The 57,671-nt window shown below is 70.0% G+C and carries 52 protein-coding genes (2 of these 52 running past the window's edge); 40 read left to right on the top strand and 12 right to left on the bottom strand.

Translation table 11 applies throughout. The annotated features are described in order from the left end of the window. The 3 genes in view from RWH45_RS00580 to def are tightly spaced (at most 46 nt apart) and all read left to right on the top strand, a layout consistent with a single transcriptional unit that may run on beyond the window. Window positions 1–786 carry the end of a pyruvate carboxylase gene (locus RWH45_RS00580; RefSeq protein ID WP_315992997.1) on the top strand. Its footprint begins 2,622 nt before the window's first position, so the window shows 786 of its 3,408 coding nt (coding positions 2,623–3,408); its start codon lies beyond the left edge, outside the window; its stop codon occupies window positions 784–786. Between the two features lie 46 nt (window positions 787–832). Continuing rightward, window positions 833–3,391, top strand: a complete 2,559-nt coding sequence (locus RWH45_RS00575) for a nucleotide-binding protein (RefSeq protein WP_315992996.1) — start codon at window positions 833–835, stop codon at window positions 3,389–3,391. Beyond that, on the top strand, window positions 3,388–3,879 hold the full coding sequence (def, locus tag RWH45_RS00570) for a peptide deformylase (RefSeq protein WP_315992995.1): 492 nt from the start codon (window positions 3,388–3,390) through the stop codon (window positions 3,877–3,879). The genes RWH45_RS00575 and def overlap by 4 nt, the downstream gene beginning before the upstream one ends. 146 nt (window positions 3,880–4,025) lie before the next feature. Here the strand turns inward: def and RWH45_RS00565 are convergent, their stop codons facing one another. Beyond that, entirely contained in the window at window positions 4,026–5,852 is a 1,827-nt protein-coding gene (locus tag RWH45_RS00565; RefSeq protein WP_315992994.1) for an AMP-dependent synthetase/ligase, read from the bottom strand. Between the two features lie 153 nt (window positions 5,853–6,005). Here RWH45_RS00565 and RWH45_RS00560 point away from each other — a divergent pair, with 153 nt between their 5' ends. The 3 genes from RWH45_RS00560 to RWH45_RS00550 are packed head-to-tail and all read left to right on the top strand — an operon-like array spanning window position 6,006 to window position 9,004. After that, a complete protein-coding gene (locus RWH45_RS00560) occupies window positions 6,006–6,941 on the top strand; it encodes an ROK family glucokinase (protein WP_315992993.1) in 936 nt (311 codons plus the stop codon). 2 nt (window positions 6,942–6,943) lie between these two features. Then, on the top strand, window positions 6,944–7,657 hold the full coding sequence (locus RWH45_RS00555) for a lysophospholipid acyltransferase family protein (RefSeq protein ID WP_076674869.1): 714 nt from the start codon (window positions 6,944–6,946) through the stop codon (window positions 7,655–7,657). Window positions 7,658–7,666: 9 nt separating this feature from the next. Continuing rightward, window positions 7,667–9,004 carry a class II 3-deoxy-7-phosphoheptulonate synthase gene (locus RWH45_RS00550; RefSeq protein ID WP_298875462.1) on the top strand — a complete coding sequence of 446 codons (1,338 nt, stop codon included), beginning with the start codon at window positions 7,667–7,669 and terminating at the stop codon, window positions 9,002–9,004. Between the two features lie 295 nt (window positions 9,005–9,299). On the opposite strand, the gene pknB is transcribed toward RWH45_RS00550, so the two are convergent. Continuing rightward, on the bottom strand, window positions 9,300–11,252 hold the full coding sequence (gene pknB, locus RWH45_RS00545; protein WP_315992992.1) for a Stk1 family PASTA domain-containing Ser/Thr kinase: 1,953 nt from the start codon (window positions 11,250–11,252) through the stop codon (window positions 9,300–9,302). A gap of 54 nt (window positions 11,253–11,306) precedes the next feature. Then, entirely contained in the window at window positions 11,307–12,329 is a 1,023-nt protein-coding gene (locus RWH45_RS00540) for a lytic transglycosylase (RefSeq protein ID WP_315992991.1), read from the bottom strand. A gap of 147 nt (window positions 12,330–12,476) precedes the next feature. On the opposite strand from RWH45_RS00540, the gene RWH45_RS00535 reads away from it, so the two are divergent. Then, entirely contained in the window at window positions 12,477–12,821 is a 345-nt protein-coding gene (locus RWH45_RS00535) for an Rv2175c family DNA-binding protein (RefSeq protein WP_315992990.1), read from the top strand. Window positions 12,822–12,989: 168 nt separating this feature from the next. Here RWH45_RS00535 and RWH45_RS00530 read toward each other — a convergent pair whose 3' ends face one another. After that, window positions 12,990–14,069, bottom strand: coding sequence for a polyprenyl synthetase family protein (locus RWH45_RS00530; protein ID WP_315992989.1), 1,080 nt, complete (start codon window positions 14,067–14,069; stop codon window positions 12,990–12,992). 64 nt (window positions 14,070–14,133) lie between these two features. Between RWH45_RS00530 and RWH45_RS00525 the strand changes: the two genes are divergently transcribed. From RWH45_RS00525 to RWH45_RS00410, 24 genes are all read left to right on the top strand, one after another. Next, complete coding sequence (locus RWH45_RS00525; RefSeq protein WP_315992988.1) at window positions 14,134–14,514, top strand: SCO2097 family morphological protein; 381 nt, start codon at window positions 14,134–14,136, stop codon at window positions 14,512–14,514. A 345-nt stretch (window positions 14,515–14,859) separates the two neighbouring features. Further along, window positions 14,860–15,291 (top strand): division/cell wall cluster transcriptional repressor MraZ, encoded by a 432-nt coding sequence (mraZ, locus tag RWH45_RS00520; protein WP_056227713.1) that lies wholly within the window; start codon window positions 14,860–14,862, stop codon window positions 15,289–15,291. 99 nt (window positions 15,292–15,390) lie between these two features. Continuing rightward, window positions 15,391–16,344 (top strand): 16S rRNA (cytosine(1402)-N(4))-methyltransferase RsmH, encoded by a 954-nt coding sequence (gene rsmH, locus RWH45_RS00515; protein WP_315992987.1) that lies wholly within the window; start codon window positions 15,391–15,393, stop codon window positions 16,342–16,344. Continuing rightward, window positions 16,341–16,958: a cell division protein FtsL gene (ftsL, locus tag RWH45_RS00510; RefSeq protein ID WP_315992986.1), complete on the top strand. Its 618-nt coding sequence runs from the start codon at window positions 16,341–16,343 to the stop codon at window positions 16,956–16,958. The genes rsmH and ftsL overlap by 4 nt, the downstream gene beginning before the upstream one ends. 5 nt (window positions 16,959–16,963) lie before the next feature. Continuing rightward, window positions 16,964–18,766: a peptidoglycan D,D-transpeptidase FtsI family protein gene (locus tag RWH45_RS00505; RefSeq protein WP_315992985.1), complete on the top strand. Its 1,803-nt coding sequence runs from the start codon at window positions 16,964–16,966 to the stop codon at window positions 18,764–18,766. Window positions 18,767–18,830: 64 nt separating this feature from the next. Beyond that, window positions 18,831–20,243 (top strand): UDP-N-acetylmuramoyl-tripeptide--D-alanyl-D-alanine ligase, encoded by a 1,413-nt coding sequence (locus RWH45_RS00500; RefSeq protein ID WP_315992984.1) that lies wholly within the window; start codon window positions 18,831–18,833, stop codon window positions 20,241–20,243. Beyond that, the gene (gene mraY, locus RWH45_RS00495; RefSeq protein ID WP_315992983.1) at window positions 20,240–21,346 is read left to right on the top strand and encodes a phospho-N-acetylmuramoyl-pentapeptide-transferase; all 1,107 of its coding nucleotides are present in this window, start codon (window positions 20,240–20,242) and stop codon (window positions 21,344–21,346) included. The genes RWH45_RS00500 and mraY overlap by 4 nt, the downstream gene beginning before the upstream one ends. Then, window positions 21,328–22,863, top strand: a complete 1,536-nt coding sequence (murD, locus tag RWH45_RS00490; RefSeq protein ID WP_437127312.1) for a UDP-N-acetylmuramoyl-L-alanine--D-glutamate ligase — start codon at window positions 21,328–21,330, stop codon at window positions 22,861–22,863. Before mraY ends, murD begins: the two co-directional genes overlap by 19 nt. 11 nt (window positions 22,864–22,874) lie before the next feature. Further along, window positions 22,875–24,131: a putative lipid II flippase FtsW gene (gene ftsW / locus RWH45_RS00485; RefSeq protein ID WP_315992982.1), complete on the top strand. Its 1,257-nt coding sequence runs from the start codon at window positions 22,875–22,877 to the stop codon at window positions 24,129–24,131. Between the two features lie 96 nt (window positions 24,132–24,227). Then, the gene (locus RWH45_RS00480; RefSeq protein ID WP_315992981.1) at window positions 24,228–25,301 is read left to right on the top strand and encodes a UDP-N-acetylglucosamine--N-acetylmuramyl-(pentapeptide) pyrophosphoryl-undecaprenol N-acetylglucosamine transferase; all 1,074 of its coding nucleotides are present in this window, start codon (window positions 24,228–24,230) and stop codon (window positions 25,299–25,301) included. 168 nt (window positions 25,302–25,469) lie between these two features. Next, complete coding sequence (murC, locus tag RWH45_RS00475) at window positions 25,470–26,882, top strand: UDP-N-acetylmuramate--L-alanine ligase (RefSeq protein WP_315992980.1); 1,413 nt, start codon at window positions 25,470–25,472, stop codon at window positions 26,880–26,882. A 191-nt stretch (window positions 26,883–27,073) separates the two neighbouring features. Beyond that, window positions 27,074–27,919, top strand: a complete 846-nt coding sequence (locus RWH45_RS00470) for an FtsQ-type POTRA domain-containing protein (RefSeq protein ID WP_315992979.1) — start codon at window positions 27,074–27,076, stop codon at window positions 27,917–27,919. 151 nt (window positions 27,920–28,070) lie between these two features. Further along, the gene (gene ftsZ / locus RWH45_RS00465; RefSeq protein ID WP_076674902.1) at window positions 28,071–29,258 is read left to right on the top strand and encodes a cell division protein FtsZ; all 1,188 of its coding nucleotides are present in this window, start codon (window positions 28,071–28,073) and stop codon (window positions 29,256–29,258) included. Between the two features lie 67 nt (window positions 29,259–29,325). Then, window positions 29,326–30,009 (top strand): YggS family pyridoxal phosphate-dependent enzyme, encoded by a 684-nt coding sequence (locus RWH45_RS00460; RefSeq protein WP_315992978.1) that lies wholly within the window; start codon window positions 29,326–29,328, stop codon window positions 30,007–30,009. 31 nt (window positions 30,010–30,040) lie between these two features. Continuing rightward, window positions 30,041–30,514 (top strand): cell division protein SepF, encoded by a 474-nt coding sequence (locus RWH45_RS00455; RefSeq protein WP_315992977.1) that lies wholly within the window; start codon window positions 30,041–30,043, stop codon window positions 30,512–30,514. 6 nt (window positions 30,515–30,520) lie between these two features. After that, window positions 30,521–30,823, top strand: coding sequence for a YggT family protein (locus tag RWH45_RS00450; RefSeq protein ID WP_298875518.1), 303 nt, complete (start codon window positions 30,521–30,523; stop codon window positions 30,821–30,823). Window positions 30,824–30,956: 133 nt separating this feature from the next. Further along, window positions 30,957–31,577 carry a DivIVA domain-containing protein gene (locus tag RWH45_RS00445; protein WP_315992976.1) on the top strand — a complete coding sequence of 207 codons (621 nt, stop codon included), beginning with the start codon at window positions 30,957–30,959 and terminating at the stop codon, window positions 31,575–31,577. A gap of 13 nt (window positions 31,578–31,590) precedes the next feature. After that, window positions 31,591–32,175 (top strand): signal peptidase II, encoded by a 585-nt coding sequence (gene lspA, locus RWH45_RS00440; protein ID WP_315992975.1) that lies wholly within the window; start codon window positions 31,591–31,593, stop codon window positions 32,173–32,175. A 1-nt stretch (window position 32,176) separates the two neighbouring features. Beyond that, on the top strand, window positions 32,177–33,100 hold the full coding sequence (locus RWH45_RS00435) for an RluA family pseudouridine synthase (RefSeq protein WP_315992974.1): 924 nt from the start codon (window positions 32,177–32,179) through the stop codon (window positions 33,098–33,100). 283 nt (window positions 33,101–33,383) lie between these two features. Beyond that, on the top strand, window positions 33,384–36,848 hold the full coding sequence (gene dnaE / locus RWH45_RS00430) for a DNA polymerase III subunit alpha (protein ID WP_391401457.1): 3,465 nt from the start codon (window positions 33,384–33,386) through the stop codon (window positions 36,846–36,848). A 108-nt stretch (window positions 36,849–36,956) separates the two neighbouring features. Continuing rightward, window positions 36,957–38,198, top strand: a complete 1,242-nt coding sequence (locus RWH45_RS00425; RefSeq protein ID WP_315992972.1) for a hypothetical protein — start codon at window positions 36,957–36,959, stop codon at window positions 38,196–38,198. A gap of 166 nt (window positions 38,199–38,364) precedes the next feature. Next, window positions 38,365–39,666 carry a histidinol dehydrogenase gene (hisD, locus tag RWH45_RS00420; protein WP_315992971.1) on the top strand — a complete coding sequence of 434 codons (1,302 nt, stop codon included), beginning with the start codon at window positions 38,365–38,367 and terminating at the stop codon, window positions 39,664–39,666. Between the two features lie 10 nt (window positions 39,667–39,676). Further along, the gene (gene nrdR / locus RWH45_RS00415; RefSeq protein WP_076674915.1) at window positions 39,677–40,162 is read left to right on the top strand and encodes a transcriptional regulator NrdR; all 486 of its coding nucleotides are present in this window, start codon (window positions 39,677–39,679) and stop codon (window positions 40,160–40,162) included. Window positions 40,163–40,172: 10 nt separating this feature from the next. Then, window positions 40,173–41,198: a quinone-dependent dihydroorotate dehydrogenase gene (locus RWH45_RS00410; RefSeq protein ID WP_315992970.1), complete on the top strand. Its 1,026-nt coding sequence runs from the start codon at window positions 40,173–40,175 to the stop codon at window positions 41,196–41,198. 401 nt (window positions 41,199–41,599) lie between these two features. Here RWH45_RS00410 and RWH45_RS00405 read toward each other — a convergent pair whose 3' ends face one another. Further along, window positions 41,600–42,172: a DUF3043 domain-containing protein gene (locus tag RWH45_RS00405; protein WP_315992969.1), complete on the bottom strand. Its 573-nt coding sequence runs from the start codon at window positions 42,170–42,172 to the stop codon at window positions 41,600–41,602. A 46-nt stretch (window positions 42,173–42,218) separates the two neighbouring features. Here RWH45_RS00405 and RWH45_RS00400 point away from each other — a divergent pair, with 46 nt between their 5' ends. From RWH45_RS00400 to RWH45_RS00375, 6 genes are all read left to right on the top strand, one after another. Beyond that, window positions 42,219–43,613 carry a dipeptidase gene (locus RWH45_RS00400; RefSeq protein ID WP_315992968.1) on the top strand — a complete coding sequence of 465 codons (1,395 nt, stop codon included), beginning with the start codon at window positions 42,219–42,221 and terminating at the stop codon, window positions 43,611–43,613. 72 nt (window positions 43,614–43,685) lie between these two features. Continuing rightward, entirely contained in the window at window positions 43,686–44,051 is a 366-nt protein-coding gene (gene erpA, locus RWH45_RS00395; RefSeq protein WP_056227791.1) for an iron-sulfur cluster insertion protein ErpA, read from the top strand. 166 nt (window positions 44,052–44,217) lie between these two features. After that, the gene (gene ctaC, locus RWH45_RS00390; RefSeq protein WP_315992967.1) at window positions 44,218–45,096 is read left to right on the top strand and encodes an aa3-type cytochrome oxidase subunit II; all 879 of its coding nucleotides are present in this window, start codon (window positions 44,218–44,220) and stop codon (window positions 45,094–45,096) included. A gap of 2 nt (window positions 45,097–45,098) precedes the next feature. Further along, entirely contained in the window at window positions 45,099–46,862 is a 1,764-nt protein-coding gene (ctaD, locus tag RWH45_RS00385) for an aa3-type cytochrome oxidase subunit I (RefSeq protein ID WP_315992966.1), read from the top strand. A 3-nt stretch (window positions 46,863–46,865) separates the two neighbouring features. Continuing rightward, the gene (locus RWH45_RS00380; RefSeq protein ID WP_315992965.1) at window positions 46,866–47,282 is read left to right on the top strand and encodes a cytochrome c oxidase subunit 4; all 417 of its coding nucleotides are present in this window, start codon (window positions 46,866–46,868) and stop codon (window positions 47,280–47,282) included. A gap of 4 nt (window positions 47,283–47,286) precedes the next feature. Further along, window positions 47,287–48,078: a PP2C family protein-serine/threonine phosphatase gene (locus RWH45_RS00375; RefSeq protein ID WP_315992964.1), complete on the top strand. Its 792-nt coding sequence runs from the start codon at window positions 47,287–47,289 to the stop codon at window positions 48,076–48,078. Between the two features lie 51 nt (window positions 48,079–48,129). Here the strand turns inward: RWH45_RS00375 and RWH45_RS00370 are convergent, their stop codons facing one another. The 6 genes from RWH45_RS00370 to ctaE all read right to left on the bottom strand — a co-directional run bounded on the left by RWH45_RS00370 (window position 48,130) and on the right by ctaE (window position 54,398). After that, window positions 48,130–49,098: an alpha/beta fold hydrolase gene (locus RWH45_RS00370; RefSeq protein WP_315992963.1), complete on the bottom strand. Its 969-nt coding sequence runs from the start codon at window positions 49,096–49,098 to the stop codon at window positions 48,130–48,132. Between the two features lie 195 nt (window positions 49,099–49,293). Beyond that, a complete protein-coding gene (locus tag RWH45_RS00365) occupies window positions 49,294–49,701 on the bottom strand; it encodes a rhodanese-like domain-containing protein (RefSeq protein ID WP_315992962.1) in 408 nt (135 codons plus the stop codon). Between the two features lie 254 nt (window positions 49,702–49,955). Beyond that, on the bottom strand, window positions 49,956–51,800 hold the full coding sequence (qcrB, locus tag RWH45_RS00360; RefSeq protein ID WP_315992961.1) for a cytochrome bc1 complex cytochrome b subunit: 1,845 nt from the start codon (window positions 51,798–51,800) through the stop codon (window positions 49,956–49,958). After that, window positions 51,797–52,855 carry a cytochrome bc1 complex Rieske iron-sulfur subunit gene (gene qcrA, locus RWH45_RS00355; protein WP_315992960.1) on the bottom strand — a complete coding sequence of 353 codons (1,059 nt, stop codon included), beginning with the start codon at window positions 52,853–52,855 and terminating at the stop codon, window positions 51,797–51,799. The genes qcrB and qcrA overlap by 4 nt, the downstream gene beginning before the upstream one ends. Window positions 52,856–52,899: 44 nt before the next feature. Further along, window positions 52,900–53,712, bottom strand: a complete 813-nt coding sequence (gene qcrC, locus RWH45_RS00350; protein ID WP_298875568.1) for a cytochrome bc1 complex diheme cytochrome c subunit — start codon at window positions 53,710–53,712, stop codon at window positions 52,900–52,902. A gap of 14 nt (window positions 53,713–53,726) precedes the next feature. Next, window positions 53,727–54,398 (bottom strand): aa3-type cytochrome oxidase subunit III, encoded by a 672-nt coding sequence (ctaE, locus tag RWH45_RS00345; protein WP_315992959.1) that lies wholly within the window; start codon window positions 54,396–54,398, stop codon window positions 53,727–53,729. A 133-nt stretch (window positions 54,399–54,531) separates the two neighbouring features. On the opposite strand from ctaE, the gene trpD reads away from it, so the two are divergent. Then, window positions 54,532–55,593 (top strand): anthranilate phosphoribosyltransferase, encoded by a 1,062-nt coding sequence (trpD, locus tag RWH45_RS00340; RefSeq protein WP_315992958.1) that lies wholly within the window; start codon window positions 54,532–54,534, stop codon window positions 55,591–55,593. A gap of 3 nt (window positions 55,594–55,596) precedes the next feature. Beyond that, window positions 55,597–56,589: a PHP domain-containing protein gene (locus RWH45_RS00335; protein ID WP_315992957.1), complete on the top strand. Its 993-nt coding sequence runs from the start codon at window positions 55,597–55,599 to the stop codon at window positions 56,587–56,589. A 1-nt stretch (window position 56,590) separates the two neighbouring features. On the opposite strand, the gene RWH45_RS00330 is transcribed toward RWH45_RS00335, so the two are convergent. Further along, window positions 56,591–57,502: a 5'-3' exonuclease gene (locus tag RWH45_RS00330; protein WP_315992956.1), complete on the bottom strand. Its 912-nt coding sequence runs from the start codon at window positions 57,500–57,502 to the stop codon at window positions 56,591–56,593. A 94-nt stretch (window positions 57,503–57,596) separates the two neighbouring features. Between RWH45_RS00330 and RWH45_RS00325 the strand changes: the two genes are divergently transcribed. Next, a protein-coding gene (locus tag RWH45_RS00325) for a YchJ family protein (RefSeq protein WP_315992955.1) crosses the window boundary here: on the top strand, window positions 57,597–57,671 show its start. It continues 324 nt past the right edge of the window; only the first 75 of its 399 coding nucleotides appear in the window; it begins with the start codon at window positions 57,597–57,599; its stop codon lies beyond the right edge, outside the window.

Raw genomic sequence — 57,671 nt, 5'->3', positions numbered from 1 at the left:
TCGAAAGTCGTGGGCGACCTGGCCCTGCACCTCGCCGCGGTCAAGGCCGACCCGGCCGACTTCGAGCGCAACCCGGAGAAGTACGACGTGCCCGACTCGGTCGTGTCGTTCATGGCCGGTGAGCTCGGCGACCTTCCGGGTGGGTGGCCCGAGCCGTTCCGGTCGAAGGTGCTGGCCGGGCGGGATGCCAAGACGGGGGTCACCCCGCTCACCGACGGCGACACCGCGGCGCTGGCGGGGGAGTCCGCCGAGCGGCGTGCGCGCCTGAACCACCTGCTGTTCCCCGCGCCGACGCGCACCTTCCGGGAGGTGCGCGAGCGCTTCGGCGACCTGAGCGTGCTCGACACCGCCGATTATCTGTACGGCTTGCGCCCGGGCGGGGAGCACACCGTCGAGATCGAGCGCGGGGTGCAGCTCTTCGTGGGGCTCGAGGCGGTGGGCGACGCCGACGACAAGGGCATGCGCACCGTCATGACGACGCTGAACGGCCAACTGCGTCCGGTCTTCGTACGCGACCGATCGATCGACGTCGAGGCGCGGCAGGCGGAGAAGGCGGATACGTCGAAGCCCGGCCAGGTGGCCGCGCCCTTCTCGGGTGTGGTGACGATGAAGGCCGCCCCCGGCGATCGGGTGCAGCAGGGTCAGGCGGTCGCGTCGATCGAGGCGATGAAGATGGAGGCGGCGATCACGGCACCGGTCGAGGGAGTGGTCGACCGTGTCGCGATCAGTACCACGCAGCAGGTGGAGGCGGGGGATCTTTTGCTGGTGATCCGCCCCGCGCAGTAGCCTGGGAGGGGGCGCTTTCGCGCCCTCTTCCCGTTTGGAGACTGCAGTGACCCCCGACCGCACCGACGCGAACCCCGACGAGAACGCCGAGCACGGCGTGCTCGACGAGAGCGGGAACCTCGACACGGCCAGCATCACGATCCTCGGTGGATACACCGCGCAGGTCAGTGTCGACCTGCCGGCGACCAGTGACGACGACGATCTCGACGACGACGTGATCGAGGACGAGATCCCCTTCGATGACGCCGACCTCGCCGCGCTGGACGATTCCTCCGCACCTCGCCGGCTCGCTTCCGAGACCCACGACGACGAGGTCGCCGCCGAGGTGGACGAGCTCGCGACGGACGAGATCATCCTCGAACCGCACCCCGACGACGCGCACCACGACGGCGCGCATGGAGACGAACCGCACCAGGACGCCGGATCGGCCGATGACGACGTGCACGACGCCGAGGTCGTGGGCGACGACCCCGAAGGCCCGTACGAGGCTCCGGCTGCCGACGGGTCGGGCGACGATGCGCGCGACGACGATCAGGATGCCGCGCCCGCGGAGCACGAGGGAGCCGGCCCCGTCGACGAGGGCGCACCCGAGCGCGACGCGGTGGAGCACGAGGCGGACGGCGAGGCGTCCCATGACGACGCCTCCGACGACGAGGGCGACGTCGAACGGGCCGAGTACGGCGACGACCGTCAGGACGATCTCGGTGGCGCCCCCGCGCACGACGACGTCGAGGACGTCGACGCGGAGGCATCGGTGACGGACGATGCCGGTGTCGAAGCAGGGGACGTCGACGCGACCACGCCGCGGGCTTCCGCCGATGAGCGGTCGCTCGACGAGCACCCCGACACCGCGCACGAGTCGCTCGAGACAGTTCCGGGGCCCGACGCTCCAGCGCCTGATGATGCGATCTCCGAGGTCGGCGCGACCCCCGACGAGGCGCCGGAGAACGCGGCCGCATCCGACGACCTGCACGACGTCGAGGTCGTCGACGACGTCGAGCTGTACGAGGCGGATGCCGCGGAGCCCTTCGATGAGGAGCCCTTCGACGAGCAGCCCCTCGACGAGGAACCCTTCGACGAGGAGCCGATCGAGGAGGGGTCGATCGGTGCCTCCGCCGAGCCGCTGACCCACGCTCCGTGGGTGCCGGAGACCGGTGTCTCCGCCTCGGCCGACGAGACCGACGACGAGGTCGTGGAGGCCGCGATCGACGACGACCACGACGACGAGGACGCATCGGACGCGGGCTCCGCCTCCGAGAGCGACGACCACGCGCGGGCGACCGATGACGCGGTGCTGCTCACCGCACGCGTCGCCGAGGAGCCGGCATCCGCTCCGACCGACGGCGCCCGGCCGCAGACCGGTGCGACCACCGTGCCGGCTCCGACGGTCCCAGCGGCGGCGGCCGCGGCGGCGGCTTCGCCGGCGACCCGTGCCGTCCCCACCGGCAGCGTCCCGACCACGCGCGCCGAGCGCGCCGCGACGGGGGTCATCGGCACCGTGCCGCTCACCCGCCGTCAGGCGCATCAGGCCGATGACGCCGCCCGCACCGCCGAGGAGGCCGCGCGGGTGGATCGCGCCCACGCCATGGAGCGCGTGCGCACCCCGGCGCCCGAGGTCGCGCTGACGTCCAAGCGCATCGGTCAGATCGACGACTCCCGCGAGAGCGCCGACCTGCTCACGGCCGACCGCCTGCTCGACCCGAAGCAGATCAGCCGTCCGGAGCCCGAGGGCCTGTGGCAGCAGCTGGTGTACTCGGCGTCGCGCCACCGCATCAACCTCGGCGACGGGCGCCGCGCCCGGCAGCGCAAGGAGCTGGACCGCCGCATCTCGGCCCCTCTCGCGGGCGGGGCGCGCTTCGTGCCCGTGCTCTCGCGCAAGGGCGGGGTCGGCAAGACCACCGTCACCTCGCTGCTCGGCATGGCCCTCGCCGACGCGCGCGACGATCGCATCATCGCCGTCGACGCGAACCCCGACCGCGGGACGCTCGCCGACCGTGTCGGCCGCCCCAACGGCCGCACCGTGCGCGACCTCGTGCGCGCGCACGACGAGATGGCCGGCTACAACGACGTCTCGTCGATCGTCGCCCGGGATGCCACCCGCCTCGACGTGCTGGCATCCGATGCGGATCCGCGTCAGTCGGAGGCCTTCAGCGACGACGACTACCGTCAGGTCGCCGACGTCGCCGCGCATTACTACTCGATCGTGCTCACCGACACGGGGACCGGCATCGTCCACTCCGTCATGGGGGCCACGCTCGAGCTCGCCGACACCCTCGTGATCGTGGCGGGACTCTCCGTCGACGAGGCGCGGCTGGCGTCCGAGACGCTGACGTGGCTCGAGACCAACGGCTACGCGGCGCGTGTGCGCGACGCCGTCGTGGTGTTGAACAACTCGCGTCCGGGCGCGCCGCTGGTGCGCGAGAGCGAGTTGGAGTCCCACTTCCGCTCGCGCGTGCGCACCGTCATCCGCATGCCCTACGACGCACGCATCGCCGCGGGCAGTGCGATCACGTTCCGCGACCTGCAGCCCGGCACGCGCCAGGCCGCGCGGGAGCTCGCCGCCGCCGTCGTCGAGGGCCTCCGCGCTCCGGTGGCCTCCGCATGAGCGTCCGTCCGATCCGCCTGTTCGGCGACCCGGTCCTGCGCGCCACGAGCGCTCCCATCGACGAGATCGACGACGGCGTGCGCGCCCTCGTCCAAGACCTGCTCGACACGGTCGAGCTGCCCGGGCGCGCGGGAGTCGCGGCTCCGCAGATCGGGGTCGGTCTGCGCGCGTTCAGCTACAACATCGACGGCGACATCGGGTACGTCATCAATCCCGTCCTCGTGGAGACACGCGGCGAGCCCCAGCCGGTGGGGGAGGGATGCCTCTCGGTGCCCGGTCTGTGGCACGACGCCATCCGCTACCCGTGGGCGAAGGTCGTCGGCATCGACCTCGACGGCCGGGAGGTCGTGCTCGAGGGTGAAGGGCTGCTCGCACAGGCGCTGCAGCACGAGACCGACCACCTCGACGGGATGCTCTATCTCTCGCGGCTGCCCGCCGAGACCCGCCGCGAGGCGATGCGTCAGGTGCGCGAGAGCGACTGGTTCTGACCCGCTGGCCCTGACACGAGAACAGGGGACGGCGCGAGGACAGGCCCCTTCGTCGCGGATTCCCCTGTTCCCGTGGCATGCCCTGTTCTCGGCGCAGCAGAACGGCCCGACCCCCGAGGGGGCCGGGCCGTTCGGCATTCCGGGTCTCAGGGGAGAGAGACGTTGGTCGTGTTCACCGGCACGGCGTAGATGTCCTCGATCGCGTCGGCGAAGTCGGCGACGATGACGTTGCGCTTGATGCTCATCTTGGGCGTCAGGTGGCCGCTCGCCTCGGTCCACTCCGTGGGCAGGATCGTGAACTTGCGGATCGACTCCGCGCGCGACACGCGGGTGTTCGCGCGGTCGATTGCGCCCTGCACCTCGGCGCGCACCTTCTCGTTCGTGCTCGCGTCCTGCAGCGACATGTCGGCGGGCAGGCCGTTGTTGGCGAGCCACGTCGGCAGCATCTCGGGATCCAGGGTGACGAGGGCGGCGATGAACGGCTTGTGGTCGCCGACGACCACGACCTGGCCCACGATCGGGTTCGCGCGGATGGGATCCTCGAGGGCGGCCGGAGCGACGTTCTTGCCGCCGGCCGTGACGATGATCTCCTTCTTGCGGCCCGTGATCGCGAGGAAGCCGTCGGCGTCGAAGGCGCCGATGTCGCCGGTCTTGAACCACTCGCCGTCGAAGGCCTCGGCCGTGGCATCCGGGTTCTGCCAGTACTCGCGGAAGACGTTGATGCCGCGCACCTGGATCTCGCCGTCATCGGCCAGGCGCACCCCGACACCGGGGAGCACCGGACCGACCGTGCCGATCTTCGACTTCGTCGCGAGGTTGACCGTGGCCGGGGCCGTCGTCTCGGTGAGTCCGTAGCCCTCGAGGATCACAACGCCGAGGCTGCGGAAGAAGTGCCCCAGTCGCGGTCCGAGCGGGGCCGATCCCGACACCGCGTAGACCACGCGTCCGCCCATGGCATCCCGGAGCTTGGAGTAGACCAGCTTGTCGAAGAGAGCGAACTTCAGCTTGAGGGGGAGGGAGATCTTCTTCCCCTCCTGCAGCCGCTGCGAGTGCTCGATCGCGACGTCGGCCGCGGCGCGGAAGATCTTGCCCTTGCCACCGGCCTCGGCCTTCTGCTCGGCGGAGTTGTAGACCTTCTCGAAGACCCGGGGCACGGCGAGCAGGAAGGTCGGCTGGAAGGTGCCGAGGGCGGGGAGCAGTTGCTTGGTGTCGGGCTGGTGCCCGGTCTTCACCCCCGCGTGCACGTTCAGCAGCGAGATGAAACGCGCGAAGACGTGGGCCGTGGTGATGAACAGCAGCGTCGAGGCGCCCGGCGTCTCGACGACCTCGTGCAGGGCCTTGGCGGAGTTGCGGGCGAGCTCGACGAAGTTGCTGTGCACGAGGACGCAGCCCTTGGGGCGTCCCGTCGACCCCGACGTGTAGATGAGGGTCGCGATGTCGGAGGCCTTCGCGAGGTGGCGGCGGCGCTCGACCTCTTCGTCGGTGATGTGCGTGCCGCCCGCGACGAGTGCGTCGAGGGCGCCCGTGTGCATCGCCCACACCTCGCGGACGAGCGGAAGGTCGCTGCGCACCTCGTCGAGGCGGTCGGAGTGCTCCGCGGACTCCACGACGACCGCGATGGCGCCGGAGTCCGACAGGATCCACGAGATCTGCGAGGGGGAGCTCGTCTCGTACACCGGCACCATGACGGCCCCGGCGTAGAAGAGCGCGAAGTCGACGAGCGTCCAGTCGTAGGTGGTGCGGGCGATGAAGCCGACCTTCTCTCCCGGTTGGACGCCGGCGGCGATGAAGCCCTTCGCCAGGGCGATGACCTGGCGCTCGAACTCGACCGCCGAGACGTCGCGCCATCCTCCGGCCTCGGGCACGGCGAACAGGGGCCGGTCGGGCGTCGCGCGGACGCGGTCGGCGAGCAGATCCGACGCGTTGGCGTCGGGATCGGCGGGGACGACAGGGGGGAGGTCGAACTGGATCACGGTAACTCCTTCGGCACCGGAAAGAACGTCGAGCGGTCCATCAGTCTATCCGCACGGCCTGCGCCGCCCCCGGAGCGAGGCGTCGTTCGCGCGCCGCCCGCCTTGGCTAGACTGCTCCGGGCCGCCCTCTCGGTGGGCCCGGAAGGGAGCGCGGTGCGCAACGTCGGCATCGATATCGGGGGAACGAAGATCGCCGGAGGCGTCGTCGACGACGACGGCACCATCATCGAGAAGCTCCGCGTCGACACCCCCATCGACCCCTCGGCCCTCGTGGATGCCGTGGTCGACATGGCCGATCATCTGCGCCGCGCGCACGAGGTGCACGCCATCGGCGTCGCCGCCGCCGGGTTCATCAGCCGCGACCGCAGCACCGTCATCTACGCCCCCAACATCGACTGGCGCGACGAACCCCTGCGCGCCCGCCTGGAGCAGCGCCTCGACGCCCCCGTGACGATCGAGAACGACGCGAACGCCGCCGGCTGGGGCGAGTACCGCTTCGGCGCGGGCCGGGGCGTGCGCGACATGGTCATGCTGACGATGGGCACGGGCGTCGGCGGTGCCGTCGTCACCGACGGCGAGCTGTTCCGCGGTGGTCACGGCATCGGCGCCGAGCTCGGTCACCTGCGCTTCGTCCGGGGCGGCCACCCGTGCGGCTGCGGACAGAACGGATGCCTCGAGCAGTACGCCTCGGGACGCGCGCTGCAGCGCGAGGCGAACACGATCGCCGACGAGGGCGGTATCGGTGCCGCGTTGGCGGCCGTCCGCGCGGAGAGGGGCGCCATTCCCGGACCCGCCGTCTCTCGCCTCGTGCTGGCGGGCGACCCCGGGGCGGTCGAGGCGCTCCGCCGCGTCGCGACCGCTCTCGGCGAGGCGTGCGGCGGTTTCCAGGCCGTGCTCGATCCCGAGGTCTTCGTGATCGGCGGGGGAGTGGCGCAGCTGGGCGCCGACCTGCTCGAACCGGTGAAGCTCGCGTACGAGACGTCGTTGCCGGGGTACGGTGAACGTCCGGTCGCCGAGTTCGCGATCGCGCGCCTGGGCAACGACGCCGGTCTCATCGGGGTCGCCGACCTCGCCGGGAAGGAGCGCTGACGATGTTCTACTGGCTCATGAAGTACGTGGTCATCGGACCGGTCATCAAGGCCGTGTTCCGCCCATGGATGGTGGGCCGGCGCAACATCCCGGCGGAGGGTGCGGCGATCCTCGCCAGCAACCACCTGTCGTTCTCGGATTCGATCTTCCTTCCGCTCATGATCGACCGCCGCATGGCGTTCCTCGCCAAGAGCGACTACTTCACCGGCAAGGGCCTCAAGGGCTGGGCCACCCGGATGTTCTTCCAGGCGACCGGCCAGCTGCCCATCGACCGGTCGGGAGGGAAGGCGTCGGAGGCGTCGCTGAACACGGGCCTCGGCGTCCTCGGGCGCGGTGAGCTGCTCGGGATCTACCCGGAGGGCACCCGCAGCCCCGACGGCACGCTGTACCGCGGACGCACGGGCATCGCGCGCATGGCGCTCGAGGCGCGCGTGCCGGTGGTCCCCGTGGTCATGGTCGACACCGGCGCGGTGATGCCGATCGGTCAGCGACTGCCGCGCGTGGGACGTGTGGGGATCGTCATCGGCGAACCGCTCGACTTCTCCCGTTTCGAGGGCATGGAGGGCGACCGGTACGTCCTGCGCTCGGTCACCGACGAGATCATGGTGGCCCTGCAGCGCCTCGGCGAGCAGCGCTACGAAGACGTCTACGCCTCCACCGTGAAGGACCGGCTGGCCAGTGCACAGGCGGCGAAGGCGCCGTCGTCGCGCCACTAGACTTCAGGGGTGAATCAGCAGCTCCACGACCTCGACCACTGGCGATCCCTGCCCATCAAGCAGCAGCCCCAGTGGTATGACGAGGGCGCGGTGGCGGCGGCATCCGCAGAGCTGGCGACCCTCCCGCCGCTGGTCTTCGCCGGCGAGGTCGACATCCTGCGCGATCGTCTCGCCCGTGCCGCCGCAGGCCAGGCGTTCCTGCTCCAGGGCGGTGACTGCGCCGAGACGTTCGCCGGCGCGACCGCCGAGCAGATCCGCAACCGCATCAAGACCGTGCTCCAGATGGCCGTCGTGCTCACCTACGGTGCGTCGATGCCCGTCGTCAAGATGGGCCGCATGGCCGGGCAGTTCGCCAAGCCCCGCTCGAGCGACACCGAGACGCGCGGCGACGTGACGCTGCCGGCCTACCGCGGCGACATCGTCAACGGCTACGACTTCACCGAGGAGTCCCGCAAGGCCGATCCCGCGCGCCTGCTCAAGGGCTACCACACGGCCGCGTCGACCCTGAACCTCATTCGGGCCTTCACGCAGGGCGGGTTCGCCGACCTCCGCGAGGTGCACAGCTGGAACAAGGGCTTCGCCTCCACTCCCGCCAACCAGGCGTACGAGAGCATGGCGACCGAGATCGACCGGGCGATCAAGTTCATGGAGGCGGCCGGCGCCGACTTCGACGAGCTGACGCGCGTGGAGTTCTACACCGGCCACGAGGGCCTGCTCATGGACTACGAGCGCCCCATGACCCGGATCGACTCGCGCACCGGCCTGCCCTACAACACCTCGTCGCACTTCCAGTGGATCGGCGAGCGCACGCGCGAGCTCGACGGCGCGCACGTCGACTACTTCTCGAAGATCCGCAACCCCATCGGCGTCAAGCTCGGCCCCACCACCACGGCCGAGACGGCGCTCGCGCTGATCGACAAGCTCGACCCCGAGCGCGAGCCGGGGCGCCTGACATTCATCACGCGCATGGGTGCGGGCAAGATCCGCGATGCCCTGCCCCCGCTCCTGGAGGCCGTCCGCGACTCCGGCGCCACCCCGCTGTGGGTCACCGATCCCATGCACGGCAACGGCATCACCACGCCCACCGGCTACAAGACGCGTCGCTTCGACGACGTCGTCGACGAGGTGCGCGGGTTCTTCGAGGCGCACCGCTCGGTGGGCACGCACCCCGGCGGCATCCACGTCGAACTCACCGGTGACGACGTCACCGAATGCCTGGGCGGCTCCGAGCAGATCGACGAGGCGACCCTCGCGACGCGCTACGAGAGCCTGTGCGACCCGCGTCTGAACCACCGTCAGAGTCTGGAGCTGGCCTTCCTCGTGGCGGAGGAGCTCGAGAAGCGCTGACCCGCGTGCCGCCTGCGAGATGCCCCCGACCCGTGCGGTCGGGGGCATCGTCGTTCCCGGGTTCCGGGTGCCGGATGCCGGGTTCCGGGTGCCGGGTGCCGCATGCCGGGTTCCGGGTGCCGGATGCCGGATGCCGGATGCCGGATGCCGGATGCCGGATGCGGGGTGAGGCGGAGGGCGGGTGGGATGGTGAAGCCCACGGCGGGTGGGCGTCGGATCTGCCCGCACGGTCGCGCGAGGTGTGCGATCGTGGCCCACGCGCCTCCGCCCCCTCGGCGGGGCCCGGGTGGGCGGCCTAGAGCGTCGGCGTCAGAGTGATCGTCGAGCCCTGCGGTGCGGTCGTCCCGGCCTTGGGGTTGGTCGCCCGCACCTTGTAGATGTCCCAGTACTTGAAGCCGAGGGGCAGGGTGCCGTCGTCGATGCCGGCGTTGACCTCGAACCCGAGCGCATCGAGTGCGGCGACCGCGTCGCGGATGGACATACCGACGATGTTGCCGGGGATCTCGACGGGCCTGGGGCCGATCGACATGCGCAACGGCACGGTGTCGCCGGGGCGCCAGTTGCCGCCACCGTCGCGGTCGCCGATGCCGATCACGACCCCGGAGGCCACGCTGTTGCTGTACTCCTCCGAGACGGAGGTCGACAGTCCCACGCCGTCGAGGGAGCGCTCGGCGGCGGACTGCGTCTCGCCCGTGACGTCGGGGATCGGACCGAGCGAGACGACGAGCGTGGCGGCGTCCCCTTCGTAGACCGTGCAGCCGTCGGTGCACGCGAAGGCGTCGCCGCCGGAACGGGGGACGATCGACGCGCTCAGTACGGTGCCGTCCGCCGAGTCGGTGAATTCGCGCGCGGGGTCGTCGCCGACCCCGACGAAGGCGGCCTCGAAGACGGCGCGCACCTCGTCGGCGGTGCGACCGCCGAGCGCGGGGATCTGATGGGTGGCGGGTCCGATGGAGACCAGCACGGTCACGACGGTGTTCTTGTCGAGCCGCTCGCCGGGGGCGGGGTCGGACCCGACGGTGGTTCCGGCCGGGATCTCGCGATCGTTCACGTCCTGCCGCTGCGCCTGCAATTGCTCCTGGACGAGGAGCGCCTGCGCCTCGTCGTAGCTGCGTCCCGAGACGTCGGGAACGCCGACCAGCGAGCCGGGGCCGGACCCGAAGTACCAGCCCGTGAGCCCGGCCCCGCCGGCCAGGAAAAGGACGAGGAGGAGGATCCAGACGCCGCGCGCGGTGCGGCGACGCGTGCGCGCGCGGAGGCGGGCGGCGTTGTCGGGCTCGTCGACCGTGGCCGACGGGACGGCTGCCGTCTGCGGAAGCACCTTGGTGAGTTCCCGCGACTCGGCGGGGGAGGCGGCGCCCGCCGTGCCGACCGAGACGGCCCGGGCGACTTGAGGGGCCAGGCCGAGGTCCTTCTCGATGGCGCGCAGGCGCTCGAGCATCGTCCCCGCATCGAGCGGACGGTCGTCGGGCTCGCGTTCGGTCGCCCACAGGACGAGTTCGTCGAGCTGCTCCGGCACCGCGGGGTTCTTCGCGCTCGGGCGCGGCACCGAGTCGGTGGCGTGCTGGTACGCGATCTGCATCGGCTGCTCGCCCTTGTACGGCTGCTCTCCGGCGAGCATCTCGTACAGCATGATGCCGAGCGAGTAGATGTCGCTGCGGGCATCGGCGGTGCCCCGCGTGACGAGTTCCGGAGCGAGGTACGCGATGGTCCCCATGAGCTGGGCGCCGCTGGCGGTGTTGGCCGTGGTCGCACGCGCGAGGCCGAAGTCGCCGATCTTGATGCGTCCGTCTTCGGCGAGGAGCACGTTCTCGGGCTTGACGTCGCGGTGGACGATGCCGGCGCGGTGAGCGGCCGCGAGCCCCGACAGGATGGCATCCATGATGGTCAGCGTCTGATCCACGGTGAGGCGACGGTGCTCGCGCAGGAGCTCGCGCAGCGTGATGCCGGGCAGGTACTCCATGACGAGGTAGGCCATCTCGCCGTCCTGGCCCTGGTCGAAGACGTTGACGACGTGCGGATCCGCCAGACGCGCAGCCGAGCGGGCCTCCTGGATGAACCGGCTCTGGAACACGGTGTCGTCGCTGAGGTGGCCGTGCATGACCTTCAGGGCGACCCGCCGCTCCAGACGCAGATCGGTCGCGACGTACACGGTTGCCATGCCGCCACGCGCGATACGCGCGCGCACCCGGTACCGGCCGTCGACGAGACGGCCGATCAGCGGGTCTGCCTGCTGACTCGTGCTCACACGACGAGTCTACGGACGGCCCCCTGTGAGCCCCGGGAGCGGCTCACCCCGACCTCATCCGAGAACGGCGAGCCAGACGGTCGCCGGCTGTTCCCATCGCGCGTAGCGATCGGGGTAGGCCGAGATCTGCACCGCCTGCGCGGCATCGGCGTACGCCAGGGACTCCCATCCCGGGATGTCGAGCAGGCCCCGCGTCGCCGTGCCGTTGGGGTCGCTCGCGCCGCCGTAGAACACCCGTGTCGAGCGCTCCCGGTCGAGGATCTGCTCGGCGGTGCCCCACCCGGTGCTGGGGCGCTGCTGGAAGAGACCGAGGGAGTCGCGGTCGCCCCAATCGAGGTTGCGCAGCCAGGACTCCTGCATCGCGGTGCCGAGGGCGATCAGGATGCCGCGGTCGGAGACCCCGAGTTCCCGTCCGACGCGGATGATGAGGCGCGCGTTCTCGCTCTGCTCGGCGTCCAGCTCCGCAGCGGCCACGGGTGCGACGGAGGCCGGGGCCGGGGTGGGGGCCGGAGCCGCGGTCGGAGCGGCCGCGGCGGAGGGGACCTGCAGCACGTCGCCCGGGTAGATGATCGACGCGCGGGTGAGGCCGTTCGCCGAGAGGACGGCGTCGACCGACACGCCGCCCGCGCGGGCGATGGCCGACACGGTGTCGCCGGGGCGCACCTCGTGCGTCGTCACGGCCGGTGCCGCGGGCGGGGCCGGCGCGGCCGGGGCAGGTACGGCGGTGAGGGCGAGCACCTGGCCGGGGCGGATCATCGCGTCGGCGCCGAGGCCGTTCACCGAACTCACCGCGGCGGGGTCGAGACCGTGCGCCCGGGCGATCGCCCACACGGTGTCGCCGGGCTGGACCGTGTACGTCGACGCGCTGACCGCGGCGGCGAGCGGAACGATCGGTCCGACGACGCGCGGCGCGGGAGGGGCGACGGTGAGCGCCGGAGAGGGAGGAGCGGCGTGCGCCGCGTTCTCTCCCGTCAGGGTGAGGGCGATGGTCCCGGCGACGGCGGCGGGCCACACCGCGGCGGTGGGCCAGGCGTTCGTGCGTCGAGCGGGCAGGGAGGACAGCGTGAGTCGTCGCATGGTGGGGGATCCGTTCTTCCGACTGCCCGCCACGGTGACACGGGCTGTGACGGATGTCAACGCGCGTGGTGCGTGTGACAGATGTGAAACCGGCAGCGTGACGCCCCACCGAGCGGGTTCCACCGCGCGGGATGAGATTATGGCAAGGTGACCGACACCTCCCGTTACCCGACCGACTGGCTGACGATCCCCGATCTGGTGGAACTCCTCGACGAGTCCCTGGGGCGCGTGCGCCGGCTCTTCGACGAGGACTACCTCGTGGGCTCGCGCCGCGACGGCGTGTTCAAGGTCCCCGCGGTGTTCATCGCCGAGGGGCGTCCGCTGCCGGCTCTGCGCGGCACGATCATCGTCCTGCACGACGCGGGCTTCGACCCCGACGAGACCATCGACTGGCTCCTCACCCCCGAGGAGACCATCGGAATGGCGCCCATCGAGGCGCTCCTGGCCGGTCGCAAGAGCGAGGTGCGGCGGGTCGCCGCGACCCTCGCCTGATCGCCTCCGGGCGCGCGCTGAGCCGGCCGGCGGGTTCGCACCGCCCCGTCGAGTCGTGCGTCCTCGCGCCGCCGCGTCGAGCCGTGCGTCCTCGCGCCGCCCCGTCGAGCCGTGCGTCCTCGCACCGCCCCGCCGAGCCGTGCGTCCTCGCGCGGTCCGTGTACCGGCTCAGGCCGTGCGGTGGGTGGCGGCCGTCGCGAGCGCGCGCAGTTCCACGACCGCCTCGGTGCCCAGCGGCGCGTCGGCGAGGGCGTCATCCGCTCGTCTGGCGTAGTCGGCGATGAGCTCCTCGGTGCGCGCGAGTGCGCCGGTGTCGACGATGGTGCGCTGCAGGATGCGAACCTGCTCGGCATCCAGGGCGGGATCCCCGAGCAGTGCATCGACGTCTCGACGGTCCTCGGCCGAGAGGCCTTCGCGGGCGTAGGCGACCAGGACCGTGCGCTTGCCCTCGCGCAGGTCGTCGCCGACCGGCTTGCCGGTCTCGGCGGTGTCACCGAACACTCCGAGCACGTCGTCGCGCAGCTGGAAGGCCATCCCCACGTCGTGGCCGAAACGGCCCAGTGCGCTCAGCTGCGCCTCGTCGGCACCCGCGAGGGCCGCGCCGATCTGCAGGGGTTGCTGGATGCTGTACCGCGCCGACTTGTACGAGGCGACCCGCAGCGCGCGGTCGGCGTGGGTGTCGTCGGGGTAGACGGTGTAGGCGGATTCTTCGGCCACGTCGAGGAACTGGCCGATCGTGACGTCGCGACGCATGTGCGCGTAGGCGCGTCGGGTCGCGGCGGCGGTCGGGGCGGCGGCGAGGCCCTCTTCGAGCAGGTCGTCGCTCCACGCGACGAGCAGGTCGCCCAGCAGGATCGCGCCGGACCGACCGAAGGCGTCGGAGTCGCCCGTCCACCCGGCTTCGCGGTGGCTGTTCTGCAGGGCGCGGTGCGCGGCCGGCTGCCCGCGGCGCGTGTCGGAGTTGTCCACCAGGTCGTCGTGCACGAGGGCGGCGGCGTGGAAGATCTCGAGCGCCGTCGCCACCGCGAGCGCGGCGGCGTCGAAGCGTCGCTCGCCGCCCGCGACGGAGTGCCATCCGGTCAGGCAGAACCGTGCCCGCAGCCGCTTGCCGCCCCGCAGCGCCGACGCCCCGGAACGGGTGAGCGTCTCGGCCTCCGGACCCAGGGCGGAGGCGTACGATAGCTGTTCGGAGAGGAACTTGTCGAGTCGCTGGGAAACAGCTTCGATCGGTTCCAGGGAGGTCGTCACGGGCCTAGCCTAGTGATCCACGCCGCACGTAGAATCGTTCGCACCACACCATAGAGGGGGATGCATGCCACTCTCCGAACAGGAGCAGCGCCTGCTTGATGAGATGGAGCGCCATCTCATGAGTAACGACACAGATGTCGTCTCCGCTCCCAGTCGCGCCCTCAGCTACCGCAACATCGTCCTCGGCTCGATCCTCGTCCTCGCCGGCCTCGGCGCCCTCGTGGTGGGTGTGTCGATCGGCTTCAACACGGGCTTCCTCGGCATCGCGGTCGGCGTCCTCGGCTTCCTCCTGATGGTGGGCGGTGTCGTCTTCGCCGTCACTCCGACGCGAGGCTCCGCCCCCCTCTCGAAGTCGGCGCCTAGGGCCCGCGCCCCTCGTGCCGCGGGATCGTCGTTCATGGATCGCATGAACGACCGGTGGGACCGCCGTCGCGAAGGCCCCTAAACTTCTGCACCGTTTGTAATAGCACCGGCTCCTCGGAGCCGGTGCTTTTTCGTGCGCCCGGCACCACCCGGCCCTGTTCCGCAGCGCCGCCGAACGGAGGCCTCCTGACGCCGCGCGTCCGTCGCGATGGAGGCGGCGGAATCCCTCCCTTCTCCTCCACCGTGGGCCGCGCGCGCGGGGTCTTCCGCGGAAAGACGCGGCATCGGCCCGGGTCGCGAAGCGCGGTGCACACAGTACACAAGGGAGCCCTCGCCCAGAAGACCCCTCTTTTCGATAGCAAAGTGGAGGACGGTGGAGTAAAGTGGGGGAAACTTCGCAGGCCGGACGAAGGGGGTGGACGCCCGAATGCTGCTCGGCACGCACACTCCCAAGCTCGACGACAAGGGGCGCGTCATCCTGCCCGCGAAGTTCCGTGACGATCTCGGGGCCGGAGTGGTGATCACCCGGGGGCAGGACCGCTGCCTCTACGTGTTCAGCACCGAGGAGTTCGAGCGCGTGCACGAGCGGATCCGCGAGGCGCCGCTCAGCAACAAGCAGGCCCGCGACTTCCTGCGCATGTTCCTCTCGGGGGCCAGCGCCGAGAAGCCAGACAGCCAGAACCGCATCACCGTCCCGCCGGCGCTGCGCACCTACGCCGGGCTCGGGCGCGAGCTCGTCGTCACAGGTGTCGGAGCGCACGCGGAGATCTGGGACGCGGAGGCGTGGAACTCCTACGCCGAGAGCAACGAAGAGACGTACGCCGAGATGGAGCAGGAGGTGATCCCGGGACTGTTCTGACCCTCCGGCTGTGATGCCCAGCCGCACGCCCTGTCACACTTCCCCGGTGCCAGGTCGATGCGGGTGGGGATCAGAGCCGAAGGATCGGCCCCGATCATCATGGACATCCGCGACATCCACACCCCCGTCCTCCTCGAGCGCTGCGCCGAGCTGCTCGGTCCCGCCCTGCAGAAGCCCGGCTCCGTCTTCGTCGACGGAACGCTCGGCATGGGCGGGCACTCCGAGGCGTTCCTCGACCGCTTCCCGAACGCACGCCTGATCGGCCTCGACCGCGACACCGACGCCCTGCGCATCGCGGGGGAGCGGCTCGCGCGCTTCGGCGACCGCGTCACCCTCGTGCACACGGTGTACGACGGGATCGCCGAGGCCGTGGCCTCCGCCGGCGTCGAGAAGGTCGACGGCATCCTGTTCGACCTCGGGGTGTCGTCGCTGCAGCTCGACGTGGCCGATCGCGGCTTCGCCTACGCGCAGGACGCACCGCTCGACATGCGCATGGACCAGACCCAGGGCGTCACCGCGGCCGAGGTGCTCGCCAGCTACGGCGAGGGCGATCTGCGCCGCATCTTCGAGCGCTACGGCGAGGAGAAGCTCGCCGGACGCTACGCGCGGGCGATCATCGCGGCGCGCGCCGTCGCCCCGCTCGAGCGCTCCGGCCAGCTCGTCGACGTGCTGCAGGCGGCGACCCCCGCGGCCGTTCTGCGCGAGCGCCACCCCGCGAAGCGCGTCTTCCAGGCGCTGCGCATCGAGGTCAACGCCGAACTCGCCGTGCTCGAGCGCACGATCCCGGCCGCCCTGAGCGTGCTGGGGGTCGGCGGGCGCATCGTCGTGCTGTCGTACCAGTCGCTCGAGGACCGGCTCGTCAAGCGCGTCTTCGCCGACGCCTCGACCTCGACCGCCCCGCGTGGCCTGCCCGTGGAGCTGCCCGAGCATGCCCCGAAGTTCCGGCTGCTCGTCCGCGGCGCCGAGCTCGCCGGCGACGCCGAGCGCGTAGCCAACCCCCGTGCCACCCCCGTGCGCCTGCGCGCGGCCGAGAGGATCCAGGAGGACGCATGAGCGCATCCCCGGCCATCGACCCCCGGGCCGCCTATCCGGACTTTCCGACGCCCGTCCGTGAGAGGCGACTCGCCGTCGTCCCCGCGACGGCCCGTCGGCGCGCGCCCCGCCGCCTGTTCGGCGTCATCGCGGTGACCGGCGCCCTGGTCATCGTGCTCGTGCAGATGGGACTCGGCATCCTCACCACGCAGAGTTCGTTCGAGATCGCCGCCCTCACGCAGCAGCAGCGCGACCTGACGTACCAGAAGCAGATCCTGAACGACGAGAGCGCCGGACTCAGCTCGCCCCAGTACCTCGCGGCCAACGCGGCGGCGCTCGGCATGGTCATCGACGAATCGCCCACCTACCTGCGGCTGAGCGACGGTGCCGTCATCGGCTCGGGCAAGCCGGCCGACTCGACCTCCTCGGTGGATGCCATGGGACGCGGCTCCGTGCGCAACGCCCTGATCGCCGGGGTGCCGCTGGTCACCGACCCCTCGGCGGCGACGACCGAGACCGGCTCCGCGGCGACGCCCGCGACCGCCTCCTCCTCCTCGGGCGCGGCGACCAGGACGACCGAATCGACGACACCCCCGTCGATCAGCGACGGTCTGCCGACTCCCGCGACACGATGAAGGCCATGACGACCACCACCTCCCGGTCCCCGCGGCGTCGGACCGTCGTCGCCCTCTCGATCGTGCTGATCGTGCTCGTCGCCTTCGTCGTGCGCCTCGTCGACATCCAGGTCGTCAACGCTCGGACGCACGTGAGCGACTCCCTCGCGATGGGACTGGAGAACTCGCGCGTCGAGTACGCCTCCCGCGGGTCGATCGTCGACGAGAACGGCGTCGTGCTCGCCTCCGCGGTCAACCGCTACGACGTGCAGGTCGATCCGATGCTCGCCGCGAAGGGCATCACCACCGTCGACGCGGGAAGCGACGACGACTCGGGGACCACCACCGGCTGGCCCGAGCTCGCCGCGCAGATCGCGGCCGTCACCGGACAGGATGCCGCAGAGGTCGAGAAGATCGTCACGGATGCCGTGGCCGAGAACCCCGACTCCCGCTACGCGATGATCGCGAAGAACGTCTCGACCGAGCAGTACCGCGCCCTCGCGGATCTCAAGCTGCCGTTCCTGAGCTTCCCCCCGCAGTCGGGGCGCGTCTACCCGGACGGTGCCGTGGGCGGGAATCTCCTGGGCTTCGTCGGCAGTGACGGACAACCGCTCGCCGGTCTGGAGAACGCCGACAACGCCTGCCTCGCCTCCACCGACGGCAAGGTCGTCTTCCAGCAGAGCCGCGACGGCGTCGTGCTGCCCGGTACCGAGGTCGTCACCCAGCCCGCCGTGGACGGCGGCACCCTGAAGCTCACGATCGACCGCGACCTGCAGTGGTACCTCGGCCAGCTCATCGCGGAGCAGGTGCAGAACACCGGATCGCTGCGGGGGACGATCACCGTCGTCGAAGCGAAGACGGGCAAGATCCGCGCCCTCGCCGAGTACCCCTCGGTCGATCCCAACGACCCGACCGCGACCCCCGCGGACGACCGGGGGAGCCGTGCGTTCTCGAGCCCGTTCGAGCCGGGGTCGACGTTCAAGGCGCTCACCACGGCGATCGGCCTGGACAGCGGCTCGTACACCCCGGAGACCACCGTCACCGCCTCCTCGCGCGAGGTGCTGGGCGGCGACGCCCGCGTGTCCGACGCCTTCTCGCACGGCGCGAACACCTACACGCCGACGGGGGTGCTGATCGACTCCTCGAACGTCGGCATCTCGAAGTTCGCCGAGATGATCCCGAAGCAGACGCGCTACGACTACCTGCAGAAGTTCGGTATGGGCTCGCTCAGCGCGATCGACTTCCCCGGCGAGTCGGCCGGCATCCTGCACCCGGTCGGGGACTGGGACACGCAGACCTTCTACAACACCGCCTTCGGTCAGGGTCTGTCGGTGACCGTTCCGCAGCTCGTCGGGGCGTACCAGACCATCGCGAACGGCGGCGTGAAGATCCCGCTCTCGCTGGTGGAGGGCTGCACCGCGGCCGACGGCTCCGTCACCGACACCCCCTCCACCGAGGGGACGCAGGTCATCTCCACCGCGACGGCGAAGGAGGTTGGGCTCATGCTGGAGAACGTCGCCACCCAGGGAGAGCTTGCGAGCAAGATCGCCATCCCGGGGTATCGCCTCGCGATCAAGACCGGAACCGGCGAGAAGGTCGACGAGAACACCGGCGCCTACAAGCCCGATGCGTACTTCACCACGATGATCGGGTTCGCCCCCGCCGACGACCCGCAGTACGTCGTCGCGGTCAACCTCGACGAACCGCGGACGGTAAAATCGTCCGCGGCCACCGCCCCCGCGTTCCAGAAGGCGATGACGCAGGTTCTCAAGACCTACCGCGTCATCCCGTCGGGAACCACGACCCCCGAACTGCCCAAGTTCGGCTGAGACACCGCCGACGCCGGTCTCGTCTCGGTAACGAATGCGACACGGAAAGGGCGTCCGCACAGCAATGATCTCCACCAGCCTCTCCCACCTCGCCGGCGTGCTCGGCGGGCGCCTCGTGCTCCGCCGCGACGACACCCCCGACACGACCGTCTCCGGTCCGGTCGACACCGATTCGCGCCTCATCGAGCGCGGCGGGATCTTCGTCGCCAAGCCCGGGGAGACGACCGACGGGCACCTCTTCGTCGGCACGGCGATCGAGAGGGGCGCCGTTCTGGCGATCGTGGAACGCGAGCTCGCCGAGGAGGTGAGCCAGGTCGTCGTCGACGACGTCATCGAGGCCCTCGCCGCCCTCGCGCGCGACAACGTCGCCCGGGTCCGCGCCGCCGGCGCTCTGAAGATCGTGGGCATCACCGGATCGAACGGCAAGACGACGACCAAGAACATGCTCGCGCGCATCCTCGAGGACGAGGGCCCCACCGTCGCCCCGCGCGCGTCGTTCAACAACGAGGTCGGCGCTCCGCTGACGATGCTGCGCGTCGAGGACGACACCCGTTTCCTCGTCAGCGAGTTCGGCGCGAGCGCCCCCGGTGCGATCGCGCGGCTCGCGGGCCTAGTGACCCCCGACATCGGCGTCGTCCTCATGGTCGGCATGGCCCACGCGGGCGGGTTCGGCGGCATCGAGTCGACGTTCCACGCCAAGAGCGAGCTCGTGACGGCCACCCGGGAGGGCGGGCTCGCCGTGCTCAACGCCGACGACCCGCGCGTCGCGGCGATGGAGCCGATCGCGCGCCAGCGCGGGCAGGACGTCCGGTGGTTCGGCCGCGGCGAGCGGGCCGTCGTGCGCGCCCTCGACGTCGAGGTCACGGCATCGGGGACCCGGGCCGATCTCGTGGTCGACGGACAGGCGCACACCCTCACCCTGCGGGTGCTCGGCGAGCACCACGTCATGAACGCCCTCGCCGCGATCGCCGCCGCCACCGCCCTGGGCGTCTCGGCGGCCGACGCGATCGCGCGCGTGGAGACGCTCGAGATCGCGGAGCGCTGGCGCATGCAGCCGATGGGCTCCGACCGGGTGCGCATCATCAACGACGCCTACAACGCCAGCCCCGACTCGATGTCCGCGGCGCTGCGCACCCTCGCGCAGATCACCGGCCCCGACGAACGCACCGTCGCCGTCCTCGGCGCGATGAGCGAGCTGGGGGAGTACGCCGACGAGGAGCACGACCGGGTCGGTCTGCTCGCCGTGCGCCTGCGCATCCAGCGGATCGTCGTCATCGGTCCCGAGGCGCGCCGTATGTACCTCGAGGCGATCGCGCAGGGGTCGTGGGACGGCGAGGCCGTCTTCTTCGCCGACGCCGACGCCGCGTACGACTACCTCTCGACCGAGCTGCGCGACGGCGACCGCGTCCTGGTGAAGTCGTCCAACTCGGCGGGGCTGCGCCACCTCGGCGATCGACTCGGGGAGCTGTTCGCGTGAGATCACTTCTGACGTCGGCGGCGATCTCGCTCGCCTTCACCCTCTTCCTCACCCCGGTGTTCCTGCGGTGGTTCCGCAAGTGGGGCTGGGGCCAGGTCATCCGCACGCCCGAGAACGTGCACAACCCCTCGCACGGGGCCAAACGCGGCACGCCCACCATGGGTGGCACGATCTTCATCTCCGGCACGATCGTGGGCTACTTCATCGGCTCCTACGCCGGCAACAACCCGCCCACCGTCTCCGGGCTTCTCGTGCTGTGGCTCATGCTCGGCTTCGGCGTCGTGGGCTTCATCGACGACTACATGAAGGTGCGCCACCAGAACAGCCTCGGCCTGTCGGGGTGGCGCAAGATTCTCGGCCAGGTGCTGGTCGTGGTGCCCTTCGCGATCGTCGCGTTGAACTTCCCGAACACGTTCGGTCAGACGGCCGCGTCGGAGTACATCTCCGTCTTCCGCGACATCCAGGTGCTCTCGCTGTTCGCGCTGGGCCCGGTCCTCGGCTGGCTGCTGTACCTGGCGTGGATCTCGCTCATCGGCACCGCGGCATCCAACTCGGTCAACGTCGCCGATGGACTCGACGGCCTCGCCGCGGGCTCGGGCATCTTCGTCGTCGGCGCGTACAGCCTCATGGCCTTCTGGCAGAACAAGCAGATGTGCGCCGATGTGCTCGATCCGACCGTGCAGGCCGGATGCTACGCCGTGCGCGACCCGTTCGACCTCGCCATCGTGTCGGCCTCCTTCGTGGGGGCGCTCGTCGGATTCCTGTGGTGGAACGCCCCGAAGGCCAAGGTCTTCATGGGCGACTGCGGGTCGATGGCCATCGGCGGCGTCATCGCGGCGCTGGCGATCTTCACCCGCACCGAGCTGCTGCTCGTGCTCATCGCGGGCGTCTACGTGATCGCGTCGGGCTCGGTGATCCTCCAGCGGGCCTACTTCAAGATCACCAAGGGCAAGAGGCTCTTCCTCATGAGCCCCTTGCACCATCACCTCGAGATGCGGGGGTGGCCCGAGGTCACCATCGTCGTGCGCATGTGGATCATCGCGGGCCTGCTCGCCGTCTCGGGCATCGGATTCTTCTACGTCGAATGGCTCGCACGCGTATGACCGACCTCTCCTCCCTCACCAGCTGGCACGCCGACTGGAAGGGCCTGCGCGTTGCCGTGCTGGGCCTGTCGGTGACGGGGTTCTCCGTCGCCGACACCCTCTCCGAGTTGGGCGCCGAGGTGCTCGTGGTGACCGAACGGGCGGATGCCGAGTACGGTCGTCTCCTGCCGGTCCTGGGCGTGCGCCTGCACGAGGGGCCGCTCGACGCGGTCCCGGCCGAGCTGAGCGCCTTCGCGCCCGAGGTGGTCATCGCCTCCCCGGGCTTCCCGCCGCACCACCCCCTGATCCGCTGGACGCAGGAACAGGGCATCGCCCTGTGGGGCGACGTGGAGCTGGCGTGGCGCGTGCGCGACAAGGTCGTCCGAGCCGACGGGCGGCCGGCCGACTGGGTGCTCATCACCGGCACGAACGGAAAGACCACCACCACGCGGCTGACCGCCGAGATGCTGGTCACGGCGGGTCTGCGCGCAGCTCCCGTGGGCAACATCGGCACCCCGGTGCTCGATGCCGTGCGCGATCCGGGCGGCTTCGACGCGCTCGTGGTCGAGCTCTCCAGCCACCAGCTCTGGTACCTCAACCTCCAGGCCGGCCCCGATGCGCTCTCGCCCCACGCGGCGGTGTGCCTCAATCTCGCCGACGACCATCTCGAATGGCACGGCGGCGCCGACGCGTACCGCGACGCCAAGGCCGGCGTCTACGCGCGCACCCGCGTGGCCTGCGTGTACAACAAGGCCGACCTCGCCACCCGCGGCATGGTCGAAGACGCCGAAGTGGTCGAGGGCGCCCGTGCGATCGGCTTCGACCTCGGTGTGCCGGGACCGAGCGATCTCGGGGTCGTCGACGGCATCCTGGTGGACCGGGCCTTCCTCGAAGAGCGCGCGACCTCGGCCCTCGAGCTCACGACCGTCACCGACCTGGCGGCTCGGGGACTCGCGGCACCGCACATGGTCGCCAACATCCTCGCGGCATCCGCCCTGGCCCGATCCCTCGGCGTCACCCCGGCGCACATCTTCGACACCCTCGAACGCTTCCGCCTCGACCCGCATCGCATCCAGGTCGTCGGCGCGCACGCCGGCGTGACGTGGGTCGACGACTCCAAGGCGACCAACCCGCACGCGGCGGCGTCGTCGCTGGCCGCCTATCCCGGCGCCGTGTGGGTCGTCGGCGGGCTCCTGAAGGGCGTCGACCTGTCCGATCTCGTGCGCGCGCGCGGAGCCTCCGTGCGCGCCGTGATCGTGATCGGCACCGAGCGCGGCGACATCGTCGCGGCGTTCGCGCGACACGCCCCCGCGGTGCCGCTGTTCGAGGTCGACCACGCCGAGACTGAAGACGTCATGGCGCAGGTCGTCGAACTGGCCGCGGGTGTGGCCCGGGATGGAGACACGGTTCTCCTGGCTCCCGCGGCGGCATCCTTCGACCAATTCGCGTCCTACTCCGACCGCGGCGACCGGTTCGCCGACGCGGTGCGGGCGTGGATCGCCGGCCAGGACGACGGAGCATCTCGACCGACCGACTGAGGGGACCACGCGTGACCACGACGGCACCCCCTCCACGGCAGACGCCGGACGAGCAGCCCGAGCGCAGCGGTCTCATCGCGCGCGTCTCCCTCGGACGGGCGTTCCGCCCGGTCGCGAGCGAGTTCCTGTTGATCGCCTCCGCGGCCCTGCTGCTGACGGGGTTCGGTCTGGTGATGGTCCTGTCGGCCACCTCCGCCCTCGACGGCGGGCAGAGCCCCTTCGACCACGTCATCAAGCAGGGCGTGTTCGCGGTCGTCGGCATCCCGCTGATGTTCGTGCTGAGCCGGGCGCGCATGAGCTTCTGGAAGAAGATCGCGTGGCCCGCGCTGATCCTGGCGACCATGTTCCAGCTGCTCGTCTACGTCCCGGGCCTCGGCATCGCCTCGTACGGCAACCGCAACTGGGTGCAGATCGCCGGTTTCCAGTTCCAGCCCGCCGAGTTCCTCAAGCTCACCCTCGCGCTGTGGATGGGCGCGGTGCTGTATCGCAAGCGGCGACTGCTGACCTCGTGGAAGCACGTCTTCATCCCCGTCGTCCCCGTCTCGGTGCTCGTGATCGGAACCGTGCTGGGCGGCAAGGACCTCGGTACGGTGATGATCCTCGTGCTCGTGGTGCTGGGGGCGCTGTTCTTCGCCGGTATCAAGCTGCGCATGTTCATCGTCCCGGCGGTGCTGGCCATCGCGGTGGTGCTGCTGTCGGCCGTCGGCAGCGAGAACCGCATGGCCCGCATCATGAGCCTGTTCAACCCCGACGACGCCTCCTGCTACTACACCTCGTGCTACCAGTCGCTGCACGGGATCTGGGGGCTCGCCAGCGGGGGACTGCTGGGACTGGGCCTGGGCAACTCGAAGGAGAAGTACGACTGGCTCCCGGCGGCCGCCAACGACTACATCTTCGCCATCATCGGCGAGGAGCTGGGCCTGGTCGGCTGCATCGTGGTGCTCGTGCTGTTCGCGGTCTTCGCCGTCGGCGCCTTCCGCATCATCCGACGGACCGACGACAGCTTCGTGCGCATCGTCGCCGGCGCGATCACCCTGTGGATCGTCGGTCAGGCGCTGGTGAACATCGGCGTGGTCCTGCGCATCTTCCCGGTGCTGGGCGTCCCGCTGCCGTTCATGTCGCAGGGTGGCACGTCTCTGCTGTCGGTGCTCATCGCGTGCGGTGTGCTGCTGTCGTGCGCGCGCACGCTCCCCGACCACCGCGAGGTCGTGGAGTCCCGCTCGAACCGCCGCGCCGCCCCGGCGCGACGTTCCGGCCGCCGCGGCTGAGGGGCACACGACGACACGTCGAGGATCCGGCCCCGTCGGTACCCGGCCCGAGTGGTCGCGGCGAAGCGGTGCCCCCGACCTGGCTAGGGTCGTACGGTGACGACTTACCTCCTCGCCGGCGGCGGTACCGCCGGGCACGTGAACCCCCTCCTCGCGGTCGCCGACGGTCTGCGCGCGCGCGACGCCGCCTCGGACGTGCTCGTGCTCGGAACCCGCGAGGGCCTCGAGTCGCGCCTGGTCCCGTTGCGCGGGTACGAGCTGCTCACCATCGCGAAGGTCCCCTTCCCGCGGCGGCCCGACCGCGCTGCCGCGGTCTTCCCCGCCCGCTTCCTCCGCGCGGTCGCCGACGTGCGCCGCATGATCCGCCAGCGCGGTGTCGACGCGGTCGTCGGCTTCGGCGGCTACGCGGCCGCGCCCGCGTACATCGCCGCGCGCCGCGAGCGGGTGCCCTTCGTCGTGCACGAAGCCAACGCCAAGCCGGGACTCGCCAACGTCCTGGGCGCCCGCACCGCCGCAGGAGTGGGCGTCGCCTTCGCCGGCACGCCGCTCCGCGGGGCGCGCGAGGTCGGGATGCCGCTGCGTCGCGAGGTCGTCGAGCTCGACGCTCCCGCCCTCCGCGCGGAGGCGGCCGCCCACTTCGGCCTCGACGCCGACCGCCCGACCCTGCTGGTCTTCGGCGGCTCCCTCGGCGCGCTGCGGCTGAACACCGCGTTCGAGGGCGCGTGGCGCGATATTCTCGACGCCGGGTGGCAGCTGCTCCACGTCACCGGACAGACCTCCGACCTTGCCGACCCGGGTGCCGAGGGCTACGCCGTGGTCCGGTACGTCGACCGCATGGACCTCGCGTTCGCCCTCGCCGATCTCGTCGTGTCGCGCTCGGGTGCGGCGACCGTGAGCGAGATCAACGCGCTCGGCATCCCCGCCGTCTACGTGCCCTACGCGGTCGGCAACGGCGAGCAGAGCCTCAACGCCGCCGCGTCCGTGCGCGCCGGGGCGGCGCTGCTCATCCCCGACGCGGAATTCACCCCCGACCGGGTGCGCGCCGAGGTCGTGCCGCTGCTCGCCGACGACGCGCGGCGCACCGCCATGCGCGACGCGGCCGCGCGCACCGGTATCCGCACGGGAACCGAGAACGTCATCGCCATGATCGACGAGGCCCTGGCCCGCTGAGCCCGGCGTCTTGCGCCGGGCGCGACGGGAACGAGGGATGCCGCTCGTCCGAGGCATTCCTCCCAGCGGTGGCGGGGGAACCCCGGCGCCCCAGCCGTGCGGAAGCGGGGTCCGCGCCAGCGCGGCGAGGCCGTTGCGCAGGGAGGGCGACGTAAACTCGCAAGCGCCATGATCAGACCCGACCTGAGCCTCCCCATCCCCGAGACCATCACCTCCGCGCACTTCATCGGCGTGGGGGGATCGGGCATGTCCGGCCTCGCCCGCATGTTCCTCGACCGCGGCATCCGGGTCTCCGGCTCGGACCGGGCCGACAGCGCGGCCCTCCGCGACCTCGCCGCCCGCGGCGCCACCGTCCACGTCGGTCACGACGCCGCGCACCTCGGCGACGCCGACACGGTCGTGCACACCGGGGCGATCTGGCCGGAGAACCCCGAGTTCGTCACCGCGAAGCAGCGCGGCCTGCACGTCATCCACCGGTCCCAGGCGCTGCACTGGCTGATCGGCGGGCGCCGTCTCGTCTCGGTCGCCGGGGCCCACGGCAAGACCACCTCGACCGGCATGATCGTGACCGCCCTGCGCGCCCTCGAGCTCGACCCGACGTTCGTCAACGGCGGCGTGATCGCCGATCTCGGCGCCTCGAGCGGCACCGGCTCCGACGACCTCGTCGTGATCGAGGCCGACGAGTCCGACGGCACGTTCGAGCTCTACGACACCTCCGTCGCCCTCATCACCAACGTCGATCCCGACCACCTCGACCACTACGGTTCGCGCGACGCGTTCGACGCCGCATTCGCCCGTTTCGCGGATGCCGCGAGCGAGGCCGTGGTGATCTCGGCCGACGACCCCGGAGCCCGCGCCGTCCGCGAGCGCATCACGCACGCGAACGTCGTCACCTTCGGCGAGGACGAGAGCGCCGACGTGCGGCTCAGCGGCATCCGGACGGACGGTCCCGTCGCCTTCACGCTGACCGCCGGCGACGAGAGCGTCGAGGTGCGCCTGCGCGTCCCCGGCGCCCACAACGCCGTGAACGCCGCGGGCGCCGTGGCCGTGCTGCGCGTGCTGGGTCATCCCCTCGCCGACGCGGCGCGCGCGGTCGAGGCCTTCGGTGGCACGGTCCGCCGCTTCGAGCTCCACGGCGTCGAGCGCGGCGTCAGCGTCTACGACGATTACGCCCACCACCCGACCGAGGTGGCGGCCGCGCTGTCGGCCGCGCGCACGGTCGTGGGGGAGGGACGCCTGATCGCGATCCAGCAGCCCCACACGTACTCGCGCACGCAGGAGATGTTCCGCGAGTTCGCCGAGGTGCTGGAGTCGCACGCCGACCACACGGTCATGCTCGACGTGTACGGCGCGCGCGAGGACCCCGTACCCGGGGTGACCGGGGAGCTCGTCAGCGGCGCGTTCGCCGACCCCGCGCACGTGCACTACGTTCCCGACTGGCAGGCCGCCGCCGACTACACCGCCGAGATCGCCCGGCCCGGCGACTACGTCATCACCCTCGGCTGCGGCAACGTCTACCAGATCATCCCGCAGGTGCTCGACGCCCTGTCGCGCACGACCACGACGGCACCGGCGGTCTGATCGTGCGTCGGCCCTCGCCCCTGCCTCCGCCCCCGGAGTCCGAGCGTGCCGCGGTCACGGCCCGGAACCACGGCGGGGCCCCGCGGGAACCGATCGAGGGGGCTCGCGACGACCGCCGTGCGCCGTCGACCGTCGTCGGGGAAGGCGCGCCGGAGTCCCGGCATCCCGATCCCGCGTCCGAGACCGCCCCGGTGCTGCCGCTCGTGCGCCCCGCCGACATCCCGGAGGCGGGCCGCAAGCCCGCTCGCGAGGAAGCGGCGACGGACGCCGAGGGCACGAGCCTGCGCGACGTGTGGCGGGCCTCGCGCGCCCGGCGCCGCGCCCTGGCGGCCGAGGTCAAACGCTTCACCGTCCGGCAGCGTCGTCGTCGCCGCGTCTGGATCGGCGTGGGCGCGGCCTTCCTCGTGATGGTGCTCGGCACCGCCGGGGCGGCCTACAGCCCGCTGTTCGCCGTCGAGCGCATCGACGTCGTCGGTACCTCGCAGCTCGACGCCGCCACGGTCGCCGAGGCTCTGAGCAACCAGGTCGGAACGCCGCTGGCGATGGTCGACGACAGTGCGGTGAAGGCCGCCCTCGTGCGCTTCCCGCTCGTGGAGTCGTACACGCTCGAGGCGCGACCGCCGCACGATCTCGTCGTCAACGTCGTCGAGCGCACGCCGATCGGCGCCCTGCAGACCCCGGCCGGCTTCACCGTGGTGGATGCCGCGGGCGTGGCACTGTCGACCACCCCCGACGCGCCGGGGGGTCAGCCCCTGCTCGAGATCAGCGGCGGCACCGGGTCGGCGGCGTTCCATGCGGCCGGCCGCGTCATGCGCGCGCTGCCGGACGCCGTGCGCGCACAGGTCACCGGCGTCTCGGCATCCACCCCCGATGACGTCACGCTCACGCTCGGCGCGACGGGGTCGCGTGTGGTGTGGGGGAGCGCCGACCGGTCTGCCGAGAAGGCGATCGTGCTCGACCGTCTGATGACGCAGAGCCCGCCCGATCGTGCCAAGGAGTACGACGTCACCTCGCCCGAGGCCGGCGTCGTCCGCTGATATTCGACGCGATAACGGAACACGCCGCGTGTCGGCCCGACGGTGCCCCCGGCGCGACCTACCTTCGAGCTAAGGAATTGCATACCGGGCAATTCTTTAACCCTCAACATGAGGTTTAGAGTTTCGGGTTCGGGGACAAACGGAGGCCGGCATGAGCCACAACCAGAACTACCTCGCCGTGATCAAGGTCGTCGGTGTGGGCGGGGGCGGCGTCAACGCCGTCAACCGCATGATCGAGCTCGGCCTGCGCGGGGTGGAGTTCATCGCGATCAACACCGACGCGCAGGCGCTGCTCATGAGCGACGCCGACGTCAAGCTCGACGTGGGCCGCGAGCTCACGCGCGGCCTGGGTGCCGGTGCGGATCCCGAGGTGGGTCGTCGCGCCGCCGAGGACCACGCGGAAGAGATCGAAGAGGCCCTGCGCGGTGCCGACATGGTCTTCGTCACGGCAGGCGAGGGCGGTGGTACGGGTACGGGCGGCGCCCCCGTCGTCGCCAAGATCGCCAAGTCGATCGGCGCCCTGACCATCGGTGTCGTCACCAAGCCCTTCTCGTTCGAGGGTCGTCGTCGTCAGAGCCAGGCCGAGGCCGGCGTCGGGCGTCTGAAGGAAGAGGTCGACACCCTCATCGTCGTCCCCAACGACCGCCTCCTCGAGATCAGCGACCGCGGCATCTCGATGATCGAGGCCTTCGCCACGGCCGACCAGGTGCTCCTCGCCGGTGTGCAGGGCATCACCGACCTCATCACGACCCCGGGTCTCATCAACCTCGACTTCGCCGACGTCAAGTCGGTGATGCAGGGGGCCGGCTCCGCGCTCATGGGCATCGGCTCGTCGAGGGGGGCCGATCGCGCGATCAAGGCCGCCGAGCTCGCGGTGGAATCGCCGCTGCTGGAGGCCTCGATCGAAGGCGCCCACGGCGTGCTGCTGTCGATCCAGGGCGGATCGAACCTCGGCATCTTCGAGATCAACGACGCCGCGCAACTGGTGAAGGAGGCCGCGCACCCCGAGGCCAACATCATCTTCGGTACGGTCATCGACGACACCCTCGGCGACGAGGTGCGCGTCACGGTGATCGCGGCCGGCTTCGACGGGGGAGAGCCCTCCCTGCGCATCGACGCCGTCGGCGCGCAGCGACCGGCCTCGGCGCCCGTCGTCCCGGTGATCCCCGCCGACGACGTCGCCCGCGACCTCGACGCCGCCGAAGAGCAGAAGGCCGCCACGGAGCGCGCTCCCGAGCGTCGCCCCGAGCCCGCGCCGGTGACCGCGCGCGTGCCCGAGACCTCCTACGACAACGGCTACGCCGACGACGACCTCGACGTGCCCGACTTCCTGAAGTAAGAGACAGTCCCCGAAAGCGAGCGGGTCCGGTCCCCACCGGGCCCGCTCGCGTCGTCGAAGGAGCACCATGGACACCGCCCTCGCCGACCGGCTCGCCGCCGTCGATGCGCGCATCCACGACGCAGCCCGCGCCGCGAACCGCGATCCCGCCGGCATCACCCGCATCGTGGTGACGAAGTTCCACCCGGCATCCCTCGTCGTCGACCTGTACGACCTGGGGGTGCGCGACGTGGGCGAGAACCGGCAGCAGGAGCTCACCGCGAAGCGCGCGGAGCTGTCCGGCATCCCCGATCTGACCTGGCACTTCATCGGGCAGGCGCAGACGAACAAGGCCCGCGCCGTCCGGGCGGCGGCGGATGCCGTGCACTCGGTCGATCGCGACCGCATCGCCGACGCGCTCGATGCGGCCGGCGGCGACGCGCCGCTCGACGTGCTGTTGCAGGTGAACCTCACCGACGACACCGGCCGGGGAGGGGTCGCCCCCGCCGGGGTGGAGGCGCTGGCGACGCACGTGGCCGGTCTGCCGAGCCTGCGTCTGCGCGGGGTCATGGCGGTCGCTCCGCTCGACGAGGAGCCCGCGCGCGCTTTCGAGCGGCTCCGTCGGTCGGCCGACGCGGTCCGCACCGTCGTCTCGGATGCCGCGTGGATCTCGGCAGGGATGACGGGCGATTTCCCGGAAGCGATCGCGATGGGCGCGACACACCTGCGGATCGGCTCGGCAATCACGGGCCCGAGGCCCGTGCGCGACTAGCCTCGGACCAGACGATCGAACGGAGGATGCGATGTCGAACCCGCTGAAGAAGACGATGGTGTACCTGGGCCTCGCCGATGAGGAAGAGACCTACGAGGAGACGGCGCCGCAGCCCATCGCGCGCAAGCAGACGGCACCCGCCGCCGCTCCCGTCGAGAAGGCCGCTCCGGTGACCCCGCTGCACCGCCCCGCCGTGGTGCATCAGCCCTCGGCCGGTCCCGTCAGCGAGATCCTGACGGTGCACCCCAAGCAGTACCGCGACGCCCAGACGATCGCGGAGAACTTCCGCGAGGGCATCCCGGTCATCATCAACCTGTCGCAGATGAGCGACGCCGACGCGCGTCGCCTGATCGACTTCGCGAGCGGACTCTCGCTCGGGCTGTACGGTCGCATCGAGCGGGTGACGAGCAAGGTCTTCCTGCTCTCGCCCGAGAACATCGCCGTCTCCGGCGACGGTGCGATCGCGCAGGCCGACCCCGAGGCTGCGCCGTTCGCGTCCCAGTAAGCGATCGTGGCCGTCCTGAGCCTGGTCGGCTCCATCCTCAGCGCGCTGCTGTTCATCTACATCGTGCTGCTGCTCGCGCGCCTCGTGCTCGAGTACATCCCGATGTTCAACCGGGAGTGGCGTCCGCGCGGTGCCACCCTCGTGTTGGCTGAGATCGTCTACACCGTGACGGATCCGCCCATCAAGCTGGTCCGCCGCATCATCCCACCCCTGCGCATCGGGGGGATCGCGATCGATTTCGGATTCGCGATCGTCATGTTCGTCTGCTTCATGCTGCTGAGCGTGACGCGGTCCCTCGCGGCCGCGTGACCTCCCGCCGCCGTCCTCTCGACAGTGCCCTTCGACACTGACGGAGGGCGGCGGCTATGCTGTTCCGAAGCGGTACGCCCCGGTGCGACACCCCCAACAGTTCCGAATCAGAGCTCTCGAAAGAGGAAACACCATGGCACTGACCCCCGATGACGTCGTCACCAAGCAGTTCCAGCACGTGCGCTTCAAGGAGGGCTTCGACCCCGACGAGGTCGACGACTTCCTCGACGAGATCGTCGTCGAGTGGCGCAAGACCATCGCCGAGAACGAGGAGCTGAAGGCCAAGCTCGCCGCGTTCGAGTCCGGCGAGGCCGCTCCGGCCACGGTCGCCGCTCCCGTCGCCGAGGAGCCCAAGGCCGAGGAGCCCGCTCCGGTCGAGACCCCCGCTCCGGCCCCGGCCGCCCCGGTGGCGTCCGACGCCGAGCCGGCAGCGCAGAGCGCCGGCATCATCGAGCTCGCGCAGCGTCTGCACGACGAGCACGTCGCCGAGGGTAAGGCCCAGCGCGACCAGCTCATCGGCGAGGCGCAGGCGCAGGCGGCGTCCATCGTCGCCGAGGCCGAGCAGAAGGGCCGCGAGGAGCGCGCTCGTCTCGAGAAGGAGCGCGTGACGCTCGAGGGCCGTATCACCGAGCTCCGCAACTTCGAGCGCGACTACCGCTCGCAGCTGCGTTCGTACATCGAGGGTCAGCTCCGCGACCTCGACACCAGCGCGTCGTCGTCGGGCTCCACGCCCGTGTCGGCAATCGGCCTGTAAGTCGACAGACTCTTTGCGCAGTCGACCTCCTCTGCGACCGGCGGCGGCCGGCATCGTCATCGCGATCCTCGCGGTGGTGGTGCTGGCCGCCGACCAGTTGGCGAAGACCGTCGCCATCGACAACCTCCCTCCGGAGCGCGTCGTCCCGGTGCTCGGTGACGCCCTGCAGTTCTATCTCGTCCGAAACCCCGGCGCCGCGTTCTCGCTCGGCGAAGGGGTCACCTGGCTGTTCACGATCGCTCTCGCGGTCGTCGCGGCCGTCATCGTCTTCCTCGCCCTCCGCCGCGTGCGCTCGCGGCTGTGGGCCGTCGTCCTCGGCCTGCTGCTCGGCGGGGTGCTGGGCAATCTCACCGACCGCCTGCTCCGCGAGCCGGGCTTCCCGGTCGGACACGTCGTCGACTTCATCTCGACGCCCTGGATGATGCCGGCGATCTACAACGTCGCCGATGTCTTCATCGTGTCGATGATGATCTCCGTCGCGATCCTCGTGCTGTTCGGGCTCCGCCTCGACGGCACGCGTGAGACGCGCGCGTCACGCGCCGCCGACGCGGCGGCCGCCGGTGACGTCGACGCCTCGTCCGGCCCCGGCGCGCGCTGACATGGAGTCCCGCAGCCTCCCCGTCCCCGACGGGCTCGACGGAACGCGCATCGACCAGGCTCTCGCCAAGATGCTGGGATTCTCCCGCACCTTCGCCGCCGAGGTCGCCGACGCCGGGGGCGTGAGCGTCGACGGCCGCGCCGCCGGACGCTCCGACCGCCTCCGCGCCGGCTCATGGCTGAGTGTGGAGTGGGAGCCCAAGCGCGAACCCGAGATCGTGCCGGTCGCCGTCCCCGACCTCGGCATCGTGCACGACGACGACGACATCGTCGTGGTCGACAAGCCGGCCGGCGTGGCGGCCCACCCCTCCCTCGGGTGGGAAGGGCCCACCGTGCTCGGGGCCCTCGCCGCGGCGGGTTTCCGGATCGCCACGAGCGGCCCGCCCGAGCGGCGGGGGATCGTCCACCGTCTCGACGCCGGCACGAGCGGTCTCATGGTCGTGGCCAAGGCCGAGCGCGCCTACACGCTGCTGAAGAGCGCGTTCAAGGAGCGCGAGGTCGACAAGATCTACCACGCCGTCGTCCAGGGGCATCCTGATCCTCTGGCCGGAACCATCGACGCGCCCATCGGTCGTCACCCGCACCACTCGTGGAAATTCGCCGTGACCCCCGACGGCAAGGACTCGGTCACGCATTACGAGACGCTCGAGGCCTTCCCGCGGGCCTCGCTCCTCGAGATCCACCTCGAGACCGGACGCACGCACCAGATCCGCGTGCACATGGCCGCCCACCGGCATCCGTGCGCCGGCGACCCGCTGTACGGCGCCGATCCGACGCTCTCGGCCCGCCTGGGGCTCACACGTCAGTGGCTGCACGCGCACCGACTGGCCTTCACGCATCCCGGAACGGGGGAGTGGGTCGAGTTCGAGTCGCCCTACCCGGACGACCTGGCACGGGCCCTCGAGATCCTCGGCGACGGCATCTGACCCGGCGCGACGGCGCGCGGCGGTGACCTCCCGCACGCGGAACCGGCGTCGTTCGCGAGATTCGTGCCGCCTCCCGGCCGACGCGGGGCGCGCCCGCGCGTCGACACGGTCGGTCGCCCTGCTCGGCCGCCCGCGCTCGCACGCGGCCGGCGACGCGCCCGGGAGGGCTCCGTCGACTGGGCGTCCGCCCCGAACATCCCGGGCCGATGTCGGAGGCCGAACGTAGACTCGACGCGTGGCAGCTAACTCCTTCGCTCACCTTCACGTGCACAGCGAGTACTCGATGCTCGACGGCGCAGCGCGCATCGGCCCGATGGTCCAAGAAGCCGTCAAGCAGGGCATGCCGGCCATCGCGGTCACCGATCACGGCAACACGTTCGCTGCCTACGAGTTCTACAAGACCGCGAAAGACGCCGGCATCAAGCCGATCATCGGCATCGAGGCGTACGTCACGCCCGGAACCCACCGTTCCGACAAGTCCCGTGTGCGGTGGGGCACCCCCGAGCAGCAGAGCGACGACGTCTCGGGCTCGGGCGCGTACACGCACATGACCCTCCTGTCCGAGACCACCGAGGGCATGCACAATCTGTTCCGGCTGTCGTCGCGGGCGAGCATGGAGGGCTATTACTTCAAGCCCCGCATGGACCGCGAGCTGCTGCAGACTTACAGCAAGGGCCTCATCGCCACGACCGGCTGCCCCTCGGGTGAGGTGCAGACGCGCCTCCGGCTCGGTCAGTACGACGCGGCGAAGGCCGCCGCGGCGGAATTCCAAGACATCTTCGGCAAAGACAACTACTTCGCCGAGATCATGGACCACGGTCTCTCGATCGAGCGCCGTGTCATGTCCGATCTGCTCAAGATCTCCAAGGAGCTCGACATCCCGCTCGTCGGGACGAACGACCTCCACTACACGCACCAGCACGATGCGACGAGCCACGCCGCCCTGCTCTGCGTGCAGTCGGGATCGACGCTCGACGACCCCAAGCGCTTCAAGTTCGACGGCGACGGCTACTACGTCAAGTCCGCCGCCGAGATGCGCCAGGTCTTCCGCGACAACCCCGAGGCGTGCGACAACACGCTCCTCATCGCCGAACGGTGCGAGGTCGAGTTCGACACCTCCGCCAACTACATGCCGCGTTTCCCGGTGCCGGCCGGGGAGACCGAGGGCAGCTGGATGATCAAGGAGGTCGAGAACGGCCTCCACGATCGCTACCCCGGTGGCATCCCGGATGCGGTGCGCAAGCAGGCCGAGTACGAGACCGACGTCATCCTGCAGATGGGGTTCCCGGGCTACTTCCTCGTGGTCGCCGACTTCATCAACTGGGCCAAGAACAACGGCATCCGCGTCGGACCCGGCCGCGGTTCGGGCGCCGGCTCGATGGTGGCCTACGCGATGAAGATCACCGACCTCGACCCGCTCCAGCACGGTCTCATCTTCGAGCGCTTCCTCAACCCCGACCGCGTCTCGATGCCCGACTTCGACGTCGACTTCGACGACCGCCGCCGCGGCGAGGTCATCCAATACGTCACCGAGAAGTACGGCGATGAGCGCGTCGCGCAGATCGTGACCTACGGGACGATCAAGGCGAAGCAGGCCCTGAAAGACGCCGGGCGCGTGCTCGGATTCCCGTTCAGCATGGGCGACAAGCTGACCAAGGCCATGCCGCCGGCCGTCATGGGTAAAGACATGCCGCTCGACGGCATGTTCAATCCCGAGCACCCGCGCTACAAAGAGGCGAGCGAGTTCCGCACGCTCATCGAGACGGATCCCGAGGCCAAGACGGTGTTCGACACCGCGCTCGGACTCGAGAACCTGAAGCGCCAGTGGGGCGTGCACGCAGCCGGTGTGATCATGTCGAGCGAGCCGCTCATCGACATCATCCCGATCATGCGCCGCGAGCAGGACGGCCAGATCGTCACGCAATTCGATTACCCGGCGTGCGAGTCGCTCGGCCTCATCAAGATGGACTTCCTGGGGCTTCGCAACCTCACGATCATCAACGACGCCCTCGACAACATCGAAGCCAACCGCGGGCATCCTCTCGTGCTCGAAGACCTCGATCTTGACGATGCGGCATCCTACGAACTGCTCGCACGGGGCGACACGCTGGGCGTGTTCCAGCTCGACGGCGGGCCCATGCGTTCGCTGCTGCGTCTGATGCGGCCCGACAACTTCGAGGACATCTCGGCCGTGCTGGCCCTGTACCGCCCGGGTCCGATGGGCGTGAACTCGCACATCAACTACGCGCTGCGCAAGAACAAGCAGCAGGAGATCGAGCCGATCCACCCCGAGCTCGAAGAGCCCCTCGCCGACATCCTCGATACCACCTACGGTCTGATCGTCTATCAGGAGCAGGTGATGGCCGTCGCCCAGCGCGTCGCCGGGTACACGCTCGGTCAGGCCGACCTGCTGCGCCGCGCGATGGGCAAGAAGAAGAAGAGCGAGCTCGACAAGCAGAAAGAGATCTTCTTCGGCGGCATGACCGAGCGCGGGTTCGGCGAGGTCGCGCAGCAGACGCTGTGGAAGGTGCTCGAATCGTTCGCCGACTACGCCTTCAACAAGGCGCACACCGCGGCGTACGGTCTCGTGTCGTACTGGACGGCCTATCTCAAGGCGCACTATCCCGCCGAGTATATGGCCGCCCTGTTGACGAGCGTCGGCGACTCGAAGGACAAGATGGCGGTGTACCTCAACGAGTGCCGCCGCATGGGCATCAAGGTCCTGCCGCCCGATGTCAACGAGTCGATCCGCTTCTTCGCCGCCGTCGGGGAGGACATCCGCTTCGGTCTCGGCGCGGTGCGCAACGTCGGCACCAACGTGGTCGACGGCATCGTCGCCGCCCGTCAGGATGCCAAGTACACGTCGTTCCACGACTTCCTGTCGAAGGTCCCGATGCACGTCGCCAACAAGCGCACCGTGGAGTCGCTCATCAAAGCGGGCGCGTTCGACTCCCTCGGATCCACGCGCCGCGCTCTGGTCGAGGTGCACGAGGACGCCTGCGAGGGCGCCGTGCTCGACAAGCGCCGGGAGGCCAACGGCGAGGTCGGTTTCGACTTCGACTCGCTGTGGGACGAACCCCAGCAGGTCGTCAAGGTGCCCGAGAGGCCCGAGTGGACGAAGAAGGACAAGCTCGCCTTCGAGCGCGAGATGCTCGGTCTGTACGTCTCCGACCACCCGCTTGCCGGCCTCGAGGTGCCCCTCGCGAAGCACGCCTCGACATCGATCCACGACCTCCTCGCGTCCGAAGACGTGCAGGACGGCGATCAGGTCACGGTGGCGGGTCTTCTCACCAGCGTCCAGCACCGCGTCGCGAAACAGAGCGGAAACCCTTACGGCATGGTCACCGTCGAGGATTTCAACGGCGAGGTGACCGTGATGTTCATGGGCAAGACGTACGCCGAGTTCGCCCCCGTGCTCCAAGCCGACTCGATCCTGGTCGTGCGCGGGCGCGTCTCTCGACGCGACGACGGCCTGAACCTGCATGCCCAGAGCGCCTTCACCCCCGATCTCGAGGGACTCGACGAGTCGGGCGGGCTCACGCTGGTCGTACCCGAACAGCGCGCCAACGAGGCGCTGGTGGGTGAGTTGGCGCAGATGCTCCGACGCCACTCCGGCTCGACCGAGGTGCTCCTGAAGCTGCACAAGGGGGGCACGGCGAAAGTGTTCGAAGTGCCGATGCCGGTTCGCGTGACCGCCGACCTGTTCGGCGAGCTCAAGGGTCTCCTGGGGCCCAATTGCCTCGGCTGACGCCCCGCCGACCGGTCGAGATACCGGAGCGTCGCAACCCCAGCAGACGCTGAAGACCCGCCGGTTACGATGTCCGGGCGCTGCGGCGCCCTGGGTGAAAGGACCCCCGTGAACGATCAGTATCCCCACGACACCTCCCAGCCCGACCCCGACCGCGATCACGTCGACCCGACGACCGCATCCGTCGCGTCATCGGCGTCCGACGAGGCCGGGACTCCCGCCTCGATCGGCGCAGAAACGACCTCCGCACGCGACTCGTCCGCCGAGCACCCGCCGGTCGCCCCGTCGGCACCCGAGCACTCCTCCGCGCCGGTCCGTCCGGACACCGATCAGGTCGCACCCGCTCGCGCCGAGTCCGCGTCGTACGGCGTCGGGCCGTTCTCCGTGCGCGAAGTCGCCCTGCTGGGCGTCTGGGTGGTGGCCTTCTTCGTCTCGTTCTTCCGCACGAACATCCTGGATTCGCCGTCGGGCGTCCTCATCGGGGGCGGCAACGTGTGGTTGTCCGGGCTGTGGTGGATTCCCGCGGTGGCCCTCCCCACCGTCGCGGTCGGCCTGATCGTGCTGCGTCGACTTTCTCCGCAGGGCATCCGTCGGGTCGGCTCGCTCGGCATCGACCAATTCGCCTCGGTGGCTTTCACGGTTTCGGCCCTCGTGTGGGTCTCGTGGGTATGGGACACCGTGGCGGTCTTCGACCAGACCGGGATCTGGACGCGGTCCTGGGTGATCTGGGTGGAGGCCATCGTGCTCCTGGCCGGGGTCGTCCTCACCGTCTTCGCCCCGGTGATCCCGCCGTTCTCGGCGGATTTCCGCGGCCGTGAAGAGATCGCCGCACACCGCAACGCCCGTCCCATCCGACCGGTCGTCGCCCGTCCGCGCGCGCCGCGGGCCCCGCGCCCCGTCTCCGCACCCGCCGCCGCCGAGGCCGAGGCCGACGCGCCCACTCCCGGCAGCTACACCGGGTCCACCGACCTGCCGCACCACGATGCGGCGCCGGCGACCTCCGTGCTCCCCGCCACGCGCGGCGACGACACGGCGACCGACATCTTCGCGCCGTTGCACGCCGACACCGGGGCCGTGCCCGCGCACGAGACGGGACGCGAGGCCGTCCACGAGCCGCCCGTCGATGCCGGACACGGGTCCGAGGGCGACGATCACCGCCATGCGCACGCCTTCTGGGCACTGGCACCCGAGGAGCGGGAGATCGTCGACGACTACGGCACGCCGATCTTCCGGATCGGGCCGACGGCGTGGGCGCTCGTGATCGAGGATCGCGGCGAGACGTTCGTCGTCCGTCACGATGACGGCCGGATCGGCTATCTGCACGACGTGTCGGGCGTGACCCGAGGCTGACGTCGCGAGAGGGTGGGGGTCGCCGGGCCCTCGCCCTCTCCTGTGTCCGCGACCCGGCTCGCGGATCGGATCCCTCTTCCGGCCCACCGGCCGGCTGCCTGAGCGCGCGCTGCGAGCCCTGGGGACTGCGCGAAAGGGCTCCGGGTCGGCCGGTAGCCTTGAGCCCATGCTCCGCACGATCGATCTCCGCGGCCGCGTCCTCTCGCCGGCCGAGCTCCTCGCCGCCGTCCCGCGCGCCGACGCCGCGCGCGACGAGGCCCTGGCCACCGCCGCCCGTCTGGTCGCCGACGTGGCCCATCGGGGCGAGGAGGCTCTCCGTGAGCAGGCCGCGCGCTTCGACCGTGTCAGCGACCACGCGATCCGCGTGCCCATGGCGCACCTCGACGAGGCCCTGCGCGACCTCGACCCGCAGATCCGCGCCGCCCTCGACGAGGCGATCGCGCGCGTGCGCACGGCATCCGCCGCCCAGGTCCCGGCGCCGGTCGTGACCGAGCTCGGCGACGGCGCCCGTGTCACGCAGCGCTGGCAGCCGGTGCGCCGCGTGGGCCTCTACGTGCCGGGCGGCAAGGCGGTCTACCCCTCGAGCGTCGTCATGAATGCCGTTCCGGCCCAGGTCGCCGGCGTGCGCGAGGTCGCCCTCGCCTCCCCGCCGCAGGCCGAATTCGGCGGACGCGTTCACCCCGTCATCCTCGCCGCGGCCCGTCTGCTCGGAGTGACCGAGGTCTACGCGATGGGCGGCGCGGGAGCCATCGGGGCGTTCGCCCACGGCGTCGCCGAGATCGGCCTCGACCCGGTCGACGTCGTGACCGGTCCGGGGAACAACTTCGTCGCCTCGGCCAAGCGCGCCGTCGCGGGCCGGGTGGGCACAGATTCCGAGGCGGGTGCCACCGAGATCCTCGTCGTCGCCGACGAGACGGCCATTCCGGCCCTCGTCGCGGCCGACCTCGTCAGCCAGGCGGAGCACGACGAACAGGCGTCGGCCGTGCTCGTGACCGACTCGCCCGAGCTGGCCGAAGCGGTGCGCGCCGCTCTGCCCGCCCGCGTCGCCTCGACGCGCCACACCGAGCGCGTCACGGCGGCGTTCCACGGGCCGCAGTCGGCCGTCGTGCTCGTCGACGACATCGCGCAGGCCACCGCCTTCAGCAACGCCTACGCGCCCGAGCACCTCGAGCTGCACCTTGCTGATCCGCGGCCCGAGGACTTCGTCAACGCGGGAGCCGTCTTCGTCGGTCCCTACACGCCGGTGAGCCTGGGCGACTACCTCGCCGGCAGCAATCACGTGCTGCCGACGGGGGGACAGGCGCGATACAGCGCGGGCCTCTCCGCGGCGACGTTCCTCCGCCCGCAGCAGGTGATCGAGTACGACCGTGCGGCGCTCTCGCTCGTCCGGGATGCCATCGTGACCCTCGCCGACGCCGAGGCGCTCCCCGCTCACGGCGAGGCCGTGACCGCGCGGTTCGACGACTGAGGGAGACCCCATGCACTGCCCCTTCTGCCGCAACCCCGACTCCCGCGTCATCGACTCGCGCACGAGCGACGACGGACTGAGCATCCGCCGTCGGCGTCAGTGCCCGAAATGCGGGGGCCGGTTCTCGACGGTGGAGACGGCGAGCCTGAACGTCATCAAGCGGTCGGGAGTGGTCGAGCCCTTCAGCCGCGAGAAGGTCATGTCCGGCGTGCGCAAAGCCTGCCAGGGGCGCCCCGTGACCGACGCCGATCTCGCTGTGCTGGCGCAGCAGGTGGAGGAGGCGATCCGTCAGACGGGGTCGTCGCAGATCGAGGCGAACGAGATCGGTCTGTCGATCCTCGGGCCGCTGCGCGAGCTCGACGAAGTGGCCTATCTGCGCTTCGCGAGCGTGTACCAGGCCTTCGACTCGCTCGACGATTTCGACGCGGCGATCGCCCAGCTGCGCGCCGATCACGCGGGCCGACCCGCGAACGACGATCGCGACGTCGTCCAGTAGCCTGGCGGGGATGTATCCCCTTCTCTTCCGTACGGTCCTCTCGCGTCTCGATCCCGAGTTCGCCCACCATCTCGGTGCGCTCGTCATCCGCGTCGCCGGGGTGGAGCCCGTGGCATCCGTCGTCCGTCGTGCCACCGCGCCCAGTCCCGAGCAGCGGGTGCAGGCCCTGGGGCTGACGTTCGATTCGCCGTTCGGCGTGGCCGCGGGCTTCGACAAGAACGTCACGATGGGCCGCGGACTCGGCGCGCTCGGCTTCGGCCACGTCGAGGTCGGCACGGTCACCGCGCTCCCACAGCCGGGCAACCCCAAGCCGCGTCTGTTCCGCCTCGTCGCGGACCGCGCCGTCATCAACCGGATGGGGTTCAACAACGACGGCGCCGCCGCTGCGGCCGCACGTCTGCGTCGGCTCCGCCGGTCCCGTCGCCGTCCGGTCGTCGGCGTGAACATCGGCAAGAGCCGCGTCGTTGCCGTGGAGGACGCCACGACCGATTACGTGCGCAGCGCCCGTCTGCTCGCGCCGCTGGCCGATTACCTCGTCGTCAACGTCTCGTCGCCGAACACGCCCGGACTCCGCGGGCTGCAAGCCGTCGAGACCCTCCGCCCGCTGCTGACCGCCGTGCGCGAGGCGGCGGGGGGCACGCCGCTCCTCGTCAAGATCGCCCCCGACCTCGACGACGACGAGGTGAGCGACATCGCCCGTCTCGCCGTCGATGCCGGACTGGCGGGGCTCATCGCCACCAACACCACCATCGCGCGGTCCGGACTGACGACGGATGCCGCGAAGGTCGAGGTTGCGGGCGCGGGTGGGCTCTCCGGCGCGCCCCTGAAGCGCCGCGCACTCGAGGTGCTCCGCCTGGTGCGCGAGGCGGTCCCGGCGGACTTCGTCGTAATCTCGGCCGGGGGAGTGGACACCGCCGACGATGTGCGCGAGCGCCTCGCCGCGGGGGCCACGCTCGTGCAGGGGTACACGGCGTTCCTCTACCGCGGTCCCCTCTGGGCGCGTCAGATCAATCGCGGTCTCGCCCGCGCCCGCTGATCCTCACCGGATGCCGCGTCTCCCGGGCGGCTGATCGGGTCGCCGCCGGGCCCCGCGCCCGCTGATCCTCACCGGATGCCGCGTCCTCTGTGCCCCTGACCGGATCGCCCCGCGCTCCCGGACCGACGGCCGCGTGCGAACACGCGCGTGGCGCGGCATGCCGTCCTGAACGCGCGGACGGCGCAACGCCGCGCCGGGGCGGCCATGCGCCCACCTGCCTGCCGCCTCCGCCCGCTTTCGCAGCCCGCCGAGTGTCCAGGACACGCCGCATGCTCGCCCGTCCGGCGGCGTGTCGTGGACACTCGACGGCGGGAGGGTGCGCCTTCCGCGCATGACCTGTGATTCCGCGACCAACGACGAAGCGGCGCGCCTTCCGGCGCGCCGCTTCGTGAAACGGGGGATCAGGCGGGGTACTGGCCCCGCTTGACCTGAGCCTTCGGCAGGCGCATGAAGCGCATCTGCACGGTGCGCATCGCCGCGTACCACCCGAGGCCCTTCTCGAGGCGGCTCTCGCCGAACTTCTCCTTCGCGGCGCGCTTGACGCGGACCGAGGTGATGATCATGTCGCCGATGACGAAGAGGATGAAGATCCACAGCGCGACGAACGACCAGTACTGGAAGAACTGCACGGGGATCAGCGTCGCGACGATCACGAGCACCATGAACGGCATGACGCCCTCGCCGAGGTGCCAGCCGGCATCCACGAAGTCTCGTGCGAACCGGCGCTGTGGTCCGCGGTCGCGGACCGGCAGGTAGCGCTCCTCGCCCGCCGCCATGCCGATGCGGGCCTTCTCGCGCTGCGCAGCCAATTCTGCGCGAGCGCGGGCCTTCGCCTCTTTGGTGTCGGGGACCAGGGGGCGCTTGCGCGCGGCCTCCTGCTCGGCGCGCGAGGGTGTCGCGCGGCCCTTGCCCGATCCGAGCGCCGTCGAGTCGACGGGGGTGTCGTTGGGGGCGGGGGCGGGGGACTTGGCCACGGGAAACCTCGGTGATTCGCTGGTCGGGAGACTTAAGATTACCCGCATGACCCTCGACCTGTCCCGGCAGGAGGCTGTGCAAAAAGCAGCCGATGCCGGCATCCCCTCCGCCCTGGCCGATCTCGGCTCCCTCGTCCGCATCCCGTCGATCGCCTGGCCGGCCTTCGATCAGAGCGCTCTGGTGAAGAGCGCCGAGGCGGTCGCCGCCCTCCTCGAGGGCACCGGAGTCTTCGATTCGGTTGCGGTCACCCGCGCCGCGATCCCCGGTACCGATGAAGTGGGGCAGCCGGCCGTGCTCGCCTCACGCGCCGCCCGCAATGGTCGACCGACGGTTCTGCTCTACGCCCACCACGATGTACAGCCTCCCGGCGACGAGGCGCTGTGGGACTCGCCGCCCTTCGAGCCGACGCTGCGCGACGGGCGCCTGTACGGACGCGGTGCCGCCGACGACAAGGCCGGCATCATGGCGCACGTCGGCGCGATCCGCGCCGTCTCCGACGTGCTCGGCGACGACCTCGACCTCGGCCTCGCCGTGTTCATCGAGGGGGAAGAGGAGTACGGGTCGCGCTCATTCGGCCAGTTCCTCGCCGACAACGCCGAGACCCTGCGCTCCGACGTCATCGTGGTCGCGGACTCGGGGAACTGGGACGAGCGCACGCCCGGCCTGACGGTGTCGCTGCGCGGCAACGCGCGTTTCACCTTGACCGTGCGCACCCTCGCCCACGCCTCCCACTCCGGGATGATGGGCGGCGCGGTCCCCGACGCCATGCTCGCCACCGTGAAGCTGCTCGCCACCCTGTGGGACGACGACGGCGCCGTCGCCGTCGAGGGCCTTGCGACGCGTGACGTCCCGACACCCGACTACGACGAGGCCACCCTGCGCGCCGAGTCCGGCCTGCTGGAGGGCGTCAGCCCCATCGGACGCGACTCGATCCTGAGCCGCATCTGGAATAAGCCGTCGATCACGATCACCGGGTGGGACGCGACCCCCGTCGAGGCGGCCTCGAACACCCTCGCGCCGCAGACGAGTGTGGTCATCAGCGCGCGGGTCGCCCCCGGTCAGGATGCCGAGAAGGCCTTCGCCGCGGTCCAGGCGCACCTCCGCGCTCACGCGCCGTTCGGCGCGCAGCTCGAGTTCAGCGACGTCGACTGCGGCGACTCCTTCCTCGTGGACACCGGGGGATGGGCCGTCGAGGAGGCGCGCGCCGCGTTCGCCGACGGCTACGGCGTCGAGTCGGTCGATGTCGGGATCGGGGGGTCCATCCCCTTCATCTCCGATCTCGTCCGCGAGTTCCCCGCGGCGCAGATCCTCGTCACGGGCGTCGAGGACCCGCACGCGCGCGCGCACAGCCCGAACGAGTCGCTGCACCTCGACACGTTCCGCAACGCACTGGTCTCGGAAGCGCTGCTGCTGGCGCGCCTGAACGAACGGACCGTCTGATCGGGGCCGCGTGGACGGGACGGGCGTAGACTCGTCTCGTCCCCGCGACCGATCAACCCGAAGGGCATCGCCATGACCGACACCACTCTGTCGTCCTCCGCCGAGACCCGCGAGCACGGCGTCGGCCTGACCGCGGCCGCCTCCGACAAGGTGAAGAGCCTGCTGTCGCAGGAGGGTCGCGACGACCTGCGCCTGCGCGTCGCCGTCCAGCCCGGCGGCTGCTCCGGCCTCATCTACCAGCTGTATTTCGACGAGCGTTACCTCGACGGTGACAAGGTCGTCGATTTCGACGGCGTCGAAGTCATCGTCGACGACATGAGCGTGCCGTACCTCGACGGCGCGAACATCGACTTCAAGGACACGATCTCGGAGCAGGGCTTCACGATCGACAACCCCAACGCGCAGGGCTCCTGCGCCTGCGGCGACAGCTTCCACTGAGCTCGGTCGACGTCCTCCGACATCGGCGTCACGGACCCCCGGGGCCACGGATCGCACCGTGGAACCCGGGGGTTTCCGATGTCTCGGCACTGGACGAATGGCCAGAGAACGGTGAGAGGTTGCCGTAGACTGTCAAAGCTTCATCCACGACCCGGAAAGGTGCATTGTGCCCTCCAAACGTCGCCTTCGCTGGGCCGCGCTCCCTCTCGGGATCGCGTCCGTCGCACTCCTCTCGGGCTGCACCACGTCCCAGCTGCACGGATTCCTGCCCGGCTTCGTCGATGACGGCCCGGCCGCGACGAACCACACCGACATGGTCGCCGGCCTGTGGGTCAACTCGTGGATCGTGCTCCTCGCCGTGGGTGTCGTCACCTGGGGTCTGATGCTGTGGTCGGTCATCGCCTACCGCCGTCGTCGCGGTCAGTCGGGACTGCCCGTCCAGCTGCGGTACAACATGCCGATCGAGATCTTCTACACGATCGTCCCGCTCATCCTGGTCGTCGGCTTCTTCGCCTTCACGGCGCGCGACCAGAACACGCTCGAGACGCAGTACGACGACCCCGACGTGTCGATCACGGCCTACGGCAAGCAGTGGGCGTGGGACTTCCAGTACAACGGCGAGAAGGAAGACAACTCCGACGCCGTGTACTCGATGGGTGTCCAGGCGAAGGCCACCTCCGACGGCTACGACCTCGACGACGTGCCGACGCTCTACCTGCCGGTGAACAAGACGGTCAAGATCGACCTCCGCTCGCGCGACGTCATCCACTCGTTCTGGATCATCGACTTCCTCTACAAGAAAGACATGTACATCGGCCGCGACAACGAGTGGTCGTTCACGCCCACCCGTGAAGGCACCTACGAAGGCAAGTGCGCGGAGCTCTGCGGTGAGTACCACTCCGCGATGCTCTTCAACGTCAAGGTCGTCAGCGAGGCCGAGTACACCGACTACCTGGACTCCCTGCGCCGCGCCGGCGACGTGGGCGACATCAGCGACCTGTCGCGTCTGCAGAACCTGACCACCGGCGTCGAAGGGAACGAGTGATCATGGCCACGACGCTTCCGCTCCAGGGGACCGGGCCCTCGCGCCCGACAACTCTCCCGCCGCGTCAAGCCGCACTGCTCAGCACCACGCGTGTGGAGCAGAAGGGCAACCTGGTCGTCAAGTGGATCACCTCCACCGACCACAAGACCATCGGGTACATGTATCTGATCGCCTCGGTGATCTTCTTCATGCTCGGTGGAGTGATGGCGCTCATCATCCGCGCCGAGCTGTTCGAGCCCGGGATGCAGATCATCCCGACCAAAGAGCAGTACAACCAGCTCTTCACCATGCACGGCACGATCATGCTGCTGATGTTCGCGACGCCGCTGTTCGCGGGCTTCGCGAATGCGCTGTTGCCGCTGCAGATCGGCGCCCCCGACGTGGCGTTCCCGCGTCTGAACGCCTTCGCGTTCTGGCTCTTCCTCTTCGGCTCCACCATCGCGGTGTCCGGCTTCCTCACCCCGCAGGGTGCGGCCGGCTTCGGTTGGTTCGCCTATCAGCCCCTCGCGAATGCGAGCTTCTCGCCCGGTGTCGGCGGCAATCTCTGGATGCTCGGCCTCGGCATCAGCGGTTTCGGCACGATCCTCGGAGCGGTCAACTTCATCACGACCGTGCTCACGATGCGTGCCCCGGGCATGACCATGTGGCGCATGCCGATCTTCTCGTGGAACACGCTGATCACGAGCATCCTGATCCTGCTGGCGTTCCCCGTCCTCGCGGCGGCGATCTTCGCGGCGGCTGCCGACCGCGTGCTCGGTGCGCACATCTACAGCCCCGAGAACGGCGGCGTCCTGCTCTGGCAGCACCTGTTCTGGTTCTTCGGTCACCCCGAGGTGTACATCATCGCGCTGCCGTTCTTCGGCATCGTCTCGGAGATCTTCCCGGTCTTCAGCCGCAAGCCGATCTTCGGTTACAAGACGCTCGTGTACGCGACCATCGCGATCGCCGCTCTGTCTGTCGCCGTGTGGGCGCACCACATGTACGTCACCGGCGGTGTGCTTCTGCCGTTCTTCGCCCTGATGACGATGCTCATCGCGGTGCCGACGGGCGTGAAGATCTTCAACTGGATCGGAACGCTGTGGCGCGGCTCGGTCACCTTCGAAACACCGATGGTCTTCGCTCTCGGCTTCCTGGTGTCGTTCGTCTTCGGCGGTCTCACCGGTGTGATCCTCGCCTCGCCGCCGCTGGACTTCCACCTGTCCGACTCGTACTTCGTGGTCGCCCACTTCCACTACGTCGTCTTCGGCACGGTCGTGTTCGCGATGTTCGCCGGCTTCTACTTCTGGTGGCCGAAGTGGACCGGCAAGATGCTCAACGAGCGTCTCGGCATGGTGCACTTCTGGATGCTGTTCGTCGGCTTCCACATGACCTTCCTGATCCAGCACTGGCTGGGTGTCGACGGCATGGCTCGTCGCTACGCGGACTATGCCGCGGCCGACGGATGGACGTGGGAGAACCAGCTGTCGACCGTGGGATCGATGATCCTCGGCGCGTCGATGATCCCGTTCCTGCTCAACGTGTGGATCACGGCTCGCAAGGCGCCGCGTGTGACCGTCGACGACCCCTGGGGCTACGGCGCATCGCTCGAGTGGGCCACGTCGTGCCCGCCGCCGCGACACAACTTCACCTCGATCCCGCGCATCCGCAGCGAGCGTCCCGCCTTCGACTTGAACCACCCCGAGGCCGGCATCCCGGTTGGTGTCGGTCCGGTCAAGGACGCTCCCGATACGCCCGTCGTCGACGCAGCTGCCGGAGAGGTCAAGTAACACATGCGTACCAACGTCAATCTCTGGTGGATCATCGCGGTGTTCTCGTTCGTCATCGCGGCGGTCTACACGGTGTGGAGCCTGCTTCAGCACGGCGGTGTCGAGTGGGTGGGAACGGTCGCCCTGGCGTTCCTCGGGCTCATGTCTTCGATGATCGCCTTCTACATCGGCCGGGTCATGAAGGCGCAGCGCGGTGACCTCCCGGAGGACATCCTCACGGCCGACATCGACGACGGCGACCCCGAGATGGGCGAGTTCAGCCCGTGGTCCTGGTGGCCCATCGTCCTCGCGGCCTCTGCGGCGATCGCCGTGATCGGCCTCGCCGTGGGCAGCTGGCTCGTCCCCGTCGGTTTCGCGGTGTTTGTCGTCGCGATCGTCGGCTGGGTGTACGAGTACTACCGCGGGTACTTCGCGCGCTGATCCTGTGCCCGTCCGTCTGAGAGCGGCTGCCGTCTCCGACGCCGGCGCCCATCGACCCACCAACCAGGACGCCGCCTTCGCGGCGTCCTGGGGGGCGGCTGTCGCCGATGGCGTCGGCGGCGGTCCGTCCGGAGACCTCGCATCCGCCGCCCTCGTCCATCGCCTCGTGGCGACGAGCGGGGGCGGGCTGGATGCCGACGGCCTCCTGGTTCGCATCCGTGAAGCCAATTGGGACATCCGCGCCCACGTCGAACGCGATCCCGCGCTCGAGGGGATGGCAACGACGTTCACCGGCATCTTCCTCAGCGTCAGCGGTGAGTTGCTGCTGGCGCACACCGGTGATTCCCGCGCTTACCTCCTTCGCGACGGAGAGTTCACGCGGGAGACCCGCGACGACTCCTACGTTCAGGCGCTCGTCGACCATGGGATCATCCCTCCCGAGGCTGCCGCGGCGCACCCGCGCCGTAACATCATCACCGCCTCGCTCGGCGGAGCCGAGGGTGATGTCGTATCGGTGGCGGAACGGCCCCCGATCCTCGGCGACCGGTGGGTTCTCTGCAGCGACGGTCTCACGGACTACGTCCCGGAGGCCGATGTCGCCCGTCTCATCGCCGAGGCGCCCGACGCCCGCTCCGCAGCGGCGGCGGCAGTCGCCCTCGCGCTCGAGGCAGGGACGCGCGACAACGTCACGGTGGTGGTGTGCGACGTCGTGGACGACGATGAGACCGACGGCGGGGAACCGATCTTCTTCGGGTCGGCAGCTCGCTGGTTCGCAGAAGACGTGGAAACCGCCTGACCCCTCACGCGGTTGTCGATCGTCTCCTCCGCGGAGGTGGCCTCCTCCGCGTCAGCGCCCGTCTGAGCGCGAGTCCTCGCGCGCGAACGCATCTATCGCATCTTGGGCGATCTGCGCGCTGCGAGGGCCACCGTGGCCGTCTTCCTCCACGATTTCGAGTCGGCTCCCCGGCCACGATCGGTGCAATCGCCATGCCGTGAGTGCCGGCCCGCTGATATCGCGCCGCCCGTGCACGAGGACCCCGGGGATGCCGGCCAGCTCCCCGATGCGGACGAGCACGGCACGATCACCGGGCAGGAAGCAGTCGCGCGCCCAATAGTGCGTGACGAGTGTGGCGAAGTTCCGTCGTTGAGGGGGGTCGTCGTGCAGGAAAGGGCCCGGGCCCGCCAGGGGGCCGAGTGACATGTGGGTCGCCTCCCATTGGTCCCACCGGTCGCCGGCGTCGCGGCGGACCGCGGGGTCGGGATCGCGCAGCAGACGCGCGTACCCCTCGATCGTGCGCTCGTCGGCGCGAAGGGGCTCGCGCAGGCGAGCGTGGGCCTCGGGGAAGACGGGTTGCATCCCGTCGGTGATCCAGTCGATCTCCCACCGGCCACCGCTCGTCACCGCGAGGTTGACCACTTCGCTGACGCGCTGAGGATATTCGAGCGCGTAGGCGAGCGCCAGCGTCGACCCCCATGAGACGCCGTGGAGCAGCCAGCGGTCCACGGCGAGGTGCTCGCGCAGGGCTTCGAGATCGTCGAGGAGGTGCGTCATCGTCTGCGTCTCGAGAGTGGAGAGATCGTCCGACGCCCAGGGCGTGCTGCGTCCGCATCCGCGCTGATCCAGTCCGATGATGAGGTGGAGTCGGGGGTCGAAGCGTCGGCGGTACCCACCCTTGCCGAGACCACCGCCGGGACCGCCGTGCAGGTAGAGCGCGGGTCGACCGGTAGGGTTGCCCGACACCTCCCAGTAGAGGCGTGCGCCGTCGGGTCTGTCGAGGTATCCGGACGTGAACGGGTCGAGAGGCGGATGCTGCATCGACGCAGCCTACGGGAGATCCCCTGCGGTCGTGCCGTCGGAGTCATCGTCGCCCCGCGGAGCGCGTGATCGTCAGCGACTCGACGCGCGAGTCGCGAGTAACCGATTTCGCGATCCGCCGGCGACCGTCCCGTCCTTCCGGCGGCCATGTCGGGCGGTCGACAACTGCGTACGGCCGTCAGGAGCGTCCCGGCGTCACGTGCGTACAACCATCACCGTGGGGTCGAAGACGCGCTCGAGCGGTCCGTGGTCGTTCTCGACCGGCTGTCCCTCGCGCACCCAGTACTCGTAGCCACCGATCATCTCGCGGACGCGGTAGCCGAGCTCCGCGAACGCGAGGGCGCCCTTCTGCCCGGCGTTGCATCCCGGGCTCCAGCAATAGACGACGACCTCGACGTCAGGGTCGATCTCCCGGGGCGCTCGCGCGGCGATGTCGCGGTAGGGCATGTGGACGGCTCCGACGATACGACCCTGGGTCCACGCGTCTTCCCCGCGCACGTCGACGAGAACGAAGCGATCCCCGGCTTTCTGCGCGGCGTAGACATCCGAGGGGTCCGTTTCGTGGGCGAGGCGGTGACGGAAATAGTCGAGGGCGTCGGTCATGGCTCCACGGTAGGACCGCGTCCACGCCGTAGGGGAGAGGTTCGGATGCCAGGCGTCGTCGTCTTCCTGCCAGGAGACCGATCGCTCATCCCCGAAGCACCCAGGAACGCGGCGGGGCCGGCGGCATCCGGTGAATCCCCGGGTGGAGCGCCTCTCGATTGTCGCGCGGACGCGAGCCTCCTGCGGAGGGTCGACGGAGCAAAAGACGGAACCCCCGGCGCCGTAGCACCGGGGGTTCCGTCAGGGAGGAGTGGTTACTCGCTCTTGCCGTCGTTCGGACGGTTGCGCTCCTCGAGGCCCTTGGGGGCCGGGATCTCGACCTCGACGCGGCCGCCGACCTCATTGTGAGGGCGACCGTCTTCATCGGCGCGAGCGTTGGCACCGGCGATCTCGTCGGCCTCCTCGTGCGCGATGTGGTCGAGCTCGTGGTGCTGGTGAGCCACCGCCGCGTCGATCTCGGTCTGCGTGAGGGGAGCGAGGCGGTCCTCGAAGAACCACCGCGACACCGACGCACGCACGTTCTCGTGCCAGGGGATCTGACCCTTGTCGTTCGGGCGGACCACCAGAGGCTCGTAGGTCTCGTTGTCGACCAGCTTCCAGCGCTCGTACTCGTCGACCGGCTGGTGGACCTCGATGTACTCGCCACCGGGGAGGCGGACGATGCGACCCGACTCGTAGCCGTGCAGCGCGATCTCGCGGTCCTTTTTCTGGAGCGCGATGCAGATGCGCTTGGTGACGAAGTAGGCGAGCACCGGTCCGAGGATCAGCAGTGCCTGGAGGGTGTGGATGACGCCCTCCATCGTGAGGTGGAAGTGCGTCGCGATGATGTCGGACGAGGCAGCCGCCCACATCACGGCGTAGAAGGTGACACCCGCGGCGCCGATCGCCGTGCGCGTCGCGGCGTTGCGCGGGCGCTGGGCGATGTGGTGCTCACGCTTGTCGCCCGTGACCCACGCCTCGATGAAGGGGTAGATCAGGACCAGAACGATGAACAGACCGAGGACGGCCACCGGGAAGATGATGTTCCACGACCAGGTGTGGCCCCAGAGCACGAACTCGAGGTGCGGCGGGACCAGACGCAGGGCACCGTCGGCGAAGCCGATGTACCAGTCGGGCTGGGTACCGGCGGACACGGGAGACGGGTCGTACGGACCGTAGTTCCAGATGGGGTTGATGGTCACGAGGGCGGCGATCAGGACGATGACACCGAACGTGATGAAGAAGAATCCGCCCATCTTGGAGGCGTAGACCGGGAGCATCGGGTAGCCCACGACATTGCTGTTCGTCCGGGCGGGGCCGGCGAACTGCGTGTGCTTGTTGATGATCATCAGCATCAGGTGCACGGCGAGCAGGGCCACGAGGATCGCGGGCAGCAGCAGGATGTGCAGCGTGTACAGGCGTCCGACGATCGCGGTTCCGGGGAACTCGCCGCCGAAGAGCAGGAACGAGGTCCAGGTTCCGATGATCGGCAGACCCTTGATCATGCCGTCGATGATGCGGAGGCCGTTACCCGAGAGCAGGTCGTCGGGGAGCGAGTATCCGGTGAAGCCCTCGGCCATCGCGAGGATGAAGAGGATGAAGCCGACGACCCAGTTGAGCTCGCGGGGCTTGCGGAACGCACCGGTGAAGAAGACGCGCAGCATGTGCACGCCGATACCGGCCACGAACACGAGTGCCGCCCAGTGGTGGATCTGGCGGACCAGGAGACCACCGCGCAGGTCGAACGAGATGTGCAGCGCCGACTCCATCGCGGCCGACATCGCGATGCCGCGCATGGGCTCGTAGGCACCGTTGTAGTGCGTCTCGACCATCGAAGCCTGGAAGAAGAACGTCAGGAACGTACCCGAGAGCAGGACGACGACGAAGCTCCACAGCGCGATCTCGCCGAGCATGAACGACCAGTGGTCGGGGAAGACCTTGCGGCCGAGCTCCTTGACGATGCCCGACATGCTCGTGCGCTCGTCGAGGTAGTTGGCGGCGGCGCCGACGAACTTGCCGCCGAGCGGCTTGCCCTCGCGGCCGGCCGGGGCCTGAGGCGGCCCGGAGTACACGGCCGGTTCGGTCGTGACGTTCTCGGTGGGGTGGGTACCGGTGCTCATGAGCGCTCCCAGAAGCTGGGGCCGACGGGCTCGTGGAAGTCACTCTGAGCGACGAGGTAGCCCTCGGCGTCGACGGTGATGGGGAGCTGCGGCAGGGGACGGGCGGCCGGGCCGAAGATGACGGCCGCACCGTTGGCGACGTCGAACTGCGACTGGTGGCAGGGGCACAGGAGGTGGTGGGTCTGCTGCTCGTACAGCGCCACGGGGCAGCCGACGTGCGTGCAGACCTTGGAGTACGCGATGATGCCGTCGTACGACCAGTCCAGGTTGTTGGTCTCGGGGTTCAGCTGCTCCGGCTGCATGCGCATGAGCAGGACGATGGCCTTGGCCTTCTCTTCGAGGTAGCCCTCGTCGTGGCCGAGGCCGGCGAGCTCCTCGGGGATGACATGGAAAGCGGAGCCGAGGGTGACGTCGGCGGCGCGGATCGGACGACCCGAGGGGTCGTGCGAGAGGCGCATTCCCTCTTTCCACATCGTGTGGCTCAGAGCGGTCACCGGGTCGACGTCCTGCGGAGCCAGACCACGGAACAGCGTGATACCCGGGATGACCGAGGCGGCCAGGGCGGCGAACATCGAGTTGCGGATGATCTCGCGACGGCCGAATCCGGAGTCCTTGTCGGCCTCGGCGAAGACGTTGATCGCACCTTCGCGGACCTGGTCGCGCCCACGCGTGGCGTGACGGTCTTCGATGTACTCCTTGTCGGACATCACCGACTTGCCCCAGTGGATGGTGCCGATGCCGATCGCCAGTAGCGCGAAGGCGATGCCGAGTCCGATGAAGAGATTGTTGTAACGGATGTCGATCAGCGCGCCCGACTCGATCGGGAAGATCATGTAGGCGATGCTCGCCCAGATGCTCGCCGCGACCGAGAAGTAGAACAGCGTGTAGACCGTGCGGACCGCGCGCTTCATCGTCGCCGGGTCCTGGTCCGTCATGCGCTGACGGTGACCGGGAAGGCCGGGGTTCTGTACGGCGTCGGGAACCGCGACGGCGAGCCCCGAGCCGGGCTTCCAGGAAGCCCTCTCGTGCTCGAGTGCGTCGTCCGCGTGTGCCATAGTGCTGTGCTCCTCGTGCGTTTACGTAATGTCGAAGACGACGGTCAGTTGGACTTCGCCGTGATCCACACGGTCAGGGCGATGAGCGCCCCGATACCGAAGATCCAGATGAACAGACCCTCAGAGACCGGACCGAGCGAGCCGAGGGCGTAGCCACCCGGGGAGTCGTTCTTCTGGAGGTACATCAGGTAGGAGATGACGTCGCGCTTGTCTTCGGGGGTGAGGTTGAGGTCGTTGAAGACCGGCATGTTCTGCGGCCCGGTGACCATGGCGGCGTACATGTTGACGGGCGTGACCGTGTGGAGGTCGGGCGCCCACTTGCCTTCGGTCAGCGCGCCACCGGCGCCGGCGACGTTGTGGCACATGGCGCAGTTGATGCGGAACAGTTCGGCACCGTGCGACAGATCGCCCTCGCCGTCGACGAGGTCGGCCGAGGGGTACTCGGGGCCGGGAGCGGCCGACTGCACGTAGGCGGCGATCGCGTTGATCTGCTCCTCGGTGAACTGCGGCGGCTTCACGGGAGCCTGCGGGCCCTGGGCCTGCAGCGGCATGCGACCGGTCGAGACCTGGAAGTGGACCGACAGCTCGCCGACGCCGAACAGGGACGGACCCTGCTGGCTGCCCTGGAGGTCGAGACCGTGACAGGTGGCGCAGTTCGCCTGGAAGAGCTTCTGACCCTCGTCGACCGCGGTCGCCGAGTTCACCTCGCTCTCGGGGACGGTCGACGTCGCGGCCATGGCGGCCGACGCGCCGGCGTAGACGCCTCCGGTCAGGAGGAGGCCGATGCCGATCAGCGCGGCAGCGGCCAGGGGGCTCCGGCGACCGGATGCCCGACGAGTCTTCTTCTCGCGTGCCATGTGGTGCAGCTCTCTTACTTGAGGAAGTAGATGACGAAGAACAGGGCGATCCAGACGACGTCGACGAAGTGCCAGTAGTAGGACACGACGATCGAGGTGGTCATCTCTTTCCGGCCGAAGTTCTTCACGGCGTAGGCGCGACCGATCACGAGAAGGAAGGCGATGAGGCCACCCGTCACGTGCAGGGCGTGGAAGCCGGTGGTGAGGTAGAAGGCCGAGGCGTAGGGGTTGGCACTGATGGGCATGCCCTCCGCCACCAGCGTCGCGTACTCCCACACCTGACCCGACACGAAGACCGCGCCGAGGATGAAGGTGAGGTAGAACCACTCCACCATTCCCCACTTGAGGAAGCCCGTGGGCTTGCCCGTGCGGTACGGCTGGTATCGCTCCGCAGCGAACACGCCCATCTGGCACGTGACCGAGGACAGCACGAGGATGATCGTGTTGACGGTCGCGAAGGGGACGTTGAGCAGCTGCGTCTCTTCGGCCCAGAGGGGCGCGGAGGTGCTGCGCAGGGTGAAGTAGATCGCGAACAGGCCGGCGAAGAACATGACCTCGCTGCCCAGCCACACGATGGTGCCCACGGCGACCGGGTCGGGCCGCTTCACGGCACGCACAGCCTGGGAATACGTCGCTGAGGTCGTCACCGTTCCATTATGCGCGATCCCGAGGGCCGATATTCCCATCCCCACCCTGGGATATTCCATCGTCGAGACTTAGGGAAGCCTCAGAATCCGCAAGGAATCCCCGGTGCGGAGGCGGTTCCACGGCCGTGGGCCTCCGTGAGGGCGAGCGACACGCGTGTGAAAGGATCATGGCATGGCGGAACGCTTCACTTGGCCCGATCTGCTCTCCTCGTTGCTCGCGGGTACCGACCTCAGCGTGTCGGAGTCCACGTGGGCCATGCGGCAGGTCATGGCCGGCGAGGCGACGCCCTCCCAGCTCGCGGGATTCCTGATGGCGCTGCGGGCGAAGGGCGAGACGGTCGAGGAGATCGTCGGATTCCGTGACGCCATCCTGGAGGCCGCTGTACCGCTGCCGGTACGGGCCGAGGTGCTCGACATCGTCGGTACCGGGGGAGACCGCTACGGCACCGTGAACGTGTCGACGATGGCGGCCGTGGTGGCGGCGGCATCCGGAGTCCCCGTCGTGAAGCACGGGAACCGTGCCGCGAGTTCGGCGTCGGGGTCGAGCGACGTGCTGTCGTCGCTGGGCATCGCCCTGACGCTCGCGCCCGAGAAGGTGGCCGAGACGCTGGAGCGCACGGGCATCACGTTCGCGTTCGCCTCGGCTTTCCACCCCGGCTTCCGTCACGCAGCGGCGACGCGCTCCGAGCTCGGCGTGCCCACGGTCTTCAACTTCCTGGGGCCCCTGTGCAACCCGGCCCGAGCCGAGGCCAATGCCGTGGGCGTCGCGCACCTCGACCGGGTGCCGCTCATCACCGGCGTCTTCCGGACGCGGGGGGCCACCGCCCTCGTCTTCCGCGGCGACGACGGCCTCGACGAACTGACGACCACCGGCCACAGCCGGGTGTGGGAGATCAGCCGCGGCGACGTGCACGAGCACGATCTCGACCCGCGGGATCTCGGCATCCCTCTGGCCGACATCGACGACCTGCTGGGCGGGTCTCCCGATCACAACGCCGAGGTGGTGCGGCGGGTGCTCGGCGGAGAGACCGGACCGGTCCGCGACATCGTGCTGTTGAACGCCGCGGCGGGGCTCGTGTCGTTCCGCCTGTTCCAGGATGCAGCCCAGGTGCAGCGTCCGATCCTCGAGCGCCTCGCCGAGGCGATGGCCGATGCGGCGGCGGCGATCGACGACGGTCGAGCCTCCGCGAAGCTCGACGCCTGGGTGCAGACGTCGAAGGACCTGGCGGAGTAGGGCATGGATCCGCTCGACGCGCTCACCGAGATCGCGTACCTGCTCGAGCGGGAGAGGTCGTCGCGGTACAAGTCGAAGGCGTTCCGCGCGGCGGCCGCCGCGATCGAGGGTCTGTCCGTGGAGCAGCTGCGCGACCCGGCACTGCGGCGGCGCCCGGGCATCGGCGACTCCACGTTCGCCGTCATCCAGCAGGCCCTGGCCGGCGAGGTGCCCGAGCGACTGTCGAAACTGCGCGAGGAGACGGCGGCGGTAGGGGGCGACACGGTGCGCCCGCTGCTGCGCGGCGATCTGCACAGCCACAGCGAGTGGTCGGACGGGCTGACCCCGATCGAGGCGATGGTGGACGCGGCCCGCGGGTTGGGGCACGAGTACCTCGCGCTCACCGACCACTCTCCGCGGCTGACCGTCGCGAACGGTCTGTCGCCGGAGCGCCTGCGGGCGCAGATGGAGATCGTGCGGGGTCACCGTGGTGAGGGGTTCACGCTGCTCACCGGGATCGAGGTCGACATCCTGGACGACGGGAGCCTCGACCAGGAGGACGAGCTGCTGCACGCGCTCGACGTGGTCGTGGCATCCGCTCATTCCAAACTGCGCATGGAGCGTCGGCTCATGACGACGCGTCTGGTGGCGGCGGCGCGGGATCCTCGGGTCGACGTGCTGGGGCACGTGACCGGCAGGCTCGTCGAGGGGGCGCGGGGGACGCGCCCGCCATCGGAGTTCGACGCCGAGGCGGTGTTCGCGGCGTGCGCGGAATCGGGCGTCGCGGTCGAGATCAACTCGCGGCCCGAGCGGCAGGATCCGCCCGACGAGATGCTTTCCCAGGCGATCGCGGCGGGGTGCCTGTTCTCGATCGACTCCGACGCCCATGCTCCCGGCCAGCTGTCGCTGCTCGACTACGGGGCGGCGCGCGCCGAGGCCCTCGGGGTGCCCGTCGAGCGGATCGTGACGACGTGGCCGCTGCCGCGGCTGCGGGAATGGCTCGAGAGGAAGCGCTGATTCAGCGCGGTAGGGCGGCGAGGGCGCGAGTCATCGACGAGCCCAGGTTCCACTTCTCGGCGAGCGCCGTCGCGGCGTCCTCGTCGACGGGCCCGAGTGCGTCGTCGAAGGGAGCGAGCGGCAGATCGCGCGCGACGCGCACGACGGTCGGGGCGACGGCGAGGTAGTCGGCGGCAGCGGCGATCTTCGCGCGCTGCGCGGGGGTGCCCGCGGTTCCGTCCTCTACGGCGGCGCGGATGGCGTCGAGGGAGCCGTGGGCCTCGAGGAGCGAGGCGGCGGACTTCTCGCCGATGCCGGCCACGCCGGGAAGGCCGTCGGAGGGGTCGCCCCGGAGGACCGCGAAGTCGGCGTACTGCGCGGCGTGCACGCCGTACTTGCCGAGCACCGCGGAGTCGTCGACGATCTCGAGGTTGCTCATGCCGCGGGCGGTGTAGATGATGCGGATGCCGCGGGCGTCGTCGATCAGCTGGAAGAGATCGCGATCGCCGGTCACGACGTCGACGGGCGCGTCGGCCCGGGTGGCGAGGGTTCCGATGACGTCGTCGGCCTCGTGCTCGGGAGCGCCGACGACGGGGATGCCGAGCGCGGCCAGCGTTTCCCGGATGAGGGGGATCTGGGCCTCGAGCGGATCGGGGATCTCTTCCACGTCGGGCCCGGACGGCACCGCCTCGACGACGCGGTGCGCCTTGTAGCTCGGGAGCAGGTCGACGCGCCAAGCGGGTCGCCAATCGTCGTCCCAGCAGGCGACGAGGCGCGTGGGGCGGTAGGTGGTGACGAGCTTGGCGATCATGTCGAGCAGGCCCCGGACGGCGTTGACCGACGAGCCGTCGGCGGCCTTCACCTTGTCGGGCACGCCGTAGAAGGCGCGGAAGTACAGCGACGCGGTGTCGAGGAGCATGATGCGGTCGGTCACGGTCTCGATCCTGGCACGGGAGGTGCTCGGGGGCGATCGGCGCGGGGAGGCTCGACGGCGGGGAGGGAACGGGGACGAGACCTAGAGTGGCGGGATGTCTTTCGGGTCGGCATCCACTCGTCCACAGGCGCAGGCGCCGTGTCCGTGCGGGGGCGGGGTGTTCGGCGAC

This window comes from Microbacterium galbum, from assembly GCF_032464915.1.
Taxonomy (GTDB): Bacteria; Actinomycetota; Actinomycetes; order Actinomycetales; family Microbacteriaceae; genus Microbacterium; species Microbacterium galbum.
Note: the sequence above shows the minus strand (reverse complement) of the source record. Positions and strands in the feature narration are given on the sequence as shown.

What these genes read in the sequence shown, in the direction of transcription:
- qcrB (WP_315992961.1), bottom strand. Translation starts at nt 51,800, where the DNA reads ATGAGCACCGGTACCCACCCCACCGAGAACGTCACGACCGAACCGGCC.
- RWH45_RS00525 (WP_315992988.1), top strand. Translation starts at nt 14,134, where the DNA reads ATGCCACTCTCCGAACAGGAGCAGCGCCTGCTTGATGAGATGGAGCGC.
- ctaE (WP_315992959.1), bottom strand. Translation starts at nt 54,398, where the DNA reads ATGGGAATATCGGCCCTCGGGATCGCGCATAATGGAACGGTGACGACC.
- ftsZ (WP_076674902.1), top strand. Translation starts at nt 28,071, where the DNA reads ATGAGCCACAACCAGAACTACCTCGCCGTGATCAAGGTCGTCGGTGTG.
- RWH45_RS00500 (WP_315992984.1), top strand. Translation starts at nt 18,831, where the DNA reads ATGATCTCCACCAGCCTCTCCCACCTCGCCGGCGTGCTCGGCGGGCGC.
- ctaD (WP_315992966.1), top strand. Translation starts at nt 45,099, where the DNA reads ATGGCCACGACGCTTCCGCTCCAGGGGACCGGGCCCTCGCGCCCGACA.
- RWH45_RS00410 (WP_315992970.1), top strand. Translation starts at nt 40,173, where the DNA reads ATGTATCCCCTTCTCTTCCGTACGGTCCTCTCGCGTCTCGATCCCGAG.
- RWH45_RS00555 (WP_076674869.1), top strand. Translation starts at nt 6,944, where the DNA reads ATGTTCTACTGGCTCATGAAGTACGTGGTCATCGGACCGGTCATCAAG.
- RWH45_RS00365 (WP_315992962.1), bottom strand. Translation starts at nt 49,701, where the DNA reads ATGACCGACGCCCTCGACTATTTCCGTCACCGCCTCGCCCACGAAACG.
- RWH45_RS00370 (WP_315992963.1), bottom strand. Translation starts at nt 49,098, where the DNA reads ATGCAGCATCCGCCTCTCGACCCGTTCACGTCCGGATACCTCGACAGA.
- RWH45_RS00505 (WP_315992985.1), top strand. Translation starts at nt 16,964, where the DNA reads ATGACGACCACCACCTCCCGGTCCCCGCGGCGTCGGACCGTCGTCGCC.
- qcrC (WP_298875568.1), bottom strand. Translation starts at nt 53,712, where the DNA reads ATGGCACGCGAGAAGAAGACTCGTCGGGCATCCGGTCGCCGGAGCCCC.
- murD (WP_437127312.1), top strand. Translation starts at nt 21,328, where the DNA reads ATGGCTCGCACGCGTATGACCGACCTCTCCTCCCTCACCAGCTGGCAC.
- ftsL (WP_315992986.1), top strand. Translation starts at nt 16,341, where the DNA reads ATGAGCGCATCCCCGGCCATCGACCCCCGGGCCGCCTATCCGGACTTT.
- qcrA (WP_315992960.1), bottom strand. Translation starts at nt 52,855, where the DNA reads ATGGCACACGCGGACGACGCACTCGAGCACGAGAGGGCTTCCTGGAAG.
- rsmH (WP_315992987.1), top strand. Translation starts at nt 15,391, where the DNA reads ATGGACATCCGCGACATCCACACCCCCGTCCTCCTCGAGCGCTGCGCC.
- RWH45_RS00435 (WP_315992974.1), top strand. Translation starts at nt 32,177, where the DNA reads ATGGAGTCCCGCAGCCTCCCCGTCCCCGACGGGCTCGACGGAACGCGC.
- hisD (WP_315992971.1), top strand. Translation starts at nt 38,365, where the DNA reads ATGCTCCGCACGATCGATCTCCGCGGCCGCGTCCTCTCGCCGGCCGAG.
- murC (WP_315992980.1), top strand. Translation starts at nt 25,470, where the DNA reads ATGATCAGACCCGACCTGAGCCTCCCCATCCCCGAGACCATCACCTCC.
- RWH45_RS00540 (WP_315992991.1), bottom strand. Translation starts at nt 12,329, where the DNA reads ATGCGACGACTCACGCTGTCCTCCCTGCCCGCTCGACGCACGAACGCC.
- RWH45_RS00460 (WP_315992978.1), top strand. Translation starts at nt 29,326, where the DNA reads ATGGACACCGCCCTCGCCGACCGGCTCGCCGCCGTCGATGCGCGCATC.
- nrdR (WP_076674915.1), top strand. Translation starts at nt 39,677, where the DNA reads ATGCACTGCCCCTTCTGCCGCAACCCCGACTCCCGCGTCATCGACTCG.
- trpD (WP_315992958.1), top strand. Translation starts at nt 54,532, where the DNA reads ATGGCGGAACGCTTCACTTGGCCCGATCTGCTCTCCTCGTTGCTCGCG.
- RWH45_RS00335 (WP_315992957.1), top strand. Translation starts at nt 55,597, where the DNA reads ATGGATCCGCTCGACGCGCTCACCGAGATCGCGTACCTGCTCGAGCGG.
- RWH45_RS00445 (WP_315992976.1), top strand. Translation starts at nt 30,957, where the DNA reads ATGGCACTGACCCCCGATGACGTCGTCACCAAGCAGTTCCAGCACGTG.
- def (WP_315992995.1), top strand. Translation starts at nt 3,388, where the DNA reads ATGAGCGTCCGTCCGATCCGCCTGTTCGGCGACCCGGTCCTGCGCGCC.
- dnaE (WP_391401457.1), top strand. Translation starts at nt 33,384, where the DNA reads ATGCTCGACGGCGCAGCGCGCATCGGCCCGATGGTCCAAGAAGCCGTC.
- RWH45_RS00400 (WP_315992968.1), top strand. Translation starts at nt 42,219, where the DNA reads ATGACCCTCGACCTGTCCCGGCAGGAGGCTGTGCAAAAAGCAGCCGAT.
- RWH45_RS00380 (WP_315992965.1), top strand. Translation starts at nt 46,866, where the DNA reads ATGCGTACCAACGTCAATCTCTGGTGGATCATCGCGGTGTTCTCGTTC.
- mraZ (WP_056227713.1), top strand. Translation starts at nt 14,860, where the DNA reads ATGCTGCTCGGCACGCACACTCCCAAGCTCGACGACAAGGGGCGCGTC.
- RWH45_RS00455 (WP_315992977.1), top strand. Translation starts at nt 30,041, where the DNA reads ATGTCGAACCCGCTGAAGAAGACGATGGTGTACCTGGGCCTCGCCGAT.
- erpA (WP_056227791.1), top strand. Translation starts at nt 43,686, where the DNA reads ATGACCGACACCACTCTGTCGTCCTCCGCCGAGACCCGCGAGCACGGC.